Source organism: Embleya sp. NPDC005971, assembly GCF_040629175.1.
Lineage (GTDB): Bacteria > Actinomycetota > Actinomycetes > Streptomycetales > Streptomycetaceae > Embleya.
Window position 1 is genome coordinate 1 of the sequence record NZ_JBEXUX010000052.1, and the last position, 57,671, is coordinate 57,671.

Below are 57,671 nucleotides of genomic sequence, written 5' to 3' on the forward strand. Positions count from 1 at the left end.
CGATGCCCTGCTGTTCGGGCGCCGGACGTGGCAGGTCATGGCCGCGGCGTGGCCCGGGCGGGCCGGTGAGCCTGCTGATCATCGTCATGGCCAACACGTCGCTGATCGTGGCCGCTCCCGACATGACCCGCGACCTGGGCCTGTCCGGCCTGAGGACCCGCCCGCCGCCCGGCCGCATTTTCATGACGAAATCCCGGGACGCGTCGGCGAGACGCGTGTGGTACCGCATCGTCGGACCCGAGCCGGCTGAACGAGGAGCAACGGGGCATGGGTCGACTGGGCAACATCTGGCCGCGCCGCAGATCGGGGGCGCCGGCCGGCGACGGCGCCGCCCCGGATCCCGCCGCGGCGCCGGCGGCGGACGGGGCCGGCGCACCCGCGGTGCCCGCGTCGACGCCGGATCCGGCGGGTGTCGACTCGACGGCGCCGGCCAACCCGGAGGTCGCACCGGGGAGTTCGACCGAGCCGGTGCCGGTGCCGGCCCAGGTGGGGCCGGCCGATCCCGATGCGGCCGACGCGTCGCCGCGGCCGGACGTGGTCGGCGCCGGGGACGACGTCGTGGGCGCGGGTGCGGACGCGGGCACGGTCCTCCCGACGCAGGCCGACGGCAAGGCGCCCGCCACGGCGCCTGTTTCGACCCTCGCACCGCCTTCCTCCCCGACCCCCGCCCCGGTCCGGCCGTGGACCGGCGTCGGCTCGCGGTTCGGCGAGCCGGGCCAACCGCTGCGGCGTTCCTCGCCGTTCTACATCGGCTTCATCGGCGGACTCGGGCTGATCACCGCGTGGTTCCTGGCCCAGGCGGTGATGGGCATTCAGCACGTGCTGATCATCATCCTGATCTCGTTCTTCCTGGCCGCGGGCCTGAACCCGTTCGTGGAGCGGCTGGAGCGTCGCGGCATGGCCCGCCGCTGGGCGGTGTGCACGGTCGCCTTCGGCTTCGTGCTCGTGACCGCCGGGTTCGTCACCGCGATCGCACAACCGCTGGTCGACCAGACGTCGAGCCTGATCAACTCCATCCCGGACAGCCTCACCGAACTGCGCAACAACGAGCGGTTCCGCAAGCTGGACGAGAAGTACGACCTGGTCACCCGGGCCAAGGACTGGGCCGCCAACGCCAATACCGCGCAGAACGTGGCGGGCGGCCTGTGGGGCTTCGGCAAGATGGTGCTGACCTCGGTGTTCGACACGCTCACCGTGATCGTGTTGACGCTGTACTTCCTGGGCGCGCTGCCCAGCATCAAGAACCACCTGTACAACCTGTTCCCGAGGTCGCGTCGGGCCCGGGTGCGGCTGCTCGGCGACGAGATCCTGTCCGGGATCGGCGGCTACGTGAACGGCGCGCTGATCGTGGCCACTTGCGCGGGGTTGTCCTCGTTCATCTTCCTGATGATCCTGGGCAACGACTACGCGCTGCCGCTGGCCCTGGTGATCGCCTTCACCGACCTGATCCCGATGATCGGCGCCACCATCGGAGCCGCGGTGGTGTCGATCGTGGTCTTCTTCGACTCCCCCGGCAAGGCACTCACCTGCGTGATCTTCTTCCTGGCCTACCAGCAGTTCGAGAACTACCTGATCTATCCGCGGGTGATGAACCGTGCGGTGAACGTACCGCCGGCGATCACGGTGATCGCGGCGTTGGTCGGTGGCGCGCTGCTGGGGGTGACCGGGGCGCTGCTCGCGATTCCGATCGCGGCCGCCGTACTGCTCATACTTCGCGAAGTGGTCACCCCGCGTCAGGATCAAGCCTGAGGTTGTCAATCGTCCCTCGGGATGATGTGTGTGACTTCCCTCGCCCCTGTGGGCGGTTTCGCGCCCGTCGCGCGGCTGCCGTCGGCAGCGGCATTCCGGGCCTAAGCTCGAAACCTCGGTACTCGAGTCCCGGTACCCCGGTACCCTCGTCGGCTCGTACGCCGAAACCGTCCTGCAAACCACCCTGGGAGTGCGGCAACAGATGATCGAAGCGAGAGGGCTCACCAAACGCTACGGAACCAAGCTGGCGGTGGATCAGCTTTCCTTCCAGGTGCGTCCGGGCTCGGTGACCGGCTTCCTCGGCCCCAACGGCGCCGGTAAATCGACCACCATGCGGATGATCCTCGGGTTGGACGCGCCCACCGGCGGCAACGTCACGGTCAACGGTCGCCCGTACAACCATGTCCAGGCCCCGCTGCGGGAGATGGGCGCGCTGCTGGACGCCAAGGCGATGCACGGCGGCCGGACCGCGTACAACCACCTGCTGTGCCTGGCGCAGAGCAACGGCATCCCCAACCGCCGGGTGGACGAGGTGCTCGGGATGGTCGGCCTGACCCAGGTCGCCAAGAAGCGGGCGGGCGGCTTCTCGCTCGGCATGGGCCAGCGGCTGGGCATCGCCTCGGCGCTGTTGGGCGACCCCGGCATCCTGATGTTCGACGAGCCGGTCAACGGGCTCGACCCCGAGGGCATCCTGTGGATCCGCAACCTGATGAAGCAGCTCGCTTCCGAGGGTCGCACCGTCTTCGTCTCCAGCCACCTGATGAGCGAGATGGAGGTGACCGCCGACCACCTGATCGTGATCGGTCAGGGGCGGATGATCGCCGACACCTCGATGCGCGACTTCATCGAGACCAACTCGCAGTCGTTCACGGTGGTGCGCTCGCCGCAGGTGGACAAGCTCAACACGCTGCTCCGGGGCAAGGGCGCGACGATCACCCCCGACCAGGCGGTGGCGGGCGCGTTCCGCGTGCACGAGTTGCCGCCCGCGGCGATCGGTGACCTGGCCGCCGAGCACGGCATCGCGCTGCACGAACTCTCGCCGCGCTTCGACTCGCTCGAAGAGGTCTACATGCGGATGACCCAGCACAGCGTGGAGTACCGCGCCGGGCTGCCGGGCGGCCCGCCGCCCGGCTGGGGGCCGCCCGGGATGGCGCCGCCGCCCGGCTACCCGCAGCAGGGGGGTCCGCAGTTCGCCGGTCCGCCGCCCGGTTACCCGCAGCAGGGCGCACCCGGCGCGCCGTGGGGAGCCCCCGTCGGGGCACCGGGCACCGGCGCCCCGACCCTGTCCAAGCCGCAGTCCAACGGAAGCGAGGGCTGAGCGATGGCACAGAACACTCCGCCCCCCATGCCGCAGAACCAGCCGCACATGATGCCGCCGGCGCAGATGGCTCCCCCGCAGCAGACGCTCCCGCAGCAGGGTGGGCAGTTCGTGCCGCCCGCGCAGCAGGCGCCCTACCCGCCGGTGCACCAGATGCAGCTCGGCGGTCAGGTCGGTGGCGGCAACGCGGGCTTCGGCCGGGTGCTGCTTTCCGAGTGGACCAAGATCCGCACGGTCCGCTCGACCATCTGGACGCTGGTCGTGATGGTGGTGCTGATCCTGGGTCTGGGTGTGCTGCTCGCCGGCACGGTCAAGCCGGACACCGACGACGACTACGTGAGCGTCTCGCTGATCGGTGTGATCGTCGCGCAGCTCGCCGCCGCGACGCTGGGTGTGCTGACCATCTCCGCCGAGTACACGACGGGCATGATCCGCACGACCTTGACCGCGTACCCGCGCCGGCTCCAGGTGTTGGTGGCCAAGGGCGTGGTCTTCGCGGGCCTGATGTTCGCGGTCGGTGTGGTCACCATGGGTCTGACCGCGATGATCGGCAAGTCGATGCTGACCTCCCGGATCGGCGACTCCACCGCCGATGTCGACCTGCTCCGCAGTGTCGTCGGCGGTTCGCTCTACCTGGCCGTGATCGGGCTGTTCGGGCTCGGCCTGGGCGTGTTGTTGCGGCACTCGGCGGGCGCGATCACCGCGCTGATGGGCGCCATCCTGTTGCCGATGATCATCGGCCCGTTCCTGCCGCAGTCGGTCGGCGAGAAGGTCATGCAGTACTCGCCGATGTTCGCGCTGGGCAAGCTGATCGGCGGTGGCGGCGACGACGGCGGTCCGGGCCCGTGGCCCTCGCTGTTGCTGATCGCGACGTACGCGACGGTCGTGCTGATCGCGGGCGGGATTCGGCTGCGTTCGCGCGACGTGTGAGCCGGCCGGTTCCGCGGTTGGGCCCGATCGGCCGACCGTCCGCCGGGGCAATCGGCTGACCATTCGTCAAAAATGTTGGTCCGTATACCGAAAAGGTCTCGCTCGACAGTCGTCGAGCGGGGCCTTTCGGCCGTTTTGGGGGCGACTCGCACAGTCGTCGAAAGCACATCGAAAGATGGTCCGACGATATGCTCACGTCTCATGTATGGGCAGGGGGATCCAGGAACACCCAACGCAGCGGACGCGGCACCTGTGCGCGTTCCCGCTCCCGTTCACCAGAGCCGGCGCTCGGGGGGCGGAGTGGCTGCGGGGCTCGGTTCCGCGGCGGCCGTCTTCGCATTGGCGGGGATCGCGACCGCCGTCGTCCTGCTGGGCGATTCGGACACCGTATGGCAGTCGGTACTCGCCGGCACGCTGCTCACCACCGCCGTCGCGCTGTCCTCGATCGCCGCGTGGTTGCGCCATCGGGTCTCCGAGCGGCGGATCGCCCGACTGCGTGAGCTGACCGTGCGTCAGGCCGCGGAAAGCGCCCGGCTGGAGGCCGAACGCGCCCGTCTGGAGACGGAACACGACGAGTTGTTGCGCGGACGCGCCGCGCTCGCCGACGAGGAGACCCTGATGCGCGGCCGGGTCCACGACGTGTTCGTGAACCTGTCGATGCGCACGCTGACCCTGGTCGAGCGGCAGCTCGACCTGATCGAGAAGCTCGAACACGGCGAGGACGAACCCCAGCGGCTCCAGGACCTGTTCCGGCTCGACCACCTCGCCACCCGGATGCGACGCAACAGCGAGAACCTGCTCGTGCTCGCCGACGCGGACGAGCGGCGCGGGCGACGCCCACCGATCCCGCTCCTGGACGTGGTGCGCGCCGGTGTCTCCGAGATCGAGCGCTATGAGCGCATCGACGTCGGCCACGTACCGCGCGCCGAGGTGCTCGGTCGTGCCGCCGACGACGTCGGCCACCTGCTCGCCGAGCTCCTGGAGAACGCCGCCGCGTACTCGGCGCCCGAGTCCCGGGTGGAGATCGGCGGCTGGACGCTGGAGAACGGCGAGGTCGTGTTGTCGGTGGACGACAACGGGATCGGCGTACCGGCGGACCGGCTCACCGAATTGAACTCGCAGATCGAACGGGACAGCACCGAGGAGGAGGCCGCCGGCGGCGGTGGCGGCCTGGGCGTGTTCGTGGTCGGCCGACTGGCTCGCCGACACGGCATCCGGGTGCAGTTGCGCCCGCGCCCGCAGGGCGGCCTGAGCGCGGTCGTGGTGATCCCGGCGACGGCCTTCAACGGTCAGGGCCCCTCGCCCGCCGAGTTCTCCGCCGAGCGCGATCGGGAACAGGAGCGCGAGCGGGACCGGATGGCCATCCCGGGCGTGGCCCCCGGCGCCCGGGCCATCCCGCCCGGCGCGGCCCGACTGGCGTTGCCGGCGGCCCGGCCGGTCGAGGCCGGTGCGCCGCCCGCCGTCGCGGTCGATCCGCCGACGCGGGCCGGGGCCGCCGCGCCGCGCGGTCCGGTGGTGCCGCGCGAGGACGCCGCACCACCCGCCCGGACACCCAAGGGGCTGCCCAAGCGCACGCCGGCCGCCAACCCCGCGCCGACGCCGGAGGAGGCGACGGCCAAGCTGACCGCCCCGGGCGCGCTGTTCGCGGCCGGCGAGGCGGTCGAGGCCGGGACGGCAGCGGCCGACGGGGCCACGGCTTCGGCGAAGCCGGCCGCCGTGGTCGCGCCGCCCGCCCGGCGCGGTGCCGCGGTGTCGAAGTCGGCCAAGGCCGTTCCTGCTCCCGCTCCCACGAAGTCGGACTCGGCCGCCGGTGGGGACGGCACGGGGCCCGCCGTCTCCGCGGTCGGCCGCACCCGACGCGGGTTGCCCAAGCGCCTCGTGGCGGGCGACAACAGCGGTGCGATGCGCGTCGTACCCGCCGCGGACACGTCCCGGGACACCGGCACGCTCTCCGCCGACGAACTGCGCAAGCGGCTGACCGGCTTCCAGGAGGGTCTGGAGGCGGCTCGCCGGGAGGGCGAGGCGACCGACCCGGTCGTGTCGTCCGACGAAGAACCCACCTTCCCGCCGCCCGCGCGGGAGGAGACAGGAGGTGGAGACCGGTGACCGGGTCGAATGGCACCACGGCACGCGACGTCGACTGGCTGGTGGCCGGCCTCGCCGGGGATGTCCCGGGGGTCCGCGAGGTCGTCCTGGTCTCCTCCGACGGCCTGATGCTGGCCAGCGCACGCGGCCCGGACGCGGCCGCCGGAGCGGCGGACGCGGAAGAGCAGCTCGGCGCGATCGTCAGCGGCCTGGTCGCCCTGGCCGAGGGCACCTCGCGCGTCCTCGACATGGGCGCGGTTCGCCAGGAGATCGTCACGATGGCCGAGGGCTACGTCGTGGCGATGTCCATCAGCGACGGCTCCTGCCTGGGCGTGCACGCGGGCGGAACCGCCGATCTGGGCGTGATCGCCTATCAGATGACCTCGTTCGTACGGCGCGCCGGCCACGTCCTGACACCGGCCCTGCGCGCACAGATGCACCAGGACCGTGGAGGTGGTCGCGTTGGCTCCTGACGACGGGTATTCCGATCACGACGCAGAGCGGGGGTACGCGACCCGGCCCGACACGGGCGGTCGTACCTCGCGGGTGCGTCCCTACACGCTGACCCGAGGCCGCACCCGGTACGGCCACGTGTTGCTGGTCGAGACGCTGGTCACCACGCTGGACTGCCCACAGGACGGCACCGGCGACATGCCGGAGGTCGCCCGGATCGTGCACCTGTGCCGGGGCGTTCGCTCGGTGGCCGAGGTGGCCGCGATCCTGCACATGCCACTCGGCGTGGTGCGGGTGTTGATCAGCGACCTGGCCTCGCAGGGCCGCATCAGTGTGTATCAGGCCGAGCACGAGGCCGGCCGACCCGATCGCGCGCTGCTGGAGAGGGTGCTCGGTGGACTACGCAAGATTTGATCTCGGCGGGCTCGGCGGACTCGGCGACGAGGTCCCGGCCATCCCGTTGCCCGCTCCGGGGGCCGGCGGTCGCCGGATCGGCGAGGGGCCGCCGATCACCTCGACGAAGATCGTCGTCGCGGGCGGCTTCGGCGTCGGCAAGACCACGCTCGTCGCGGCCGTCTCGGAAATCCCGCCGCTGACCACCGAATCGGTCATGACGGTGCTCAGTGAGGACGTCGACGACCTGTCCGGCCTGCCCGAGAAGCGCACCACCACGGTCGCCATGGACTTCGGCCGGATCACCCTGGAATCCGACCTGGTGCTCTACCTGTTCGGCACCCCGGGACAGAACCGCTTCTGGTTCATGTGGGACGACCTGGTGCGCGGCGCGGTGGGCGCGATCGTCCTGGTGGACACCCGGCGGCTGGAGGACAGCTTCCCCGCGGTGGACTACTTCGAGCGCTCCGGCATCCCGTTCGTGGTGGCGGTCAACCTCTTCGACGACGCACCGCGCTATCCGGAAGAGGACCTACGCGACGCCCTGTCGATCGGTCCCCGTACTCCGATGACCGAATGCGACGCGCGAATCCGGGAGAGCGCGGTGGACGCGCTGGCCGAATTGGTCGTGCACGCGCTCGACTTCGCCCCCTAGGACGGCACCGGGGCGGGCGACCGGGGACTCCGACTCAGGCCGATCGGGTCGCCAGCCGGTAACGGTAGGTGCGCCACGGCCAGTTCGTGGTCACCCGCCCGTCCGCCCCCTTGTACCAGCTCGTACAGTCCGCCTCCAACGCCGTGCCGGCCAGCCCGCCGACCAGCGCCCGGTGCGCGGCCAGATACCGGTCCTCGCCCACCTCGTGCACCCGCCCGCCGCGCAACTTCCGGACCACATAAGCCACCTGACTCTCGATCATGTAGACGATCGAGTTGTGTCCCAGGTTGGTGCCCGGCCCGTACAGCAGGAACAGGTTCGGAAAGCGCGGCACGTCGATGCCCAGGTGCGCCGCCGCCCCCTCCCGCCACACGTCGTGCAACCGCACCCCGTCGCGCCCGACGATCTCCATCGGCCGCAGGAACTCGGTGGCCAAGAAGCCCGTTCCGTGGATCAGTGTGTCCACGTCGTAGCCGCGCGCGGCGGTCCGCGGCCCGCGCGCGGTCACCTCGGTGATCGGGTCGGTGACCAGCTCGACGTTGTCCCGGGTCAACGTCGGGTAGAAGTCCTGCGAGATCAGGATGCGCTTGCACCCGATCGGGAAGTCCGGCGTCAGTCGCCTGCGCAGGTCCGGATCGGCGATCTGTGCGGCCAGGTGACGCCGGGCCGTCTTCTCCACCAACGTGCCCCTGCGATCGCCGCGCACCGCCCAGTAGACCGCGGTCTCGCCGCGCAGGTAGGTCGCCCCGCGCACGGCCAGGCGGGCCGGCGGCACCAGCCGGAACACCCGGCGGGCGGTGGGCCCGTAGGCCCGATCCGGCTTGGGCACCACCCAGTTCGCCGAGCGCTGGAACACGTACAGCTTCCGGACCCGTTCGGCGATCCGGGGCACGAACTGCACCGCGCTGGGCCCGGTACCGATCACCGCGACGGTACGGTCGGTCAGGTCGTGATCGTGCCGCCACCGCGCGGAGTGGAACGCGGTGCCGGCGAACGTGTCCAGGCCCGGCACGTCCGGCAGCCGCGGCCGGTTGAGCTGCCCCACCGCCGAGACCACCGCACGGGCGCTCACCGACCCGCGCGAGGTCTCCAGGCGCCACACCGATTCGTCGGGATGCCAGCCGGCCGAGAACACCTCGGTGTCGAACCGGATCCGTCCGACGACGTCGAACCCCTCGGCACACTCGTGCAGATAACGCAGGATCTCGCGCTGCTCGGGGTACACCCGGGACCAGTCGGCGCGCTGCGCGAACGAGTAGGAGTAGAGCACCGACGGGATGTCGCAACCCGCGCCCGGATAGGTGTTGTCCCGCCAGACGCCACCGAGAGCGTCGGCCTTCTCGTACACGGTGAAGTCGTCGATGCCGGCCTGCCGGAGCCGAATCGCCATGCAGATCCCGGCGAATCCGGCTCCGATGATCGCGATCTCCGGCATCGTGAACCCCCTTGTGGTCAGGGCCAATACGGTCTGATCAGGTCGAAGGCGTTGGGCAGGCCGAGCCGGTAGCGCAGATCGTCCGCGCGCCGCCAACCGGCCAGTGCCGGCTCCTGGTAGAGCGTGAACACCGTCGCCGGGGCGGCGTTCGAACCGGCCGCGTGCAACACCGCGTTGGCCGCCATCCGTCCGCTTTCGTTGGCGCCTTCCATGGTGGCGAGGTTGATGGTGTTGCGTACATAGTCGCCGGCCAGGAACAGGTTGGGGATCCGGGTCGTCGCCTCCGGCCGGTCGTCCCACGAGCCGATCGTGTTCACCAGGAGCGGTTCGTCGTTGGCCACGCTCGGCAGGCCGGCGTCGGTGATCCCGGGGCCCAGGAACCACGAGTGGATCTGCGCGTCCGGCACCGACGTGGCACCGCCGTCCAGGTTGGCCCGCACCTGCGCGAGCACCTCGTCCACGATCTGCGCGGGCGTGCACTTGCGGGCGCTCACCCCGTAGAGGATGCCCGGGTCGTCCCAGTCGGACAGATCCAGCGACAGTACGTCGTGCACGCTGCCGTCGCCGTACCGTGCCGCGAAGTCACCGCGCCAGAACTGGGCCTGGCTGATCGAGGTGACCGCCCAGGGCGCGTCCATGTACGCGACGTGGCCGTGCGTGATCGGGGTCGGCCGGCGCAGATAGATCATCAGGCCGTTCATCCAGTCCGTGGTCAATCGGCGCAGTCGGCCCAACGCCGGGTCGACGGCCACCAGTTGCGGGGTCATCAGCGGCACGGCCCGCTCCACCGGCACCGCGAGCACGTACCAGTCCGCGTCGATCGTCCCGGCGGTGCCGCGCGGGTCGACCACTCGCGCGCCGGTGATCCGGCCGCCGGTCAGGTCGAGTCCGGTGATCGTCCAGCCGATCCTGAAATCCACGCCCAGGTCCACGAGTCGCGTGTGCCAGGGATCGATCCAGACCTCGTTGGTGGGCCCGGCCAGGACCCGGTCCGGAGCGCCGTCGGCACCTCGGCCGAGCATGGTCCACAGGAAGATCTCCACCATCATGGTGATCGTCCGGGTGCTGGCGACGTTCTCCTTGGCCGCGACCAGCGTCGAGGTGAACGCCTTGACCAGGATGTTCCGGTAGGCCGGCGACATGCGATCCATCCGCAGGTAGTCGGCGTAGGACATGTGCTCCCACTGGCCGTTGCGTCGCAGTTCGCCGCTGGTGAGGAAGACGATCATCTTCTCCGCCCAGAACGCGATCTCGTGCAGCGGCACCTGGGAGGCGACGCTCGCCATCGACATCAGCGCGTCGCGCAGCGCCTCCGGTGTGATGCTGCCGATCCCGCTCGGCAGGGTGAAGCGCAGGTCCGGCCGACCCGCCTGGGCGAAGATCGCGTTCGGCGCCGGGACGAGGTTGTCGAAGACGCCGTTGGCGTTGCCCTGGAAGGGAATTCGCCGCATCGTGTCGGGTACGTTCCGATAGAAGCCGGGGAAGAATCGGAAGCCGTGCTCACCGGGCAGATCACGCCGACCGCCGGTGCCGGTGCCCGGGACGGGGATGCTCCGAGCCTTGCCCCCCGGCGACTTGCGCTCGTACACGGTGACCTGGAACCCGCGCTCGATCAACTCGTGCGCGACGGTGAGCCCGGCCATCCCCCCGCCGAGCACCGCGACCCGACGCCCGGTGGCACTCGGTGCCGCGCTCGCGGCCCGGGCCGAGGCCGAAGGCACTCCGGCGGCCAATCCCAACGCACCCGCCGCCGCCACGAAGTCGCGTCGCGATGGTGCCGATCCGCTGATTCCGGCCGAACCCTGCACGTGCTCAGTCATGGGTGACTCCCGTAACCGACAACGGTGGCAACAGGTGCGAGGATCCGACTATCGCGTCACTTGGCGAATCCCGCAAGACATCCCCGGACGCCCTTCTTGTCCCCCGGCGATCCACTCACTACCGTCGAAAAGGCATCCCACATACGGCATATGGTCATCATCGGCCCCGCTGGAGGAACCCTCGTGAGCACTCCGGACGCCAACCCCACCCCGGATCTTCCCACCCGTGGTCCCGCTTCCGGATTCACTTCCGAGCCCACCCGGGCGGACCCGCCGCACGCTGCCACCGCCGGGTTCGGCAGGGACGCGGACGCCATCGTGGTCGGGGCGCGCTGCGCGGGGTCGGCGGCGGCGATCGCGATGGCGCGGGCCGGGCGTCGGGTGATCGCGCTCGACGCGGTGCGCTTCCCGTCCACGACCGTGTCCACCCACCTGCTGTTCGCGGGCGGCGTCGCGGAGTTGTCCCGGCTGGGTGCGCTGGATCGGGTCGAGGCCCTGGGAGCGCCGCACCACGACGACGCGTACATCGAGCTGCCGGACGGGCGTGCCCGAGGCACCTACAGCCCGGTCGACGGCATCGCGTACGGAATGTGTGTGCGCCGCTCCGGCCTGGACCAGGCCCTGGTGGACACCGCCCGCGCGGCCGGTGCCGAGGTACGCGAGGGCGCCCGCGTCACCGGCCTGGTGTGGTCCGGCGATCGGGTCACCGGTGTCCACGTCCAGGAGCGCGGCGCGGCCTCGTACACGCTCCGCGCCCCGCTGGTCGTCGGCGCCGACGGCCGCCGCTCGCTGATCGCCAGGGAGGTCGGCGCGGGCAAGCCGCACACCACCAACGTCAACCAACGCGCCTGCTACTACGCCTACTACGACGACCCGCGCACCGAATGGCGCGGCACCGCCGCGATGTGGCGCACCGGCCGCGAACTGGGCACCGCCTTCCCGTGCGACGGCGGCCTGACCCTGGTCCTGCTGATGCCGCCCCGGGAGCGCGCCGACGCCTTCCGCCTGGGCCTGGAGGGCGAGTACGACCGCACCCTCACCCTGCTGCCCGGCCTGGCCGACCGGCTCGCCGGCTGCACCCGAACCACCAAGATCGTGCAGGCCACCGACCTGCCGTCGTACTTCCGCCACTCCACCGGCCCCGGCTGGGCGCTCGCCGGCGACGCCGGTCACTTCAAGGACCCGGTCACCGCGCAGGGCATCCGAGACGCCCTCCGCTTCGGTCGCCTGCTCGGCGAGGCGGTCGCCCCGGTACTCGACACCCCGACCCGCCTCGACGCGGCGACCGCGTCCTGGGAACACCGTCGAGACCACGAATGCCGCGAGACCTACCACTGGACCAACACCCTGGCCCGGTCCACCGCCGTATCGCCCCTCGAAGAAACCCTCATGCGCTCGATGGCCACCCGCCCGGAAGGCTCCCGCCCCCTCCTCGACGTCTACTCCCGAATCCGCAAACCCTCCGAACTCATGACCCCGAGGGTGCTCGCCACCCTGCTGGCCCGCACCCTGACGCATCCGGGCGTGGACCGTACCGCCGTCCTGCGCACGGCCCTCACCGAGGCCCGCTCCCGACTCGCCACCCACCGATCCCTCCGCCGGCGATAGCGGCCATCGGCTCTGCGACGAACCGCGCGAACGGCCGGCCGACCGGTGTCAGAACAGCTTCAGCTTGTCGTCCTCGGTGCCGCGCAGCGCGTTGTAGTCCAGGGTCACGCAGGTGATGCCCCGGTCCACCGCGAGTACGCGGGCCTGGGGCTTGATCTCCTGGGCGGCGAAGACGCCCTTGACCGGGGCGATCAGCGTGTCGCGGTTGAGGAGTTCGAGGTAGCGGGTGAGTTGTTCGACGCCGTCGATCTCGCCGCGGCGCTTGATCTCGACCGCGACGGTGGTGCCGTCCGCGTCCCGGCACAGGATGTCCACCGGGCCGATCGGCGTCGGGTACTCGCGCCGGATCAGCGTCCAGCCGGCGCCGAGCGCGTCGAGCCGGTCGGCCAACAGCTCCTGGAGGTGCGCCTCGACACCGTCCTTGACCAGACCGGGGTCGATGCCCAGCTCGTGCGACGTGTCGTGCAGCACTTCCTCGATCGTGATGATCAGCTTCTCGCCGGCCTTGTTGATCACCGTCCACACGCCGTCCCCCTCCTTGAGGGTGCACGGCGGACTCATCCAGTTCAGCGGCTTGTACGCGCGGTCGTCGGCGTGAATGGACACGCTTCCGTCCGACTTGACGAGGATGAGCCTGGGGGCGGACGGCAGGTGGGCGGTGAGTCGCCCGACGTAGTCCACGGAGCAACGGGCGATGACGAGACGCATACCCCGACGCTACCGCCTCCGGCCCACCTCCCCCGGCCATCCCACCCGAGCCCCCACGACACGTGTGACGCACCTCATGACGACCCTTGCCCCGGCCGATCCGATACCGCGTGCACGCGTCGGGCCGCAGGCCGTGTTCACCGACCGTTCGCTATGGAGCAACGTGTACCCGATGTCCTACGGTGAGTCAGGAGACGGTGCGGGTCGGGCGGATGGGCGTTCGGGCGTGTCGTGATCGACGCATGGGCGCCAACTGCCAGGTACGAGACACGACCCGAAGCGCCGGGCGGAACTTGCGTACGTCCCGGCCGGAAGGAGCACCCATGTCGCTCGATGTGCCTCCGAAGCTGTTGGAACAGGCCGAACACGGGGACGTGGACGAGGCCGAGTTCGTCGACTGTGTGCGCACCTCACTGCCCTACGCGTGGAATCTCGTCTCCTCGTTGGTGACGCAACTCCAGGTGGACGGCGGTCCGTTCGCGGACAACCAGGTGCCGCCCGGCACCGAGGCCGAGCGCGGGCAACTGTTGCGCGCATTGGCCTCGGACGCGATCCGGGGCTCGATGGAACGGCATTTCGGGGTCCGGCTCGCGTTCCAGAACTGCCACCGGGTCGCGGTCTTCCCGGTCGAGGGTCTGGACGCGGACCGGTACGCCAAGTTCACCTCGATCCGAGGCCAACTGCTCAACCAGTCACCGACCCTGCGCGACTGCTGACACCGAGCGCGACCCTTCGGCGGCGCGGGCGGGCCTGACGGCGTGCCCGCGCCTTCGCATCCGGGCGTCCGCGCCATCCGCGCCTCCGCACCATCCGCGCGCCCGCACCGTCCAGGCATCCACACCGCCCCGCACACCCACACGCGTCCGGGCGGATCGCCCGCCCGCGCACACCCCTGAGCCCCTCCCTCCCCTCCCCCGCGAGGAGCAGCCCATGGGCATCACCCAGCCATTGCACCGATGGGCCCAACAAACCCCCACGCGCCGGGCCGTGATCGACGGCGACGCGGGCCGCACGTTCCACGAACTGCGCGAGCGGGTGGCCCGGTTCGCCGGCGCCCTGCACGGGCTCGGCGTCCGCGCGGACGACCGGGTCGCGATCCTGGCCCTGAACTCCGCCCGCTACCTGGAGTGCCTGAGCGCGATCCCCTGGGCCGGCGGCGTACTGAACCCGGTGAACATCCGCTGGAGCACGGCCGAGATCGCCTTCTCCCTGGACGACTCGCAGTCCCGCGTGCTGATCGTCGACGACGCGTTCGCGGCTCTGGTGCCCGCGTTGCGCGCCGCCTCGTCGAGCGTGCGCGAGGTCGTGCACCTGACCGACGCGCCCACCGGACCCGGGATGCACGACTACGAGGCACTGCTCGCCGCGGCCGAGCCGATCCCGGACGCCGATCGCGGCGGCGCCGACCCGGCCGGGATCTTCTACACCGGCGGGACCACCGGATTCCCCAAGGGCGTGATGCTCTCGCACGCCAACGTGCTCACCTCCGCGATGGGCGGCCTGCTCGCCACCGCCCCCTACCGGGTCGCGCCGGACGCCCGTGTCCTGCACGCGGCCCCGCTGTTCCACATCGCCGGGTTCGGGGTGTGGCTGATGAACTCGATCGTCGGCACCCCACAGGCGGTCCTGCCGTTGTTCGACCCCGAGCAGGTCGCCGCGACCATCCAACGCGAACGGGTCACCGAGATCTTCCTGGCCCCGACCATGGTGCAAATGATGCTGGAGCACCCGAAGTTCGCCGGGTACGACCTGTCCACGCTGCGACTGCTCACCTACGGCGCGTCGCCGATCACCGCCACGCTGCTGGGCCGGGTGCTCGAAGCGCTGCCGGACACGGCCCTGATCCAGGCCTACGGCCAGACCGAACTATCCCCGCTGGCCACGCTGTTGTTGCCGCAGGACCATCTGGACGCGGACCCGGTGAAGCTGCGCTCGGCCGGCCGGCCGTGCCACCACGCGGAGGTACGGGTCGTCGGCCCGGACGAGCGGGAACTCGCGCGCGGCGAGGTCGGCGAGATCGTCTCGCGCGGGGACCACGTGATGCTGGGGTATTGGAATCGGCCGGAAGAGACCGGACAGGCGCTGCGCGGCGGCTGGATGCACACCGGCGACCTGGGCTTCATGGACGCGGAGGGCTATCTGACCGTGGTCGATCGGCTCAAGGACATGATCGTCACCGGCGCGGAGAACGTGTACAGCGCCGAGGTCGAGAACGCGGTCAACGCCCACCCGGACGTGGCGGGCTGCGCCGTGATCGGCCTGCCCGACCCCGAGTGGGGCGAGCGGGTGCACGCCGTCGTGGTGCCGCATCCGGGCCGCGAGCTGACGGCCGAGTCGCTCCGGGCCCACGTGAAGACGTTGATCGCCGGCTACAAGGCGCCCAGGAGCGTCGAGTTCGTCGAGGCGCTGCCGCTGACCGCGGCCGGCAAGGTGCAGAAGTCGGTGTTGCGAGAGAGGACGAACCAGCCGTGACCACGACCGTGGAGACCTTCGCCTCGTTCGACCCGGCGACCGGCAAGGAGTTGGCCCGCTACCCGATCCACGACGCCGGGCAGGTGCGCGCGGCGGTGGACCGGGCCCGGGTCGGCGGCACCTGGTGGGCCGGCCTGGCGCCCGCCGAGCGGCGCCGCCGGATGCGCGCCTGGGCCGCCGAACTCGTGCGCACCCGCCACACGTTGGCCGCGCTGATCCACGACGAGACCGGCAAACCGCACGACGACGCGTTCCTGGAGCTGCTGTTGGGCCTGGAGCACATCGCCTGGGCGTCGGCGCACGCCGCCCGTGTGTTGCGCCGGCGTCGCCTGCCCAGTGGCCTGGCGATGGCCAACCACGCGGCGTACGTGGAGTATCGGCCGTTCGGTGTGGTCGGCGTGATCGGACCGTGGAACTACCCGGTGTTCACCCCGCTGGGCTCGATCGCCTACGCCCTCGCGGCGGGCAACACGGTGTTGTTCAAGCCGAGCGAACACACCTCGGGGGTGGGGGTGTTCCTGGCCGACGCGTTCGCCCGGGCCAATCCGGACGCGATGGCGGGCGTGTTCGAGGTGGTCACCGGCGGCGGCTCGACGGGTGCCGCGCTGTGCGGGGCCGGCGTGGACAAGCTGGCCTTCACCGGCTCGGGTGCCACCGGCACGCGGGTGATGACCGCGTGTGCGCGCACCCTCACGCCCGTGCTGATGGAGTGCGGCGGCAAGGACGCGGTGATCGCCTTCGCGAGCATCCCGGCGTTGCCGTTCGGCGGAGTCGGCGCGAGCGGTTTCGGGCGCATCCACGGCGCGGACGGGCTGCGCGAGTTCGCCCGGCCGCAGTCGATCACCCGGCGCTTGTTCCGGACACCGATCGAGCCCACATCGTTCGCCCGCACCCGGGGCACCATGAAGCTGCTCGACCGCTACGTCGCCCTGCGCTTCGGACGACGAGCCTGAGTGCGGCGACCGGACCGACCCGTCCGACGCACACCCGACGGTCGAACGTACTCTCGACAAACCCACGGCCGGCGGGCACGATCGCGGCTTATGACGTTGACCCGGGGGATCGTGACGTACGCGGCCGTGGTGACCTTGAGCATCGAGGCGCTGGCGGCGAGCATCGGCTGTGGTGTGGTCGCGCCGATCGTGTTCCTGAATGTCCTGGCCGACCGGTACGGCGACCGACCCGAGGGCCGACAGGCCATCGCGGGCACCGTCGGTGTCACCTTCCTCGTCCTGCTCGCCCTGGTGATCACGATCTGGTCGATCTGGGCGGTGAGCAACCTGCGCGACCGGCTGCGCACCGGCTCGACCTCCCGGGTCGGCCTGATCGGCGCGGCCGGGATGCATGTGGCGGCTTCGGCGGTCGCGCTGCTCTTCCCGCTCGTGCTCGCGGCGACCCTGCCCATCCTGGCGCTGCTGCTCGCGGCGACGCTGGCGACCCGACCCCGGCGGCCGGCCGGTCGACGCATGGCCACGGGGCGGGACCGGGCGTCTACCGTCGCCGGGTGATCCGTCGTTGCCCGCGGCTGTTCCAGCACGGGCGATGCCAGTGCCGACGCTCTTCGACCCGGCCGTCCGCGGACCACGCGACCAGGTGCGGCACACCCGGCGGGATCTCGTGGTCGCACCCGGGGCAACGATAGGTCTTGGTCGCCGCCTGACCGCTGATCGGACGCACCAGCCACTCCCCGTCCGCCCCCGACTCGCGCTCCTCGAAGCCGAGGCTGGGGTCGCGGGGCTCGTCCCGGTCGACGATCCGGGAGCGGCTGGTGGGCTTGTTACGACGCGGCACACAAAAAGGGTACGGGTGCACGTGGTGCGTGCGCCCGTACCCCTCTCGTACTACTGCCCCCGACCGGTCCGCCCGCCTACCGCTTCGCGTAGTCCCGGAACCCGCGACCGGTCTTGCGGCCGAGGTAGCCCGCCGTGACCAGGTGCTCCAGCAGCGGCACCGGCGACCAGCCCGGCTCGCGGAACTCGGCGAACAGCACCTTCTGGATGGCCAGCGAGACGTCCAGCCCGACCACGTCGAGCAGTTCGAACGGGCCCATCGGGTAGCCGGCGCCCAGCTTGATCGCGGTGTCGATGTCCTCGGCCGTCGCGTAGTTGGCCTGGAGCATGCGCACCGCGTCGTTCAGGTACGGGAACAGCAGCGCGTTGACGATGAAGCCCGCGCGGTCGCCGCAGTCCACCGCGTGCTTGCGGGTCCGACGACAGACCTCGTGGATGGTGGCCACCACGTCGTCCGAGGTGGCGACCGTACGCACCACCTCGACCAGCTTCATCACCGGCGCCGGGTTGAAGAAGTGCATGCCGACCACGTCGCCGGGCCGCGAGGTGGCCACCGCGCAGTCGATCACCGGCAGCGAGGAGGTGGTGGTGGCCAGGATCGCGCCGGGCTTGCAGATCTCGTCGAAGTTCTCGAACAGGGCCTGCTTGACCGACAGTTCCTCGACCACGGCCTCCACGACCAGGTCCGCGAAGGCCAGGTCGTCCAGCCGGGTCGAGCCGGTCACCCGGGCCAGCGCCTCGGCCTTGGCCTCCTCGGTCAGCCGGCCGCGCTGGATCTGCTTGTCCAGCGAGCGCACCAGCGCGGTGCGCACCCGCTCGACCTTCTCCTCGCTGCGCGCGACGTAGACCACGTCGTAGCCGGACTTGGCGAACACCTCGACGATGCCGGTGGCCATCGTCCCGGTGCCCACCACGCCCACCGCACGCACCTCGCGCGCCGTGCCGGCGACCGCCGCGGACTCGCCCGCCTCGGCCACCACGACCGGCGAGCCGGCCTGCTCGTAGGTGTAGAAGCCACGACCGCTCTTGCGCCCGAGCAGCCCCGCGGTACGCATCTGCTTGAGGATCGGCGCGGGCGCGTGCAGGCGATCGCGCGACTGGCGATACATCTGCTCCAGGATCTCGTACGCGGTGTCGATCCCGACCAGGTCGAGCACCGCGAGCGGACCCATCGGCAGACCGCAGCCGAAGCGCATCGCAGCGTCGATGTCCTCGCGCGTGGCGTACTTCTGCTCGTACATCGACGCCGCGTGGTTGAGGTACGCGAACAGCAGCCCGTTGGCGATGAACCCGGCCCGGTCGCCGGCCACCACCGGCGACTTGCCCAGCCGCTCGGCGAGCGCGACCACGTCGGCGAGCACCTCGGGTTCGGTGACCACCGTGCGGACCACCTCGACCAGCTTCATCACCGGCGCGGGGTTGAAGAAGTGCAGCCCCACCACGTGCGAGGAGCGCGCGGTGGACACCGACAGCTCGGTGACCGACAGTGAGGAGGTGTTGGTGGCCAGGATGGTGTCCGGACCACAGATCTTGTCGAGCCGAGCGAAGAGTTCCTGCTTCTGCTCGAGCTGCTCGGGTATCGCCTCCAGGACGAGGTCCGCCGCGGCCACCGAGTTCAGGTCGGTGCCCAGGGTGATGCGCTCGAAGATGTCTCGCTGCTGGTCCTCGGTCAGCTTCCCACGCGCCGCCGCGCGGGCGGTCGACTCGGCGATCCGGGCCCGGCCGCGCGCGATGGCCTCGTCGGAGACGTCCACGCCCACGACGGTGAGTCCCGCCCGGGCCAGGACCTCGACGATGCCGGCACCCATGGTGCCCAGGCCGACCACACCGACCGTGCTGATGTCACGGGTCATCTGCTGTGCTCCTCGCTGCTGAAATGGCGTCTCCCGAACGGGAGTACGCCTTGGTTACTGCGAAGTAGTACCGCGGGGTTCCAGGAGTATGGCAGCCCCTGTGAGACAGGCACAGGCCGGTGGGATGTGCCGTTCGCCTCGGTCCGTCCCGAATATCTGTTCGGGTGGATGATCGAGTGTTCCCGTCGACGATCGGGCGCGGGTGCCGTCCTGTCGATAGCCGCCCGGTCGGGTGGAAAACCATCAGTGGTGAAGGATTACCTCCGAGGTCCTTCGAGCGTTGTGTTGTCTGTGGCCGCAGGGCCGACGGGAACACGGACAAGGAGGACGCGATGAAGTTGGGCATCTTCCTGCTGGCGGCACAGTTCGACGCGGGCGATCACGGTGAGGTGCTCACCGGTGCCATGGACGCGGGAATCGCCGCGGAGGAGGCCGGGTTCGACGAGGCGTGGATCGCCGAACACCATTTCGTGCCGTATGGGTTGTGCCCGTCGGCGGTCACCTTCGCCTCCATGCTACTGGGGCGTACGCACCGAATCGGGGTGGGTACGGCCATCAGCGTGCTGTCCGACCAGCACCCGGTGGCGCTCGGTGAGCAGACCGCCCTGCTGGACCAGCTCTCCGGCGGCCGATTCACCCTGGGCGTCGGGCGCGGCGGGCCGTGGGTGGACCTGGAGGTCTTCGGCACCGGGCTGCGCCGGTACGACGAGGCATTCCCCGAATCGCTGGACCTGCTGATGCGCTGGCTCACCCACCAGCGGGTGGGCGCCGAGGGCGAACACTTCGCGTTCCGCAAGGTGCCCGTGGTGCCGCGCCCGCGCACCTACCCGCACCCGCCGGTGATCGTCGCCTGCACCTCCCGCGAGAGCGCCTCGTTGGCCGCCCGACACGGCCTGCCGATGTTGCTGGGCATGCACGCCGACGACGCGGAGAAGGCCGCGATGGTCCGCACCTACGAATGCGCCGCGTCCGCGTGCGGCCGGGACCCCAACGCGGTCGAGCACGCCGCCGCGAGTGTCGCCTACGTCGCGGACACCTGCCGCGAGGCCACCGACACCCTGCGTCGCGCGATGCCCAGGTGGCTGCGCCGGGGCCTGTCCGCGCACGTGACCGCCGACGACCGGCAACGCCACATGCGCGACCCGGCCGAGTACACCGACTTCCTGTGCCGCATCCACCCCGTCGGCTCCCCCACCGACTGCGTCCGCCGCCTCACCCGCACCGCCGAACGCACCGGCATCAACCGTTTTCTCCTGTTCACCGAAGGCGCGGGAGCCCCGTCGATGACCCTGGAGAACGTGCACCGCTTCGGCAAGGAAGTACTCCCGGCCCTGCACTGACCCGGCCCATCCCCCGAGCCCACCACCGACCCGAACCACCGTCGTGTTCGTCTTCGCGTTCGGCGTGCCGTCCCCCGGCTGCCGCCGAACGTGGACCGGCCGTCCCGCGTGGCGTCGGCGATCCTCGATCGGCGTCGGGTTCCGGCCGCGGGGTTCGCCGCCGGCTCGGGGGATGAGCCGGCTCAGGTGCCTCCGCCGTCCGCCGGGGCTTGGATCGGGGCCGAGGCGGAGGTGGTCGACGCGGGCGAGCTCGGCGGCGGTGCCGAGGTCGTCGCCGGTGCCGAGCTGCCGGTGTGAGACGGGGAGTTGGCCGGGCTCGACGAGCGCGGCGAGTTGGCCGGTGCCGAAGCGGTGGCCGAGCTCGACGACCGCGGCGTGCTGCCGGTCGTCGTCGTCGCGGCACCCGTCGAGCCGGGTTTGTGGCTGCCGGTCGGCGGAGCCGGCTTGTCCCGGTCGGACTTGGGTTCGGCCTCGACGCCTCGGTTGGGCGTGTTCGGGTCGTACGCCGCCGAGCCGGTGGAGCCCACCGGGCGGCGGTGGTCCTCCTTGTCCGGCGAGTCCGAACCCATCGCGACCACCGCGGCCAGGGTGACCACCAGGACCACGGCCGCGCCCGCCGTCATCAACACGCCGCGTCGGCCGATCCCGCCGCGCGTCACGCCGGCCGCGCCCTCGGTGGTCGCCGCCGCCACCCGGTCGCCGCCGGCCAGGGCCAACACCCGGCGGTCCGCCGCGAGGCCGCGCTTGTCCGAACCGACGTCGCGCATCCGGGTGGCCGCGACCGCCTCTTCGCGCGCGCCCCGCGGATCGCCCGTGCACAGCGCCAGGATGGCCAACTCGTGCCGGAACCAGGCGTGATCGGACGCCGCCGCGGCACCCGCGTCGCGCGCCGAGGACAGGCCCAGGTCGAGCACCTCGCCCCAGGCGTCCCAGCGGGCCGAGGCGCCGAACGCGGGCGCCGAGGCCCGGGCCAACGAACGCGCCGAACCGGCCTTGCCCAGCCGCTCGGACTCGCGCAGGCAGGCCAGGATCGTGTCCGCCTCACGGGCAATCTCGGCGGGAGTGACCGAGGGGTGCGAGACCCACCAGGTGAAGTGCTGTATCGCCGCGACCGCCCACGAGGACGGTCCGCGCACGATCGCCGCGATCGCCTCGGCGGTGCCCCCGGTGAGCCGATATCGGCCGAACTCGCATGTCGCCAGCCCGGCTTCGACCAGCTCGTCGGCGGCGCCCACCGCGTCCACCGCGCCGGTCAGGGCCGGCAGGTGTACCGGGTCCGGCAGTTCGCCGTCCAGGGCCGAGGCCAGTCGCAACACCTGCTGCGCCGACGCGGACACCAGCGGCACCAGGCGGGGTACGAACTGGCGCGGCTCGCCGGGCGAGGGCAGCTCGCCCGACCCGTCCGCCGCGCCGTCGTCGAGCAGCCCGTAGCCGGACCGCCCGCGCTCGCGCCGCGCGAGCAACGCGCCGGCCTGGACGAACCGCCCCGGATGGCCGCCGACCTGGAACCACAACGCCGAGGCCCAGGCGAGTTCCTCGTCGTCGAGTTCGCGCCCGGCGGCACGACGCAGCAGATCGAAGCACGCCTCCTGGGGAAGACCGCCCAGGGTAATCTCGTGCAGCGGCGAATCCCGGCGCACGATCGGATCCACCACCTCCGGACCGGCCACCAGGAACGCGCATTCCGGCGCCATCCGCAGGAGCTCGGACAGGTCGTCCTGACCCAGCGCCAGGTCGTCCACGACCACGAGCGCGGCCGGCTCGGCCAGGAGCCCGGCCAGTTGCTCACGGGTGGGTCGATACGCCGGGCCGGCGAAGCACGCGTCGTGCAGTTGCTGCAACAGGTCGTCCAGGCCGCGGCGCCGCCCGTCGAGCAGGATCACCCCGTCCGGCGCGCCCGCGGGATCGAGCGCGGCGAGGTAGCGCAGCAGGGTGCTGCGTCCGCTCGACGACGGGCCGCCGATCCGGACCGACGTGCCGCGCTGCAACAGGCCGGTCAGCTCGGCGATCTCCACCCCCCGGCCCAGCGGCGGCAGGTCGGTCGCGGGCACCGAACCGGGCAGCCTGGACGGCCGCGGCGGCCGCGCTCCGGCGGACAGCGGCGCGACGTCGGTGCCGTCCACCCCGCCGAAGGTGAGGAGCAGGTCGCCGGCGACCAGTTGCAGCACCCCCGGCCCGGACTCGCCGGCCCCGCTGCGATCGGCCGCCGGGTCCGACCATTCGTCGTCGAGCCGGATCGGCTCGCCCCGACCGATCCGAGGCTCGGACGAAGACGGAAACGAAGGCGCGGCAGGAGGCACGGACGAAGGCGCGGACGACTCGGCGGCGGCCCCGGCCCAGTCCCCGAACTCCGGCACGGACGGCTCGAACGCGGCCCCCGAGCCACCCGGCCCGCCCTGCGCCGACCCGGCCCCGGCCCTCGGACGCGGCCCGAACAACTCGTCCAGATAGGCGTCGTCACCCCAGAACTCGCCGAAGGAGTCCATCGCATCGCCGGCGGAATCCGTGCGCGCGTCGGCCGGGGTCCCGAGCGGATCGTCCTCGAAGCTCTTTTCCCCGTCTTCTTCCGGCCGTTCCCTGCCGACGCCGTTCATGCCACTCCCTGTGCTCCCCGTCGTGGTTCCTCGACGCGCCGGTGCGGCCGGGGACAAGTCCGGGCACTCGGGGGCGGAAACCGGTGATCAGTGTGCCGGGCGCGGCCGGCACACCGATACCCGGCGCCGGGTTCGTGACAAGATCGTTGAGCACCGACGCGTCGAGCAGCGGGGCGGCCGACCACGGGCTGCGCGCACCCCCGCCGCACCGCATCCCACCCTGCCACCTCCTGCCGTCGAGCGGACCGGGTCCGGGCCGACCTTCGCTCCCTCTTCACAACACAACGCGCGCGCCTTCGAGTGGTCACGGGACGATCCTGTCGAGCCGGTCCCGAGGGCACCCGGGCTTGTCGAAAAGTCGGTGTATACCCGCCGAGTCGCCCTATGGTGCACAAGTGACGCCACAACGGTCCGGCGCACAGGGGGAACAGGGGGACATACATGTCCGGTTCCATCATGTCCGGTTCCATACGATTGCGATGTACGGGACGGCGGGTGAGCCGGCACAGGACCCGACTCGCCTGCGCCGCCGCGCTGCTCGCCTCATTGGCACTGTCGATACCCTCGGCCGGCGCATCGCCGGCCTCATCCGCCGTCGTCTCCGACGCATCCGCGCGGCCGCCCGGTCCGGAGCTGTTCGGCTCGGCACCCAGCGCGCGTGCCGGCTCCGCACAGGCCGCCGCGGTGCCGCCGAAGTTCTCCGACGATTCGGTACTGACCGGCCTGAGCCAGCCGGTCGACGTGGCCTTCGCCAAGGACGGACGGGTCTTCGTCGCCGAGAAGTCCGGCGTCGTCAAGGTGTTCGACTCGCTCACCGATCCCACGCCCACGGTGTTCACCGATCTGCGGGCGAAGGTGCACAACTTCTGGGACCGCGGCCTGCTCGGCCTGGCCCTGGCCCCGAACTTCCCGACCGATCCGTCGGTCTACGTGATGTACGCGCACGACGCACGCCCCGGTGGTTCGGCCCCCTACTGGGGCACCGCCACCGGCCCGGACGACGGTTGTCCGGACCCGCCCGGCGCACAGGCCAAGGGTTGTCTGATCACCGGCCGGGTCGCCAGGCTGACCGCGACCGGCAACGCCGCGGGCCCGGAGCAGGTGCTGGTCGAGGGCTGGTGCCAGCAGTTCCCGTCGCACGCCACCGGCAGCCTCGCCTTCGGCCCGGACGGCTACCTCTACGCGTCCGCCGGGGACGGCGCCAGCTTCGACTGGGCGGACTACGGCCAAACCGCGGCGAGCGGCCCGATCCCGGGCAAGGATCCGATCCCGGCGAACCCGTGCGCCGACGGGAACAGTCCGGTCGGCACCGTACTGACCGCGCCGACCGCCGAGGGCGGCGCACTGCGGGCGCAGGACTTCCGGACCCCGGGTGACCCGTTCGCGCTCAACGGCAGCATCATCCGAATCGACCCGAACACCGGTGCGGGCGCGCCCGGCAACCCACTCGCGGGCAACGCCGACGCCAACGCCCGCCGTCTGGTGGCGGCCGGCCTGCGCAACCCGTTCCGGTTCGGCTTCCGGCCGGGCACGAACGAGCTGTGGGTGGGCGACGTCGGCTGGGGCACCTGGGAGGAGATCGATCGGCTCACCCCCTCCGGCGGCGCCGTGGCCAACTTCGGCTGGCCCTGCTACGAGGGCTCGGCCCGCCAGGGCGGCTACGAGTCGATCGGCCTGAACCTGTGCAACAACCTGTACGCCGACGGGCCCGGGGCGGTCAAGACGCCCTACTACGCCTACCAGCACAGCGCCGCGGTGGTCCCGGGCGACGGCTGCCCGACCGGCAACGGCTCGGCGATCTCCGGGGTGACCTTCTATACGGGGCAGCGCTACCCGGCCGCGTACCGCAACGCGATGTTCTTCGCCGACCACAGTCGGCGCTGCGTGTGGAGCATGCTGGCCGGTGCCGACGGGCTGCCGGACCCCGCCACCCGCCAACTGTTCGTGAGCAACGCGAACCCGGTCCAGTTGACCACCGGCCCCGAGGGCGACGTGTACTACGTCGGCTTCGAGGACGGCGCGATCCACCGGATCCGCTACACCGGCAGCGCGCCCAACGCGGTCGCCTCGGCCACCCCGACCACCGGCACCACGCCGCTGACCGTGGCGTTCACCGGCTCCGCCTCCACCGATCCGGATCCGGGCGAGACCCTCACCTACGCCTGGGACCTGGACGGTGACGGCGCGTTCGACGACTCGACCGCGGCGAACCCGTCGTACACCTACACCACTCCCGGCACCCGCACCGTCAGACTGCGCGTCACCGACCCGGTGGGCCTGACCGGCGTCTCCGCGCCGATCACCATCTCGGCGGGCAACGCACCGCCGACCCCGGTGATCGACACCCCGGCCGGCACGCTCACCTGGAAGGTCGGCGACCCGATCGCCTTCGGCGGACACGCCACCGACCCGCAGGACGGCGCCATCCCGAGCACCGGCCTGAACTGGCAGATCATCATGCATCACTGCACGACGCCCACCGACTGCCACGAGCATCAGATCACCGGCCAGGTCGGCGCCTCGGGCAGCTTCACGGCGGTCGACCACGAGTATCCGTCGTGGCTCGAACTACGGCTGACCGCCACCGACTCCGGCGGCCTGACCGGGACCACCAGCGTGCGCCTGAACCCGAAGACCGTGGACATCACGCTCGCGTCCGATCCGCCGGGCCTGACCCTGGGCCTGTTCTCCTCACAACGCCCGGCACCGTTCACCAGCACGGTGATCGTGGGCGGCACCTCCTCGATCGCCGCGCCGACGACCCAGGCCCTGAACGGCAAGAACTACGAATTCGTGTCCTGGTCGGACGGCGGCACCGCCGCGCACAACATCACCGCGCCCGCGACGCCGATCACGTTGACCGCCACCTATCGTGAGGTCGACGGCCCGACGCCCGGTCTGATGGCCCAGTACGGCTTCAACGCGTCGAGCGGCACGATCGTCACGGACGACGCCGGCCAGGGCAACAACGGCACCGTCACCGGCGGCACCTGGGTCACCGGCCATTCCGGCAACGCGCTCTCCTTCAACGGCACTTCGTCGATGGTGACGGTGCCGCACAGTGCCCGCCTGACACTCACCACCGGGATGACCCTGGAAGCCTGGGTCAAACCCTCGGCGATCACGAACTGGCGCAGCGTCCTGCTCAAGGAACGCGGAGGCGGCCTGTCCTACGCGCTGTACGCGAACGGCACCGCCGCACCCAACACGTCCATCAACACGACCGGCACCAACAACGACACCTACGCCGACGGCACCGCAGCCCTGGCCACCGGTGCCTGGGCACACCTGGCGGCCACCTACGACGGCACCACGCTGCGTCTGTACGTCAACGGCGTCCAGGTGCAGGCCACCGCCCACACCGGCCCGATCGTGGACCAGGGCGGCGCACTCCACATCGGCGGCAACACCGTCTGGGGTGAGTACTTCGGCGGCCTGATCGACGACGTCCGCATCTACAACCGCCCGCTGACCCCCACCGAGATCACCACCGACATGAACCGCCCGGTCCCGTAACCCAGCCAACCCTCGAACGCCGGCCGGGCGCACATCGCCCGTCCGGCGTTCGAGAACACCCGGCCGGCCGTCCGCGTTCGAGGACGAGCCAGGCCGGGCGAAGCCTCAGCCCGAAGGCACCGCGGCCCCGGCCGCCAGGCCGTTCGCCGCCCGAATCACCTCGACGATCCGCCCCATGATGTCCGTGATCCCGAAGTCCTTCGGCGTAAAGACGGCAGCAACCCCCTGCGACCGCAACACCACTTCGTCGGCGGAGGGAATGATCCCCCCGACGATCACCGGCACATCACCGATCCCCGCGTCGCGCATGCGCGAGAGCACGTCCGGAATCAGCTCCAGATGCGACCCCGACAGGATGGACAGCCCCACGCAGTGCACGTCCTCCTCGACCGCCGCCGCCACGATCTGCTCCGGAGTGAGCCGAATCCCCTGGTAGACCACCTCGAAGCCGACATCGCGCGCCCGCACCGCGATCTGCTCGGCCCCGTTCGAGTGCCCGTCGAGCCCCGGCTTGCCGACCAACAGCCGCAACCGGCCGCCCAGTTCCTCGCCGGTCCGCCGTACGGCACCGCGCACCTCGGTGAGCCCAGCGCCGTCCTGCACGCCGACCACCCCGGACACCCCCGTCGGTGCCCGATACTCGCCGAACTCCTCGCGCAGCGCCTGCGACCACTCGCCCGTGGTCACCCCCGCCCGCACACACGCCAGCGTGGCCGGCATCAGGTTGACCGCCGAGGCGGCCTTCCACGACCGCGCGTCCTCGCGCAGCCGGGCCATCGCCGCGGTCACCGCCTCCGGGTCGCGGTCCGCGCGCCAGGACCGGATCCGCTCGACCGCCGAGCGCTCGGCGTCCGGATCGGCGCTCATGATCGCCGCGTCCAGGTCGGCGGTCAGCGGGTTCTCCTCGGTGGTCTCGAAGCGGTTCACCCCGACCACCACCTCGTCGCCCGCCTCGATCCGGGCCCGCCGGGCGGCGTGCGAGCCGACCAACTGCGACTTCATGTAGCCCGATTCGATCGCCGCGACCGCGCCGCCCATCGCCTGGACCCGGTCGATCTCCGCGCGCGCACCCGCCACCAACTCGGCGACCTTGGCCTCGATCACGTGTGAACCGTTGAAGATGTCGCCGTATTCGAGCAGGTCCGACTCGTAGGCCAAAACCTGCTGGATCCGCAACGACCACTGCTGGTCCCACGGCCGGGGCAGCCCCAGCGCCTCGTTCCAGGCGGGCAACTGCACCGCCCGCGCCCGGGCGTCCTTGGACAGCGTCACGGCCAGCATCTCCAGCACGATGCGCTGGACGTTGTTCTCCGGCTGCGCCTCGGTCAGGCCCAGCGAGTTGACCTGCACGCCGTAGCGGAACCGCCGCTGCTTGGCGTCGCGTACGCCGTAGCGCTCCAGTGTGAGTTCGTCCCACAACTGCACGAACGCCCGCATCTTGCACATCTCTTCGACGAACCGCACCCCGGCGTTGACGAAGAAGGAGATGCGCTGCACCACCTCGCCCATACGATCCGCCGGCACCTGCCCGGAGTCGCGGACCGCGTCCAGCACGGCGATCGCGGTGCACATCGCGTACGCGATCTCCTGCACCGGCGTCGCGCCCGCCTCCTGGAGGTGGTAGCTGCAGATGTTGGTCGGGTTCCACTTGGGGATGTTCGAGACCGTGTACGCGACGGTGTCGGTGATCAGCTTGAGCGAGGGCCCGGGTGGGAAGACGTAGGTCCCGCGCGAGAGGTATTCCTTGATGATGTCGTTCTGCGTGGTGCCGGTGAGCTTGGCGATGTCCGCGCCCTGCTCCTCGGCGACGACCTGGTAGAGCGCGAGCATCCACAGCGCGGTCGCGTTGATCGTCATCGAGGTGTTCATCTCCTCGACGGGGATGCCGTCGAGGAGCGCTCGCATGTCGCCGATGTGCGAGATCGGCACGCCGACCTTGCCGACCTCGCCGCGCGAGAGCACGTGGTCGGGGTCGTAGCCGGTCTGGGTCGGCAGGTCGAAGGCCACCGACAGGCCGGTCTGGCCCTTGGCGAGGTTGCGCCGGTAGAGCGCGTTGGAGGCGGTGGCCGAGGAGTGACCGGCGTAGGTGCGCATCACCCAGGGACGGTCACGCTTGAGCGGCGCGGCCTGCTCGGTCGGCGAGGGCGGACCGGCCGGGGACGGCGTGGCCGGCTGCGAGGGCTGAGCTGAGGGCGTCTGGCTCGCCACGGAATACCTCCGGAGGGTTCCGGACCGACCGGTACTCGGCGACTACCGGCCTGGGCGTGCCCGCTGGTCCGCTGTCACCGCGCCTGGTGCGGCCCTGCTTACCACGGAGTGTACTGACGGGTAACAGCTCCGGACAGGGTGTGTTCGACCACAGCACGCAAGTCGTCGCCGGGCTCGCCTGACACTGTGTCGGCCTGCTCGCACGATCGACCGGCTCGGACCCCGGCGGTTTCGCGGAGGGTGAGGATACGGTGCAATCGAGTCAACACGAGCACCCGGTAGACGTCGGGGTTGACCCCGGCCAGCACGAGGCGACGTTCGCGCCGACCCGCCCGCCGATGCGCGCCGACGATCAGGCCCAGTCCGGTGGTGTCCAGTGCGGGCACCCGGGTGAGGTCGAGAATCAGGTCGCCGTCGCCGTTGTCCAGCGCGTCGTGCAACGCCAGGCGCACATCGGCGGTGGCCCGCACGTCGAGTACGCCCGCCAAGTGCAACTCGCGTGGGTCGCCCCAAACACGCATCGTCTCCTCCTGGGGAATCCGTCCGTTCGATGACGGTTCCGCTTCCCAGAAGAACACCCAAAACCCGATAATCCTCACTCATCACATCGGACTTCACTCGTACAGGTGACGAATCATCAGATGATGCACCGCCCGCGCGCCGCCCATCGGACCAACGGCCGCCCGACGACCGCCTCGTGGGCGTCGAGCCCACGAAACCGGTCGCAAAGCGGCCGTCGCGCCGGACTCAGTACCGGTAGAAACCCTTGCCGGTCTTGCGGCCCAGGTCGCCCGCCGCGACCATGCGGTTGAGCAACTCCGGCGGAGCGAACTTCTCGTCCTTGCTCTCGGCGTAGATGTTGCTCGTCGCGTTGCGCATGATGTCCACGCCGGTCAGGTCGGCGGTGGCCAGCGGCCCCATCGCGTGGCCGAAGCCCAACCTGCAGGCGATGTCGATGTCCTCGGCGGTGGCCACCCCCGCCTCGTACAGCTTCACCGCCTCGACCGTGAGCGCGGTGATCAGCCGAGTGGTCACGAAGCCGGCCACGTCCCGGTTGACCACGATGCACGTCTTGCCCATCGCTTCGGCCAGTTCGCGCGCGGTGGCCAGCGTCGCGTCCGAGGTCTTGAAGCCGCGGACCAGTTCGCACAGGCTCATCAGCGGCACCGGCGAGAAGAAGTGCATGCCCACGACCGACTCGGGTCGGTCGGTGACGGCGGCGATCTCGGTGATCGGGATCGCCGAGGTGTTGCTCGCCAACACCGCGCCGGGCTTGCAGATCCGGTCCAGCTCGGTGAAGACGGCCTGCTTGACCTCGACCTTCTCGAACACCGCCTCGACCACGACGTCCGCGTCCGCGACGGCTTCCAGGTCGGTGGTGCCGGTGATCCGGGCCAGCGCCGCCGAGGCGTCCTCGGCGGTCAGCCTGCCCTTGGCGACGAACTTGTCGTACGAGGCCGCGATCCCGCTCAGCCCGCGCTCCAGGGCGGCGTCGGTGACATCGCGCAGGACGACGTCGTAGCCGGCCTGCGCGGCGCCCTGGGCGATGCCCGAGCCCATGAGCCCGGCCCCGATGACGGCGATCTTGTTGGTCACTGCGCTACCCCTCCAGTACACGAACCCGAACCGACGCCCTGCGGACGTCCCTCGCCCGGGAGCGTAGCCGGACCCTCGAAGACACCGACGCACCCCTACCTGACGACCCGTCAGAAACGCGAGGTACTCTCCGGCTCCGGCTCCCGGACGATCTTCGCGCCGAGCGACTGGAGCTGCACCTCCAGGCCGGTGTAGCCGCGATCGATGTGGTGCACCCCGCTGACCGTGGTGTCCCCGTCGGCCACCAGGCCGGCCAGCACCAGTCCCGCCCCGGCCCGGATGTCCGCGGTCAACACCGGTGCGCCGGAGAGCTGTTCGACTCCACGCACGATCGCGTGGTGTCCGTCGGTACGAATCGAGGCACCCAGCCGGAGCAGTTCCTGCAGGAACACAAAGCGCGCCTCGAAGAGGTTCTCGGTGATCATCGCCGACCCCTCGGCGATCGAGTTCATCGCGGCGAAGAACGGCTGCATGTCGGTGGCGAACCCCGGATACGGCAGGGTGACCACGTCCACGGCCCGGGGCCGCCGGTCCATCACCACCCGGAAGCCGTCCCGCACATGCGACACCTCGGCCCCGGCCAGGGTCAACTTGTCGAGCGCGATCTCCAGATGCTCGGGATGCGCGTTGCGTACCGTCACATCGCCCAGCGTCATCGCGGCGGCGACCGCGAACGTACAGGCCACGATCCGGTCCGGCACCGTGCGATGGCGCACCGGCTTGAGCCCCTCGACGCCCTCGATCTCGATCGTGGACGAACCCGCGCCCTCGATCCGCGCGCCCATCTCGGTGAGCATCGAGCAGATGTCCACGATCTCGGGCTCACGTGCCGCGTTGTCGATCACCGTACGGCCCTGCGCGAGCACCGCGGCCATCAGGATGTTCTCGGTCGCGCCCACGCTCGGGAAGTCGAGCCAGACGGTGGTGCCCTTCAAGCCGTTCGGCGCCTTGGCGATCAGCACACCGTGCGAGTTCTCCACGGTCGCGCCCAGCTTGACCAGGCCCTCGATGTGCATGTCGAGACCGCGCGAGCCGATCGCGTCCCCGCCCGGATAGGCGACGTGCACCTCCCCGCAACGCGCGAGCAGCGGGCCCAACACGCAGATCGACGCGCGCATGCTGCGCACCAGGTCGTAGTCCGCCTCGAAGCGCGGCGCCGCCGGCACATCGATCCGCACCGTCCCGGTGGTCTCCCCCTCGACCTCACAACCCAGCCGCCGCAGCAGCTCGCTCATGATCTCCACGTCGAGGATCCGGGGTGCCTCCTCGAGCACCGTGGTGCCCTCCGCCAGCAGCGCGGCGGCCATCAATTTGAGCGCGCTGTTCTTCGCGCCCGTGATCCGCACCTCGCCGACGAGTCGCTGACCACCTGTCACCCGGAACCTGTCCATCGGAGAATCGTACTGATTCCCGGACCCCGCCACGGACCGCGCCAAGCAGGGACAAAGCGCGCCCCGAGGCCGGTTGCGAACGAACCCCAGGCCACGGGCCTAAGGTGTCCGTCATGGTCAACCTCACCCGGATCTACACCCGCACCGGCGACGACGGCACCACCGCGCTCGGGGACATGTCGCGCACCGCCAAGACCGATCCTCGACTCGCGGCCTACGCCGACGTGGACGAGACCAACGCGGTGATCGGCGTCGCGCTCTCGCTCGGCAACCTGGACGAGGATGTGGTCCGGTTGTTGACCCGCATCCAGAACGACCTGTTCGACCTGGGCGCCGACCTGTCCACGCCGGTGGTCGAGGACCCCAAGTACCCGCCGCTGCGGGTGGAACAGGGCTACATCGACGCGCTGGAAGCGGCCTGCGACGAGTACAACGAGAACCTGGAGAAGCTGCGCAGCTTCATCCTCAACGGCGGCACCCCGGGCGCCGCGCTGTTGCACCAGGCCCGCACCGTCGCCCGCCGTGCGGAGCGCACCACGTGGGCCGCCCTCGAAGTACACGGCGACTCGATGAACCCGCTGACGGTGAAGTACCTCAACCGCCTGTCCGACCTGCTGTTCATCCTGGCGCGGCACGCGAACCGCGAGGTCGGCGACGTGTTGTGGGTGCCGGGCGCCAACCGCTGACGCCAACGGCCGGCGCTGCTAGGCGACGTTCACCCGTTGTCCCGGCGGCGCCGCTTCCAACCAGGCCAGGAAGCCGGTCAACGCGTCGTCGCTGAGCGCGAGTTCGATCCGCGCGCCGTCGTGTTCGCAGACCAGGATGACCGCGCCCGCCAGCAGCGCCAACTCCTCCTGGCCGGCCGGTTCCCGGCGACCGATCACGTGGATCCCGCCGCGCTGCAACACCCGGCGCGGTCGCGGCGCGTAGCTGAACACCCGGAACCATTCGATCCGGTCGCCGCTGTAACGGGCGATCCCGAAGACCCAGCCCTTGCCGTGGTCGGGATCGGCCGACGGCGCCGCCGGGTCCCCCTCGGCCGCGTCCGCGGCCCGCTCCGGGGACGACGACGCGGCGCCCCCCGGGGCCTGGTGCCCGGGTGACGCCGCGGTGGTCGATCCGGCTTCGCCGGCCGGCACTACCGGTGGCCGCATGCGAAGCGAACAATCGAAGGTGCCACCCGGTCGCTGGATCAGCCGGCGACGCAGCGCGAAGGCCGCGACACCGACCACCAATACGACGACAACAGCCAGAATCACGCTCAGCACAACGAGGACCATCCGGATCGACCTCCTCGTTCGCGCGTTGAGCAGTGGTCCCGGCCGTGTGTCGGTCCGGGCTCTGGTGCTGCGACTGGCCTTGTCAGTCCCGCCGCTGGGCGGCCAACAGCCGCGTCTCCGCGCGCCGCTCGGCGCTGGAGTCCTTCGCCGCGCCGGCGCGCTCGAGCGCCCGCTCCGCGCGGGCGACATCGATCTCGTCGGCCAGCTCGGTGATCTCGGCGAGCAGCGAGAGGTTGTTGTCCGCGAACGAGATGAACCCGCCGTGGACCGCCGCGATGACGACCGAACCGTCGGCCTGACGGATCGTCACCGGACCTGATTCGAGCACTCCGAGAACCGGCTGGTGACCGGCCTGGATGCCGATGTCGCCGTCCGCGGTGCGTGCGATGACGATGGTGGCCTCGCCGGACCACACCTTGCGGTCGGCCGCGACCAGCTCGACGTGCAGCTCAGCCAACGTGGCTCCTCATGTCGGGTCGAAGACACGCTGGTCTTCGCCTCCGCCCTCACGGGACGGGTGGTGTCCAAGGATAGTGGCCCGGACGGGCCTGGCTCCAACCGGCGCAGGCGCCGGCGGGTTTCCGGCCACGCCGAAGGGCGCGGTCGGGAACCGACACGAGGGGCGGACCCATGCGGGACCGCCCCTCGTCGATCAGGCGATCGTCAGCCCTTGTTGAGCTCGGCGATCTTCTTCTCGAGGTCGTCCAGCCCACCGAGCATGAAGAATGCCTGCTCGGGAGCGTGGTCGTACTTGCCGTCGGCGATCGCGTTGAACGCCTCGACGGTCTCGGACAGCGAGACGTCCGAACCGTCGAGCCCGGTGAACTGCTTCGCCACGTGGGTGTTCTGCGACAGGAACCGCTCGATGCGCCGCGCCCGGTGCACGGTGAGCTTGTCCTCTTCGGACAGCTCGTCCATGCCCAGAATCGCGATGATGTCCTTGAGGTCCTTGTACTTCTGCAGGATGTTCTTGACCCGCATCGCGCAGTCGTAGTGGTCCTGCGCGACGTAGCGCGGGTCCAGGATCCGCGACGTCGAGTCCAGCGGGTCCACCGCCGGGTAGATGCCCAGCTCCGAGATCGGACGGGAGAGCACGGTCAGCGCGTCGAGGTGCGCGAACGTGGTCGCCGGGGCCGGGTCGGTGAGGTCGTCCGCGGGGACGTAGATCGCCTGCATCGAGGTGATCGAGTGACCACGCGTCGAGGTGATGCGCTCCTGGAGGGTGCCCATCTCGTCGGCGAGGGTCGGCTGGTAACCCACCGCGGAGGGCATCCGGCCGAGCAGCGTCGACACCTCGGAACCGGCCTGGGTGAACCGGAAGATGTTGTCGATGAACAGCAGCACGTCCTGCTCCTGCACATCGCGGAAGTACTCCGCCATGGTCAGGGCCGACAGCGCCACCCGCAGACGGGTGCCCGGGGGCTCGTCCATCTGGCCGAAGACGAGCGCCGTCTGGTCGTAGACGCCCGCTTCCTTCATCTCCTCGATCAGGTCGTTGCCCTCACGAGTACGCTCGCCGACGCCGGCGAACACCGACACACCCTCGTGCAGACGGGCGACACGGACGATCATCTCCTGGATGAGCACCGTCTTGCCGACGCCCGCACCACCGAACAGACCGATCTTGCCACCCTTGACGTACGGGGTGAGCAGGTCGATGACCTTGATGCCGGTCTCGAACATCTCGGTCTTCGAGTCGAGCTGGTCGAAGGCCGGCGCCTTGCGGTGGATCGGCCAGCGCTCGGTCACCTCGAAGCTCGCCCGGTCCACGTCGAGGACCTCACCGAGGGCGTTGAACACGTGCCCCTTGGTGACGTCGCCCACGGGGACGGAGATCTGCGCGCCGGTGTTCGTGACGACGGCGCCGCGAACGAGGCCGTCGGTCGGCTGCATCGAGATCGCGCGCACGATGCCGTCGGCAAGGTGCTGCTCGACCTCGAGGGTGAGGGTGGTCTTGCCCTCGTCCTCGCCCTGGCCCGTGAGGTCCAAGTCGACGTGCAGCGCGTTGTACATCTCCGGCATCGCGTCGACGGGGAACTCCACGTCGACGACCGGGCCGATGACGCGGGCGACGCGGCCCGTGGCAGCGGCCGTCTCAACAGTGGCAGTCATGATGTCTAATCACTCCCCGCGGTCGCGTCGGCCAAGGCGTTGGCGCCACCGACGATCTCGCTGATTTCCTGGGTGATCTCGGACTGGCGAGCGTTGTTCGCCAGACGAGAGAGGGTCCGGATGAGGTCTTCGGCGTTCTCGGTCGCCGACTTCATCGCCCGCCGGCGGGCCGCGTGCTCGGAAGCGGCGGACTGCAGCAGGGCGTTGAAGATGCGGCTTTCGACGTACCGCGGCAGCAGTGCGTCGAGAACACCCTCGGCCGAGGGCTCGAAGTCATAGAGCGGGAAGGGACCGCCGGCCGGCGGCTCGTCCGTCTCCTCGACCGCCAACGGGAGCACCCGCACCGCGACCGGGCTCTGCGTGAGCATGGAGACGAACTCGGTGCTGACGAGATGAATCTCGTCCACACCGCCCTCCTCGGTGGGCGTCACGAACGCGTCGATCAGCTCACCTGCCACCTTCTTGGCGTCGGAGTACTCGGGGCGGTCGGAGAATCCCTTCCACTGCCCGGCCAGGTCCACGTCGCGGAACTGGAAAAATCCGATGCCCTTGGACCCGATCACGTAGCGGCTGACCGTCTTGCCCTCGTCCTCGAGCAGCTTGGTGAGCTGCTCGGCGGCCTTGATGGCATTCGAGTTGTAGCCGCCCGCGAATCCGCGGTCACTGGTTACCAGCAGCACCGCGGCCCGAGTGGGCCGCTCCACCGAAGTGGTCAACGGGTGCTGCGTGCTGGAGAAGGTGGCGACCGCGGAAACGGCGCGCGTCAGCTCGTCGGCGTACGGCTTGGAGGCCGCGACGCGCTGCTGCGCCTTCACGATCCGCGACGCCGCGATGAGCTCCTGGGCGCGCGTGATCTTCTTGGTCGCCGACACGGAACGGATCCGACGCCGGTAGACCCGAAGTTGGGCTCCCATTGGTCAGGGTTCTCCGTTCTTTACTCGGACTTGGCCACGTGACGGGTGATCTTCTCCTGGCCGACGTCTTCCTTCGTCAGCCCGGCAGGCGCCACGTCCTGGATCAACGGCTCGCCGTCGAACTTGGTGAACGTCTGCTTGAAGGAGTTCACCGCGTCGGTGAGCGCCATCACGGTGTCGTCTTCCAGCTTGCCGGTCTCGACGATCCCGGTCAGCAGGGCCGCGTGCTTGTGCTGCACGTACTCGTGCAGCTCCTTCTCGAAGCGGCGGATGTCCTGCACCGGCACGTCGTCCAGCTTGCCGGTGGTACCGGCCCAGATCGAGACGACCTGGAGCTCGATCGCGAACGGCTCGAACTGACCCTGCTTGAGCAGCTCGACCATGCGCGCACCGCGCTGGAGCGAGGCCTTGGAGGTGGCGTCCAGGTCGGAACCGAACGACGCGAACGCCGCCAGCTCGCGGTACTGGGCCAGGTCGACACGAAGTCGACCCGCGACACTCTTCATCGCCTTGATCTGCGCCGAGCCACCGACTCGCGAGACCGAGATACCGACGTTGACCGCGGGGCGCACGCCCTGCAGGAACAGGTCGGACTCCAGGAAGCACTGACCGTCGGTGATCGAGATGACGTTGGTCGGAATGTACGCCGACACGTCGTTCGCCTTGGTCTCGATGATCGGGAGACCCGTCATCGAACCGCCGCCGAGCTCGTCCGACAGCTTCGCGCAACGCTCGAGCAGACGCGAGTGCAGGTAGAAGACGTCACCGGGGTACGCCTCGCGCCCCGGCGGACGACGCAGCAGCAGGGACACGGCGCGGTACGCCTCGGCCTGCTTCGACAGGTCGTCGAACACGATCAGAACGTGCTTGCCCTGGTACATCCAGTGCTGGCCGATGGCCGAACCGGTGTACGGGGCCAGGTACTTGAAGCCGGCCGGGTCGGACGCCGGGGCGGCGACGATCGTCGTGTACTCCAGCGCGCCGGCCTCTTCGAGCGAGCGGCGCACGGACGCGATGGTCGTGCCCTTCTGGCCGATCGCGACGTAGATGCAGCGAACCTGCTTCTTCGGGTCGCCCGAGCGCCAGTTGTCGCGCTGGTTGATGATCGTGTCCAGGCAGACCGCGGTCTTACCGGTCTGCCGGTCGCCGATGATCAGCTGACGCTGGCCCCGACCGATCGGGGTCATCGCGTCGATCGCCTTGATGCCGGTCTGCATCGGCTCGTGCACCGACTTGCGCATCATCACGCCGGGAGCCTGAAGCTCCAGCGCGCGACGGCCTTCGGCCGCGATCTCGCCCTGGCCGTCGATCGGCTGGCCGAGCGGGTCGACGACGCGACCCAGGTAGCCGTCACCGATCGGTACCGACAGAACCTCGCCCGTACGACGGACCTTCTGGCCCTCTTCGATGCCGCTGAAGTCACCGAGGATGACGACACCGATCTCGCGGACGTCGAGGTTCTGCGCCAGACCGAGGGTGCCGTCCTCGAACTTGAGCAGCTCGTTCGTCATGACCGAGGGCAGGCCCTCGACCTTGGCGATACCGTCGTACGCCTCGGTGACGGTACCGACCTCTTCGCGCGCGGCCGTCTCCGGCTCGTACGAGGCGACGAAGCGCTCCAGCGCGTCCCGGATCTCCTCCGGCCGGATCGTGAGCTCCGCCATCTGGTGTCCCTGCTCTCCTAGGTGGTGGGGTTAACGGTCCGCTGTCCGTCGCTTGTCGTACGGAACCGCGGTGCTGCTGTGGGGGTCGCTGTGCCGCTCGGGGATTTCCCCGGACGGTCGACGACGCCCCTGTCGTCCGGTGTCTCAGCCGGCGAGCCGTCGGCCCGCTTCTTCGAGACGTGTGGTCACGGTGCCGTCGATGACGTCGTCACCGATCTCCACGCGGACCCCGCCGATGACGTCGGCATCGATTTCCACGTTCAGGTGGACCTCGCGGCCGTACATCCGGCCCAGCGCCGCGGCCAAGCGGGTGCGCTGCTCCTCGGTGAGAGGCAGTGCGACCGTGACCAACGCGACCATGCGACGCCGGCGATCGGCGGCAAGGCGCGCGTACGACTCGAGCCCGTGTTCAAGGTTACGGCTACGGGGGTGTGCGACAAGCCTGGTGATCAGCCGCCGGGTGACGGGCTGGGCCCGGCCGTCCAGCAGTCCGGAAACCAGTTCCGCCTTGCGCTCGTTCGCCACGCCCGGGTCGGTCAGGGCGGAGCGCAGCTCGCGCTCGCCCACCACGATCCGGCCGAAGCGGAACAGCTCGTCCTCGAGTTCGTCGAGCTTGCCGTCGCGCTCGGCGGCGATCAGCTCGGCGGACACCGAGAGTTCGGCGATCGCGTCGACCAGGTCGGTCGGCCGCGACCAGCGGGTACGGACCAGTCCGCCGAGCAGATCCGCCGTGGTACCGGAGATCTGACCGGAGAGGAGCTGGGCCAGGAAGGCCGCGCGGGCCTCCCCGGAACGTGTCGAGTCGGTGAGGACCCGACGCAGCGACACCGTCCGGTCGAGCAGGATGACCACGGAGTCGAGCTCCTGGGCCAACCCGACCATGTCGGTACCGGTCACGGTCGCGAGCGCGTCGAGGCGCTCACGAGCCGCGGCGAGGGATTCCCTGCTGGCGCCCTGCATCAGCGCACCTTCTCCGAGGTCGCCGTTGCGGAGGCCTTGGCCTCCAGCTCCTCCAGGAAGCGGTCGACGACCCGACGCTGACGCGCCTCGTCCTCGAGCGACTCCCCGACGATGCGCGACGCGAGGTCGACGGCCAGCCGGCCGACGTCCTGACGAAGCGCGTTCTGGGCCTGGTTGCGGTCGGCCTCGATCTGGGTGTGGCCGGCGGTGACGATCTCGTCCTTGATCCGCTGGCCTTCGGCGCGCATCTCGGCGATGGCGACTGCACCCTGTTCGCGGGCGTCCTCCGTGAGGCGACCGGCCTCACGACGGGCTTCGGTGAGCTGGTCGCGGTAGCGCTCCAGCTCGGCCTGGGCCTCGGCCTGCGCCTCTTCGGCGCGCTTGAGACCGCCCTCGATGGCGTCCGTACGGTCCGCCAGCGTCTTGGCGATCTTGGGAAGGAGCATCTTCCACAGGAAGCCGAAGACGATGAGGAACGCCACGCCACCGATGATGATCTCGTCGAGCGGCGGGAGAAGAGGATTCATCTTCTCTTCGCTGTTGGCGAGGAAAATCACGGTGTGAGGACCTTCCGTCCGTAGCGGATTGATCAGGTGCCGTAGACGAACGGCATGACGACGCCGATGAGGGCGAGCGCCTCGGCGAGGGCGAAGCCGAGCAGCATGTTCTGGCGGACCAGACCGGCAGCCTCGGGCTGACGGGCCATGGCCTGGACACCGTTACCGAAGATGATGCCGATACCGATGCCGGGGCCGATCGCGGCGAGGCCGTAGCCGATGGAACCGAGGCTGCCCGAGACGCCGTCGGCGGCGAGGTTCATCATGGGAACTGATCCTTTTTTCGAGGCCGATGGACGATCCACCGGACGACGGTCGAGGAGGGAAAGGGGTCTGCGGGGTCTCTCAGTGCTCGGCTTCGAGCGAGCTGGAGATGTAGGAGGCCGCGAGCAGCGTGATGATGTACGCCTGCAGCGCCTGAATCATCAGCTCGAAAGCGGTCAGGATGACGACCACGATGAACGAGGTCGCCGAGAAGAGCGCCCCGATGTGGAAGCCGAGCAGGTACCAGGCGCCGACGCTGAAGGTGACGATCAGCATGTGTCCGGCGAACATGTTCGCGAACAGTCGGACCGCCATGGTGAACGGCCGGGTGATCAGACCCTGGAGCAGCTCGATCGGCGCGAGGAGGAAGTAGATCGCCTTCGGCAGACCGGGCGGGAACATCATGTTCTTGAAGTAACCGACGAAGCCCTGGTTCTTGATACCGAGGACGAGGTAGGTCACGTACACGACGCCGACGATCGATGCCGGGAAAGCGATGCGCGAGGTCGCGGGGAACTGGGCGAACGGGATGATCGCCATCACGTTCATGACCCAGACGAAGAAGAAGATGGAGAACAGGAAGGGGACGTAAGGGTCGCCCTTCTTTCCCATCGTCTCCCGCGAGATGTTGTCGCGGACGAACAGGTAGCCCAACTCGCCGACGTTCTGCGCGCCGCGCGGGACCATCTTGGGCTTGGCGAAGGCCGACCAGAAGAAGCCGATCACCAGCAGCATCGAGATGAGCGCGAGCAACATCGGCTTCGTGAAGTCGAAGGCCCCGATGGAGAAGATCGGCTTGAACTCGAAGACGTTCAGCCCGGGCGAGGGGAAGCCGCACCCGGAGAACAGGTGACATCCGCTCTCGCTGGCGAGCGTCTGGACGTCAGCAGTCACCACCGACTCCTTCGTCGTGAAGCATGATTTCGGCTACCTCGATGTGTCGGCGTGGCGAGGGCCACGGAGCGGCACGCAACAGGGCCCGGTCAGGAGGACCTGCCGTGGCGGACAAAGACAAGAACCAGGGACAGAGCGATTCCGACGACCAGGCCGATCGGCAGGAACAGGGCGGAGTGGCCCGTCCACCGGTCGATCAGCCAGCCGATGCCGCCGTAGAACAGCATGCCGCTCAGCAGGTAACCGACACTCGACCATGCGGCACCGTCCATCGCCCGATTCTCTCGGTCCGGTGGACGGGGGCCTCTCTCGCTCATGACGCCCCGGACATTAGCAGTACCTGCGTCGCGTCTACATACCCGGCCCGCGAACCCCGTGCCGAGTGCGACCGGCGTGGTGCGTAGGTCATCGCTCTCCGTCCGGTTCGACATAGGCGATCTTCAGTCGGGTGAAGATCCAGACCTGCGAGGCGACCCAAACCAGCGTGGCCCCGAGAATCGTGAGTCCGAACACCTTCGTGTCGAATGCCTTGGTGTCCTTGAACAGGAACAAAACCAACCCCAGCAGCAGGATCTGCACGATGTACGTGAAGAGCGCCATGTTCATCATCATCAAGGGGTTGTCGCGCGAGATACGCCCGATCGCGACCTGGCCGATCGCGAAGAAGGCCAGGACGACGACGGTGGCGAACACCGCGCCGAGCAGTCCTTTGCCACCGGCCGCGAAGAAAGCCGCGATGGCCGCGATTACTCCGGCGGCGGTCGTGAACACGACCGAGCCTCGGAGAAGGCGGACGTCGTTGGCCTGCATGTCGGTGACTCCGGCATCAAGTGGGGGGCAAGGAGTGGATCAGTCGTCCCGCCAAGCGCTCGGAACGACGCAACGCTCGGGACTGGCCGTGAGGTATCAGAACCCTCGTTGCTGGGGGTTCATCGGCTGTTGATCCTGGTTCGTGAACGATATCACAAACTATTTGAGCAGAGCTTTACCCGTTCGTGTGTACAAGCTCACAGCCTTCCACCACCCTTTCGCGTCCCTCTCCCCACCGGCAAATCCGCAGGTCGGGAGGGGTCTGCGGGATTTCGTGAGGGGCCTGTGGCGGGTGTGGCGGTTGCTCCGTTCAGCCGTACGCCGTCTGATTCGCCGGGAACCATCCGCTCGACCGGAACGTTCGCGCCGCGCCCGCGACGACGCAGCCTGCGATAGCGCGGCGGGACCACCTGGTGCAGCTCGGTGGGCACATGCGGCTTGAACCACGGCAACATCAGGATCACCAGGCCCAGGACGATCAGCCCCAGGCCCGCGTAGACGATCGGACGCCGTTCCGGGCGGACCGAGATGAGCACGGTGAACGACGCGATCAAACCGGACCAGAAGTACATGATCAGCACCGCGCGGCTGTGCGAGTGGCCGATCTCCAGCAGCCGGTGGTGCAGGTGGCCCTTGTCCGCGGCGAACGGCGAGCGCCCCGCCCAGCCGCGCCGACCGACCGCCATCACCAGGTCCATCAGCGGCACCACCAGCACCGCGAACGGCAACACCAGCGGGATGTAGACCGGCACCAGCTTGTGCGTCGTGAAGGTCAGCGAGCCGTCGTTTTGCGCGACGATCGCGCCCGGGTCGATCCGACCGGTCACGGTGACCGCAGCGGCGGCCAGCATCAGGCCGATCAACATCGAGCCGGAGTCGCCCATGAAGATCCGCGCGGGGTGCAGGTTGTGCGGCAGAAAGCCCAGGCACATCCCGACCAACAGCGCGGTGAACAAGGTCGGCGCGGCTGCGCTGGAGACGCCGTACCCGAACCAGAGCCGGTAGGAATAGCCGAAGAAGGCGAGCGCGGCGATGCACACCATGCCGGCCGCGAGGCCGTCCAGGCCGTCCACGAAGTTCACCGCGTTGATCGTGATGACCACTATCCCGATGGTCAGCAACGTGCCCTGGGTCGGCGTCAGCCCGACCGTGCCGTAGCCGGGGATGGGCAGCCACAGGATGACGATGCCCTGCCAGACCATCACGCCCGCGGCGAGCGCCTGACCGAGCAGCTTGATGATCGCGTCGACGCCCCATTTGTCGTCGATCACCCCGAGCACCGAGATCAGCGTGCAGCCGGACAGCAGTGCCTGCACGTCGGTCGAGGAGATGAACACGTCCTGGAGCACCGGCAGATGCCGGGCGACCAGCAGGCCCGCGCACAATCCGCCGAACATCGCCAAGCCGCCCAGGCGCGGCGTCGGCTCCTTGTGCACGTCCCGCGCGCGGATCTCGGGCATCGCGCCCGCGGCGATGGCGAACCGGCGGACCGCGCCCGTCAGCAGGTAGGTCACCGCAGCGGCGACGAACAGCGTGAGCAGGTATTCGCGCAAGACTCAACCGTCCCCGGCTTCGGCACATCCCAGCGGCAGCACGGGCATCAGACTAGACGTGCCGCCGCTCCCCGGGAGAATCACCAATCTTCACCGGCGAGGGACGATCGCACAATGCTCGGTGGCGCCGCCACCGGCCCGTCGCCCCACACGTAACCACAGTCCCCCCGGTCCCAGCCACCCCGTGGGCGGGTTTGCCGGATACGCACCTCACCGACGCGGGTACGCCGGACGGGTGGCGACGAGTTCGCCGACCGCGACCCGCACCTCGCGCAGCACGCCTTCGTCGTCCTCGCGCACCGCCCGGCCGATCAGCAGGGCGATCTCCTTCATGTCCGTCTCGGTCATGCCCTGCGTGGTCACCGCGGCCGTGCCGACCCGGATCCCGGACGCGATCATCGGCTTGACCGGGTCGAACGGGACCGCGTTCTTGTTCAGCGTGATGCCCGCCCGCTCGCAGCGGCGCTCCGCGTCGCTGCCGCTGACCCCGATCGGGCGCAGGTCCAGCAGCGCGAGGTGGGTGTCGGTGCCGCCGGAGACCGCCCGCAGACCCTCCGCCTGCAAACCCTGGGTCAGGGCCTGCGCGTTGGCCACCACGCGTCGTGCGTACACCCGGTACGCCGGGGTCGACGCCTCGCCCAGTGCGACCGCCTTCGCCGCCACCGCGTGCATGTGCGGGCCGCCCTGGCTGAACGGGAACACCGCCCGGTCGATCCGGTCGGCGAGTTCCTCCCGGCACAGGATCAGCCCGCCGCGCGGACCGCGCAGCACCTTGTGCGTGGTGCAGGTGACGATGTCCGCGAACGGGATCGGCGAGGGCACCGCGTCGCCCGCGACCAGGCCGATGAAGTGGGCCGCGTCCACCATCAGGTAGGCACCCACCTCATCGGCGATCTGTCGAAATGCCGCGAAATCGACAAGTCGCGGATATGCGGTCGCGCCGCACACGATCAGCCGCGGCCGATGCGCCCGGGCCAGCTCCCGGACCCGGTCGTAGTCGATGCGCTCGTCGCTCTCCCGCACCCCGTAGGCGACCGCGTGGAACCAGCGGCCGGAGAAGTTCACCCGGGAGCCGTGGGTGAGATGGCCGCCGTGCGGCAGCGACATGGCCAGGATCGTGTCGCCCGGTACCAGCACCGCCGCGTAGGCCGCCAGGTTCGCGGCCGTGCCCGAGTGCGGCTGCACGTTGGCGTGTTCGGCGCCGAACAGGGCGCGGGCCCGGCGTACACCCAGTTCCTCGGCCCGGTCCACCTCGGCGCAACCGCCGTAGTAGCGCCGTCCGGGGTAGCCCTCGGCGTATTTGTTGGCGAGCGTGCTGCCGAGTGCGGCCAGCACCGCCGGGGAGGTGAAGTTCTCGCCGGCGATCAGTTGCAGGCCGCCGCGTTGCCGGGCCAACTCGCCCAGGAGCACCTCGGCGATCTCCGGATCCGCCTCGTGCAGGGCGGCGAAGTCCGGCCCCCAGAAGGGAGTTGGCGTGGAGTCGGGAGTGCCCATGGGACTGCTCCTCAAGGCCGCAGGGACGGTCTCCACCATAGGCCGGGGGTCGGGGCACCGACAGGCTCTTCGCGGGCCGATTCGGGCCCGTTGCCGCCCGCGCGAGGCGTCCGCTCACGGCCCGCGCGCCGACGCTCGGTCAGAGGCTGTGCGCGGGGTGACCGGTGAGCGCGGTGAGCACCGGGTCCAGGGCCGATCCGATGTCGGAGGCACAGGCCCGGAAGACGCTCAGCGGCGCGCCGTACGGGTCGGCCACCTCGTCCCACTCGGGATCGGGCGCGGCCAACCGACCCCGCAACGCCGCCGCGGCCCGCACCAACGAGCGACCGCGCTGGACCAGATCGCGCTCGGGGTAGGGCGCCCGCTCCAGCACCGCGACCAGCCGGGTGAACTCCTTGAGGGTGAACGTGCGCAGGCCCGAGGCATGCCCCATGGACACCACGTGCGCGCGGTGGTCGAGCGTCGCGGTGAGCACCAGGTCCGCCTCGGCGACGTGCTCGTCGAGCAGCTCGCGGCCGTGGAAGTCGCCCGGATCGGCGCCGTATTCGAGCAGCACCTCGGCGGCGTGCGGCTCCATCGGCGCACCCTCGTGCCCCCAGGTCCCGGCGCTCTGCACGCTGAGCCGGACCGCGTCGTCGGCGGCGAGCCGGCGCTCCAGGCCGAGCCGCGCGAGCCGCTCGGCGATCGGCGAGCGACAGATGCTCCCCGTGCACACGAACAGGATCCGAAACGAATCGGCCGCGGACCCGTACGGCCCGTAGGAATGCCCCACGGGTGGTGGCGGGGTCAATTCACGCCCTCCAGGTCGGGTACGACCTCGCGCAACGTGTCCAGCGACAGGGCGCCCTCACGCAGCAGCCGGGGGCGGCCGGCGGTCAGATCGATGATCGAGGACGGCGCGGTCGAGGGGCACGTGCCGCCGTCCAGGTACACCGACACCGAGTCGCCGAGCTGGGCCTCGGCCTCGTCGACCGTGGTCGCGGCCGGATTGCCGGAGCGGTTCGCGCTGCTGACCGCCAGCGGGCCGGTCTCGGTGAGCAACTCGATCGCGACCGGGTGCAGCGGCATCCGCACCGCGACCGTGCCGCGCGTATCGCCCAGGTCCCACATCAGCGACGGCTGGTGGAACGCGACGATGGTGAGCGCGCCCGGCCAGAACGCGTCGACCAGTTCCCAACCCACCTCGGGAAAGCCGGTGACCAGTCCGTGCAACGTGTTCGGCGAGCCGACCAGTACGGGCGAGGGCATGTTGCGGCCCCGACCCTTGGCGTCCAGCAACGCGTGCACGGCGTGCGGGGTGAACGCGTCCGCGCCGATGCCGTACAGGGTGTCCGTCGGCAGCACGACCAGGTCGCCGCGCTTGATCGACCCGGTCGCCTCACGCAGCCCGAGCCCACGGTCCATCGCGTCGGAGCAGTCGTAGCGTCGGCTCATCGGGCACTTACCTCCTGAAGCGGTACGGGCGGTACAGGCGATACGGGTGGTACCAGTGGTGCGGGTGCTGCAGGGGTTCTGCGCGGCGCGCGGTTCACGCGCCTTCCTTGCGGGCGGTGGTGAAGCGTGGGCGATTGGTCAGGTCGCGGTGGTCGGCCGCGTCCACCCAACCGGCTTCCTCGTTGAAGATCCATGGCACCGCGCCGCCCTGGGTGTCCGCGTGCTCGACCACCACCAGGCCCCCCGGGCGCAGCAGCCGGTAGGCGGTCTTGGACAGGATCCGGATGAAGTCCAGCCCGTCCGGCCCGGAGAACAGCGCCAGTTCGGGATCGTGGTCGCGGGCCTCGGGCGCCATCTCGTCCCGCTCGTCCAGCGGCACGTAGGGCGGATTGCTGATCACCAGGTCGACCGTGCCGTCCAGGGCCGGCAGCGCGGCGAGCGCGTCGCCCCGATGCAGGATCACCCGCGAGCCGCTCGCGTTGCGCGTGGCGTAGCGGTGGGCGTCCGGGTCCAGCTCGACCGCGTGCACGACCGAGCGCGGCACCTCCTGGGCGACGGCGAGCGCGATCGCGCCGGAGCCGGTGCACAGGTCGACCACGAGCGGCTCGGCCACGTCCATCGCGCGCAGCGCGTCTATCGCCCAGCCGACCACCACCTCGGTCTCCGGGCGGGGCACGAACACGCCGGGTCCCACCTGGAGTTCGAGGTAGCGGAAGAACGCGCGCCCGGTGATGTGCTGCAACGGCTCACGGGCCTCCCGGCGCGCGATGGCCTCCCAGAACCGCGCGTCGAAGTCGCCGTCGGCGACGGTGTGCAGGGCGCCGCGCTTGACGCCGTGCACGAACGCCGCGAGTTCCTCGGCATCGAAGCGCGGAGAGGGAACGCCCGCGTCGGCCAGTCGCAGGGTGGCCTGGGCCACCTCGGCGAGCAGCAGATTCATCTCGTCTCCGTTATTGGTGGGCGAGCCGAGCGGCCATGTCGGCGTCCACACACGCCTGGATGACCGGATCGAGATCGCCGTCGAGCACCTGGTCCAGGTTGTACGCCTTGTAGCCCACGCGGTGGTCGGAAATCCGGTTTTCCGCGAAGTTGTACGTGCGGATGCGCTCGGAGCGGTCCACCGTGCGGACCTGGCTGCGACGCACGTCGGAGGCTTCCTTGTCGGCCTCCTCCTGGGCCGCGGCGAGCATTCTGGCGCGCAGGATGCGCATCGCCGACTCCTTGTTCTGGAGCTGGCTCTTCTCGTTCTGGCAGGAGACCACGATGCCGGTCGGCAGGTGCGTGATGCGCACCGCGGAGTCGGTGGTGTTGACCGACTGGCCGCCGGGGCCGGACGAGCGGTAGACGTCGATGCGCAGGTCGTTGGCATTGATCTCGACCTCGACGTCCTCGGCCTCGGGCAACACCAGGACGCCGGCCGCGGAGGTGTGGATGCGGCCCTGCGACTCGGTGGCGGGCACACGCTGGACGCGGTGCACGCCGCCCTCGAACTTCAGCCGGGCGTAGACGCCCTCGCCGGGTGCGGGGTTGCCCTTGGTCTTGACCGCGACCTGGACGTCCTTGTAGCCGCCGAGATCGGACTCGTTGGATTCGAGGATCTCGGTCTTCCAGCCGGCCCGCTCGGCGTAGCGCAGGTACATCCGCAGCAGGTCGCCGGCGAACAGGGCCGACTCCTCGCCGCCCTCGCCCGCCTTGACCTCCAGGATCACGTCCTTGTCGTCGGCCGGGTCGCGCGGCACGAGCAGCCGGCGCAGCTTCTCCGCGCACTCCTCGCGGCGCTGCTCGGCCTCCTCCGCCTCGGCGGCGAAGTCCGGGTCCTCGGCGACCAGTTCGCGGGCGGCCTCGACGTCGTCGGCGGCACTGGACCACTGCCGGTAGGCGTCCACGATCGGCCCCAGTTCGGCGTAGCGCCGCCCGAGGTTGCGGGCGCGCGTCTGGTCCGTGTGCACGGCCGGATCGGCGAGCTGTCGCTCCAGGTCGGCGTGCTCGGCGAGCAGGTCGTCCATCGCCTCGAACACTGGGGGGCTCCTCTGGGGTATGGCCGCGAACTCGGCGGGATCGGTGTCACGGTGGCGGGATCGGCGGGACGCCGGACGGGCGGACAAACGAACGGCGCCGGAGGAGCGGGCGGACCTTGGACAAGGCCCACCGCTCCTCCGGCGCCGCAGGGTCGCTACTTGTTGCCGGCCACCGGCTGCTTGCCGAAGCGCTTCTCGAAGCGCGCCACACGGCCACCCGTGTCGAGGATCTTCTGCTTGCCCGTGTAGAACGGGTGACACTGCGAACAGACCTCGACGCGGATCTGGCCGCTGGTCGCGGTGCTGTGCGTGGTGAACGTCGAGCCACAGCCACAGGTGACGGTGGTCTCCACGTACTCGGGGTGGATGTCGGGCTTCACAGGAGTCTCCTTGAGGTTCGGGAGGGCGCCGGGTCGTACGCCCGAGCGGGCGTCACGTGAACCGGGGCCGACAGAGCAGTCTGCCAGGAGGGGGCGACCGGACCCAAATCAGGGTCTGTACCGCCCAACCACGATCGAGGTCGTGGCATTCCCTCCCGGCCGACGCCGTGCCTTTGTCTTGTCGTGCGTCGAGACGAGCAGTCGAACGAACTAGTCGTTCGGCATCGGCGTGGTCTTCTGGATCTGCATGAGGAACTCGCCGTTGCTCTTGGTCTTCTTCATCTTGTCCAGGAGCAGCTCGATGGCCTGCTGCTGGTCGAGGGCGTGCAGCACCCGACGCAGCTTCCAGACGACCGCGAGTTCGTCCGAGGCCATCAGGATCTCTTCCTTGCGGGTGCTGGACGCGTCCACGTCCACCGCCGGGAAGATCCGCTTGTCGGCGAGCTTGCGGTCGAGCTTGAGCTCCATGTTGCCGGTGCCCTTGAACTCCTCGAAGATCACCTCGTCCATCCGCGAGCCGGTCTCGACGAGCGCGGTGGCCAGGATGGTCAGCGAGCCGCCGTTCTCGATGTTGCGCGCCGCGCCGAAGAACTTCTTCGGCGGGTAGAGCGCGGTCGAGTCGACACCACCGGACAGGATGCGGCCGGAGGCGGGCGCCGCGAGGTTGTACGCGCGGCCCAGGCGGGTGATCGAGTCGAGCAGCACGACCACGTCGTGGCCCAGCTCGACCAGACGCTTGGCCCGCTCGATGGCCAGCTCGGCGACGATCGTGTGGTCCTCGGCGGGCCGGTCGAAGGTCGAGGAAATGACCTCGCCCTTGACCGAGCGCTGCATGTCGGTGACCTCTTCGGGGCGCTCGTCCACGAGCACGACCATCAGGTGGCACTCGGGGTTGTTCACGGTGATCGCATTCGCGATCGCCTGGAGCACCATCGTCTTGCCCGCCTTGGGCGGCGCGACGATCAGACCGCGCTGGCCCTTGCCGATCGGCGACACGAGGTCGATGATCCGCGTGGTCAGCGCACTGGAGTCGGTCTCCAGGCGGAGCCGGTCCTGCGGGTAGAGCGGGGTCAGCTTGTTGAAGTCGGAGCGCTGCCGCGCCTGTTCCGGCTCCATGCCGTTGACCGTGTCCAGCCGCACGAGCGCGTTGAACTTCTCCCGACGCTCGCCGTCGCGCGGCTGACGCACCGCGCCGACGATCGCGTCACCCTTGCGCAGGCCGTTCTTGCGGACCTGGGCGAGCGAGACGTACACGTCGTTGGAGCCGGGCAGGTAGCCCGAGGTCCGCACGAAGGCGTAGTTGTCGAGGATGTCCAGGATGCCCGCGACGGGCACCAGGACGTCGTCGTCGGCCAGCACGGGCTCGTTGGTCTCGAAGCCCTCGCGGCCGCCGCGGCGACGGTTGCGGTCGCGGTAACGGCCACGACGCCGACGGCCGCCGCCCTCGAAGTCGTCGTCCGGACCCATCGGGTCGTTGTCCTGCTGCTGCTGTTGCTGCTGCTTGCCGCGCTCGCCGCCACGATCGGCCCGCTCGGCGCGGTCGTTGCCGCGCTCGCCACGCTCGCCGCGCTCGTTGTTGCGGTCGCCGCGCTCGGCCCGCTCGCCACGCTCCGGGCGCTCGGCGCGCTCGCCGCCGCGCTCGTTGTTGCGCTCGCCGCGGTCGCGCCGGTTCTGGCCGCGCTCGCGACGCTCGCGGCGGCCTTCCCGCTCGCCGCCCTCGCGCTGCTCGCCCTGGTCGTCACCGGCGCCGGGGCGCTCGGCACGCTCGGTGCGCTCGCCGCGGCGGCGGGTCGGGGCCTCGGTGGCCTCGGCCGTCGCCTCGCCCTGCTCACGCCGGGTGCGGCCGTTGGTGGGCGCCTCGGCGGCGGCCTGCTCGGGAATCTCGATCTGCGGTGCCTCGACCGCGACCCGCGTGCGGGCGGCGCGACGGGCCCGGGTGGGCGCCTCCGCGACCGGTGCCTCGGCGGGCGCCGCTGCTGCCGGGGCGGCCTCGACGGGCGCCGCGCCGTTGTCGGCGGCGACGGCGGCGGCCTTGGCCCGGGTGGCCCGGGCGGGCTTCGTGGCGGCAGCGGGAGCGGCGTCCGAACCACCCTGCTTCGCCTGGATGGCCTCGATCAGCTGGCTCTTGCGCATGCGACCGGTGCCGCTGATGCCCAGACCGGTGGCGACCTGCTGCAGCTCCGCCAGCACCATGCCGTTGAGGCCGGTGCCCGTCGAGCGGCGGCGCCGCGTGGCGGGAGCGGGGGCGTCCGCGGTGGCAGCCGCGTCACCCGAGGCGGACGCGGCCTGTGGCGTTGCGTCCATGAGTTCGGTGGTGTCGCTCACGAAGGGTCCTTCCCTGGAGCGGGCGTCGGCCTTGAGGGGGCTCGGCGACCGGTTGTGCTGTCCGTCCCGCTTCCAGTGCGGTCCGGTGCGGTGGTCCGCCGGATGGCGGGAATCGTCGAAAATGTGCCCAGTACTGCGAGGATCGGGCTCATGTGTGCCTGTGGGGGCTCGTATTCCTGTAGGGGCTCGATTTCCTGGAGAGGAAAAGCCCTCGGGTCCCCGGGATGAGCTCGACGCGGCGCGGTGGTTCCGCCGGTCTGTTTCGGGGAGCCACGTTCGTCACGAAGGACAGGCAGGAGGGGAGACTCCCAAAGGATCGTGGCCACAGAGCACCGAACGCGCCCAACCCTATGCGGGTGGGGGATCTGGTGCGGTGATGACGCTAACACTACCGGACCCAAGAGACATTCCCCCACCCCATCGCTCCCCCGGCGCAGCCCTTTTTTCCAGCGGTAGTGCAGTGGAGTGAACGGACCCACCACCGTCGCCGACCGCTCGCCCGGCCACGCCGGGTCCGCCGTCGGGCCGGCTCCCGCCTACCGGGCGTACTGCCAACGAACAGCGAGTACGCAGGTCACGCCAGTGGCATGACGCTTGCTCCGGCCCCGTCCACATCCAGTTGCCGAACCACCCAATCGGGCCCGGCGCTGCCGATCGCCTCGTCCACGCGGTCGTGCGTGACCAGGGCGAGCACGGTCGGCCCCGCGCCGGAGACGACCGCGGCCATCCCCTGTGCGCGCAGCTTGTCGATCAATTCGGCGCTCGCGGGCATCGCGGGCGCACGGTAGGTCTGGTGCAGCCGGTCCTCGGTCGCGGCGAACAGCAGGTCCGGACGCGAGGTCAGCGCGGTGACCAGCAGGCCGGCGCGCCCCGCGTTCGCCGAGGCGTCGCGATGCGTCACCTTGGCCGGCAGCAGACCGCGCGCGACCTCGGTGGACAGTGGAACCGCGGGTACGAACACGACGGGAGATATACCCCGGTCGGGGGTCGATCGCACCGCCTTGGGGCCGTCCTCGTCGGTCCAGGCGATGGTGAAGCCGCCGAGCAGGCACGCCGCGACGTTGTCCGGGTGGCCTTCGAGCTCGGTCGCCAGGGCCAGGGTGGCCTCGTCGTCGAGCCGCTCGGCGCCGCCTATCGTCAGCGCCCGGGCCGCGATCACGCCCGCGCAGATGGCCGCGGCGGACGAGCCCAGTCCGCGCCCGTGCGGGATGCGGTTGGCACACACGACGTCCAGGCCGGGCGGTCGGCCGCCCATCGCCTCGAACGCGGCGTAGGCCGCGCGCACGACCAGGTGGTTCTCGTCCCGGGACAGGTCGTCGGCGCCCTCGCCTGCGATGTCGATCGACAAACCCTCGTCCGCGACCCGGACGGCGACGTCGTCGTACAGTCCGAGCGCGAGTCCGAACGCGTCGAACCCGGGGCCCAGGTTGGCGCTCGTGGCCGGGATGCGAACCCGGACGGGGGCGGCACGGAATGCGGGGCCGGCCATACGCGTGGACACTCCTCCTCGTGGAGTTCCGGGCACCTTCACGGGACGGTCCGAACCGGTGGCGCATTCGGGAAATCGCGGGTGCTGCGGAACGGCAGGAACAGACGCGAGACTCGGGCGACATGCGCCGCGGAACGAGTGCAAAGTCGCGTCCGGTGATCAGCCTACCGAAGGTGCGTTCCCTCGCGGGACACCGTAACCACCGCGTCGTGGGATTGGTACCGGAATCGGGATCCAAAGGGTCCGGGAGCGGTCGACGGATGATCATCGACCGTCCCGGTGTGTTCCCGTGTACGGCAGAGGTGGGGCGCGACCGCTTTCGGCGGCGGGTGCCGGGTCGGCTTTCCCGGAGTCGGCTTCCCTGGGTCGGCTTCCCGGGATCGGCTTCCCGGACCGGGGCCGAATTTTTCTACCGGTGCCGGGGTGCGGCGGCGCGGGTCGCTTTCCGGCCGGGTGCCGGGAGCGGGCGTCCGCGCCGCCGATGGGTGTCGCGGGTCAGCCGAGGCCGAGTTGTGCGGCTGCGGCAGAGGCGTCGATCGGGACCACGACGGGCTTGGGCGCGCCGGCCACCGCCCAGTCCGGGTCCTTGAGGCCGTTGCCGGTGACCGTGCAGACGATCCGCTGGCCCGGGTCGACGCGACCCTGTTCGGCCGCCTGGAGCAATCCGGCCACACTCGCGGCGGACGCCGGCTCGACGAAGACGCCCTCCTGCGCGGCCAGGAGGCGATACGCCGAAAGGATCTGACGGTCGGTCACCGACTCGATGTGGCCCCCCGATTCGTCCCGCGCGGCGATCGCGAAGTCCCACGAGGCAGGGTTGCCGATCCGGATCGCGGTGGCGATCGTCTGCGGCGAGAGCACCGGCGCGCCGTTGACCAGCGGTGCCGAACCGGCCGCCTGGTAGCCCCACATGCGGGGGCGGCGGGCGGACAGGCCGTCGGCCGCGTATTCGTTGTAGCCCTTCCAGTACGCGGTGATGTTGCCCGCGTTGCCCACCGGAAGCACGTGGATGTCGGGCGCGTCGCCGAGCATGTCGACGATCTCGAAGGCGGCGGTCTTCTGGCCCTCGATGCGGACCGGGTTGACCGAGTTCACCAGCGCGACCGGATACTTTTCGGCCAGATCGCGGGCGAGCGTGAGGCAGTCGTCGAAGTTGCCGTCGACCTGGAGGATGCGCGCGCCGTGCACCAGGGCCTGGCCCATCTTGCCCAGCGCGATCTTGCCCTGCGGCACCAGCACGGCGCAGACCATCCCGGCGCGCACCGCGTAGGCGGCGGCGGAGGCCGAGGTGTTGCCGGTGGACGCGCAGATGACCGCCCGGGCGCCCTCCTCCTTGGCCTTGGAGATCGCCATCGTCATGCCGCGGTCCTTGAAGGACCCGGTCGGGTTGGCGCCCTCGACCTTGAGGTGAACCTCACATCCCGTGCGCTCGGAGAGCACCTGGGCCGGGACCAGCGGCGTACCACCCTCACGCAGGGTGACCACGGGTGTGTTCACCGAGACCGGCAGACGGTCGCGGTATTCCTCGATGACCCCGCGCCACTGAGTGGTGCGGACGCCTTCCTTGAGCGCGCTCACGGTCCCTCTACTCCCCTTCGACCCGCATGATGCCGGCGATGTCACGGACGATGTCCATACCGCGCAGATCGGCGACGGTCGCCGCGAGCGCGGCGTCGGTCGCGGTATGGGTGACGATCACGAGTGTGGCATCCCCGTCCCGGCCCTGTTGACGGACCGTGTCGATGGACACGTCGTGCTGGGCGAATACCGCGGCCACCTGGGACAGCACGCCGGCCCGGTCGGCCACGTCCAGGCTGAGGTGGTAGCGGGTGCGGACGATGCCCACCGGCTGCGGGGTCAGCTGTGCGTAGGCCGACTCGCCGGGCCCGGTCGCGCCGGAAAGCTTGTTCCGGCAGACCGCGACCAGGTCGCCGAGCACCGCGCTCGCGGTCGGCGCGCCGCCCGCGCCGGGGCCGTAGAACATCAACTGGCCGGCCGCCTCGGACTCGACGAAGACCGCGTTGTACGCCTCGCGCACGGACGCGAGCGGGTGCGTACGCGGGATCATCGCCGGGTGCACGCGGGCACTCACGCTCTGCCCGTCGGCGCCGCGCTCGCAGATCGCCAGCAGCTTGACCACGCAGTCCATCGCCTTGGCACTGGCCACGTCGGCGGCGCTGACCTCGGTGATGCCCTCGCGGTACACGTCGGCGGCGGTCACCCGGGTGTGGAACGCCAGGCCGGCCAGGATCGCGGCCTTGGCGGCGGCGTCGAAGCCCTCGATGTCGGCGGTGGGGTCGGCCTCGGCATAGCCCAGCGCGGTGGCCTCGTCGAGCGCCTCGGCGAAGCCCGCACCGGTGGAGTCCATCCGGTCCAGGATGAAGTTGGTGGTGCCGTTGACGATGCCCAGGACCCGTTCGACCTTGTCCCCGGCGAGCGACTCGCGCAGCGGACGCAGCAGCGGGATCGCGCCGGCGACGGCGGCCTCGTAGTAGAGGTCCACGCCGTGTTTCGCGGCGGCGGCGTGCAGCGTGGAGCCGTCCTCGGCCAGCAGCGCCTTGTTGGCGGAGACCACCGAGGCGCCGTGCTCCATCGCGGACAGGATCAGGCCGCGGGCGGGCTCGATGCCGCCGATCACCTCGACCACCACGTCGATGTCGTCGCGTTTGACCAGTTCCACCGCGTCGGTGGTGATCAGCGCGGGGTCGATGCCCGCGCGCTCGCGCCCGGCGCGGCGCACGGCCACGCCGGCGAGCTCGATCGGGGCCCCGATTCGGGCGGCGAGGTCGGTCGCGTGCGTCGTCATGATGCGGGCCACTTCGGAGCCGACCACACCACAACCGAGCAGCGCCACCTTCAGCGGCTGCGTACGCATCATCCGACCTCACTTCTCGAAGACAAAGGTTGTCCGAGTCTGCCGTCCGGGGGAATTCCGGAGACAGGCAGTGCCGACAAGTGTCGCTCGGATCATGGGCCGAACCAGGGCCGGTCCAGGATCCGAGACGACAATTCTTGCGGCCTCACAGGCTGGCCGCGGGATTTTCTCCCGGGCCCGGGGGCCACCGCGCGGTGCCCCCCGATCATTGCGTTGCTCTTGTTTCGTTGTGCTGCGTTGCGTTTCTTCGCTCTTGTTTCGTTGCTGTTGTTTCGTTGTTCTCGTCCTGCCGCCGGCGGCGGCGCTCGGTTGCCGGAGTCCGCTCAGCCGATGTCGAGGCGGAGCAGGTCCTCCTCGGTCTCGCGCCGCACGATCACGCGTGCGCTGCCGTCGTGCACCGCGATCACCGGCGGGCGGGTCACGTGGTTGTAGTTGCTCGCCATCGAGCGACAGTAGGCGCCGGTGGCGGGCACCGCGAGCAGATCGCCGGGGGCCAGGTCGGCGGGCAGGTAGGCGTCCTTGACGATGATGTCGCCGGACTCGCAGTGCCGACCCACCACGCGGGAGAGCATCGGCGCCGCGTCGCTCGCGCGTGAGACGAGCGTCACGCTGTACTCGGCGTCGTAGAGCGAGGTGCGGATGTTGTCCGACATCCCGCCGTCCACGCTGACGTAGGTGCGCAGGCCCTCCAGCGGCTTGATCGTGCCCACCTCGTACAGCGTGAAGGTGCCGGGCCCGGCGATCGCGCGGCCGGGTTCGACCGACAGACGCGGCACCGCCAGGCCGGCGGTGGCACACTCGCGGCGCACGATGTCCAGCAGCGAGGCGGCGATCACCGCGGGCGACTGCGGGTCGTCGGCGGAGGTGTAGGCGATGCCCAGGCCGCCGCCGAGGTCGATCTCGGGCAGTTCGACGCCGTGCTCGTCGCGCACCGCGACCAGCAGGCCGACCACCCGGCGCGCGGCGACCTCGAAGCCGGCCGTGTCGAAGATCTGCGAGCCGATGTGCGAGTGCAGGCCGACCAGTTCGAGCGACTCGAGCTTGCGGATCCGGCGCACCGCCTCGGCCGCTCGGCCGTCGGCAAGCGAGAAGCCGAACTTCTGGTCCTCGTGCGCGGTGGCGATGAACTCGTGGGTGTGCGCCTCGACCCCGACGGTGATCCGGACCAGCACCTTCTGCGTGACGCCGCGCCGGTCGGCCAGGAAGGCCAGCCGGCTGATCTCCTCGAACGAGTCGACCACGATCCGGCCGACGCCGACCTCCAGCGCGCGGTCCAGCTCGGCCCCGGACTTGTTGTTGCCGTGGAAGGCGATCCGGGCCGGGTCCATGCCCGCGGACAGTGCGACGGCCAGCTCGCCGGCGGTACACACGTCCAGGTTCAGGCCCTCCTCGGCGATCCAGCGCACCAGCGCGCGGCACAGGAACGCCTTGCCCGCGTAGAACACGTCGGCGCCCTCGAACGCCTCGCGCCAGGCGCGGCAGCGGGCCCGGAAGTCGGCCTCGTCGAGGATGTAGGCGGGCGTACCGAACTCCCGGGCGAGTTCGCGCACGTCCAGGCCGGCGATGGTGACCACGCCGTCGGCGCCGCGCTCGGCGCCGACGGGCCAGATCTTCGGGTCGAGCAGGGTCAGGTCCTCGGGCGCGATCGGCGGCGCGCCGTCGGGCAGGACGTCCGCGTGGCGGGGACCGGCGGGGTGGGCGGAGCGGCTCATGTCGTGGTGCTCCCCGTGGGGTGAGGGCGTCGGTGTGGGGTGGGTGGTGTGCGGCGGTGCGGCAGTGCGGCGGTTTGCGTGTGGTGCCGCGGCGGGTGCCTGCGGTGGGGCGGTGAGTGGCGTGCGGTGGGTGGCGGCCCGTGGTCGGGAACGGCCGAAGGCCGGGCATGTGCCCGGCCTTCGGCCTGTCGTCGCCTGCGTTGTGACGATCCGTCACATGCGCTCGGGGGCGGACACCCCGAGCAGGGCGAGGCCGTTGGCCACCACGGTTTTCGTGGCCTCGGCCAACCACATTCGGGCGTGCGTCAGGTCGGTGACCTCTTCCTCGCCCTTGGGCAGGATCTGACAGTGGTCGTAGAAGCGGTGGTACGTGCCGGCCAACTGCTCCAGGTAACGCGCGACGTGGTGCGGCTCGCGCATCTCGGCGGCCTTGGCGACCACCCGCGGGAACTCGCCGAGCATGCCGAGCAGGTCGGACTCCCACTCGGTGGACAGCAGCTCGGGCTTGAACTCGCCCTTGACGATGCCGCGTTCGGCCGCCTTGCGCTCGACGGCGGACATCCGGGCGTGCGCGTACTGAACGTAGAACACGGGGTTCTCGTTCTTGTGCGACGTGAGGATGTCGATGTCCAGCGTGATGGTGGAGTCGGTGGACGAGCGCGCCAGCGAGTACCGCGCGGCGTCGACGCCGATCCACTCGACGACGTCGTCGATGGTGATGATGTTGCCCGCGCGCTTGGACATCCGGACCTCTTCGCCGGCGCGCATCATCTTCACGAACTGGCCGACGATGATCTCGATGTTGCGCTCGGGGTCGTCGCCCGCGCAGGCCGCGATCGCCTTGAGCCGCCCGACGTAGCCGTGGTGGTCGGCGCCGAGCATGTAGACGGCGACCTCGTTGCCGCGGTCGCGCTTGTTCAGGTAGTACGCGGCGTCGGAGGCGAAGTAGGTCTTCTCGCCGTCGGACTTGATCAGGACCCGGTCCTTGTCGTCCCCGTAGTCCGTGGTGCGCAGCCAGATCG

At 70.3% G+C, this 57,671-nt stretch carries 49 protein-coding genes and 1 pseudogene (1 of these 50 running past the window's edge); 16 read left to right on the top strand and 34 right to left on the bottom strand.

Features of this window, described 5'->3' with window-relative positions; translation table 11 throughout:
• From ABZ374_RS34425 to ABZ374_RS34460, 8 genes and pseudogenes are all read left to right on the top strand, one after another.
• A pseudogene (locus tag ABZ374_RS34425) lies at positions 1–73 on the top strand (dihydrofolate reductase); the annotation flags it as partial.
• Positions 74–267: 194 nt separating this feature from the next.
• The gene (locus ABZ374_RS34430) at positions 268–1,749 is read left to right on the top strand and encodes an AI-2E family transporter (RefSeq protein ID WP_360318824.1); all 1,482 of its coding nucleotides are present in this window, start codon (positions 268–270) and stop codon (positions 1,747–1,749) included.
• A gap of 202 nt (positions 1,750–1,951) precedes the next feature.
• Entirely contained in the window at positions 1,952–3,067 is a 1,116-nt protein-coding gene (locus ABZ374_RS34435; RefSeq protein WP_360318826.1) for an ABC transporter ATP-binding protein, read from the top strand.
• 27 nt (positions 3,068–3,094) lie between these two features.
• Positions 3,095–3,997: an ABC transporter permease gene (locus ABZ374_RS34440; RefSeq protein ID WP_360318829.1), complete on the top strand. Its 903-nt coding sequence runs from the start codon at positions 3,095–3,097 to the stop codon at positions 3,995–3,997.
• 300 nt (positions 3,998–4,297) lie between these two features.
• Positions 4,298–6,103: an ATP-binding protein gene (locus ABZ374_RS34445; protein WP_360318832.1), complete on the top strand. Its 1,806-nt coding sequence runs from the start codon at positions 4,298–4,300 to the stop codon at positions 6,101–6,103.
• Positions 6,100–6,555: a roadblock/LC7 domain-containing protein gene (locus ABZ374_RS34450; protein ID WP_355546746.1), complete on the top strand. Its 456-nt coding sequence runs from the start codon at positions 6,100–6,102 to the stop codon at positions 6,553–6,555. The genes ABZ374_RS34445 and ABZ374_RS34450 overlap by 4 nt, the downstream gene beginning before the upstream one ends.
• A 73-nt stretch (positions 6,556–6,628) precedes the next feature.
• Entirely contained in the window at positions 6,629–6,949 is a 321-nt protein-coding gene (locus ABZ374_RS34455; RefSeq protein ID WP_360318971.1) for a DUF742 domain-containing protein, read from the top strand.
• Between the two features lie 40 nt (positions 6,950–6,989).
• Positions 6,990–7,583, top strand: a complete 594-nt coding sequence (locus tag ABZ374_RS34460; RefSeq protein WP_360318973.1) for an ATP/GTP-binding protein — start codon at positions 6,990–6,992, stop codon at positions 7,581–7,583.
• 34 nt (positions 7,584–7,617) lie between these two features.
• On the opposite strand, the gene ABZ374_RS34465 is transcribed toward ABZ374_RS34460, so the two are convergent.
• Together ABZ374_RS34465 and ABZ374_RS34470 are read right to left on the bottom strand one after the other, a co-directional pair.
• Positions 7,618–9,018, bottom strand: coding sequence for an NAD(P)/FAD-dependent oxidoreductase (locus tag ABZ374_RS34465; protein WP_360318834.1), 1,401 nt, complete (start codon positions 9,016–9,018; stop codon positions 7,618–7,620).
• A 17-nt stretch (positions 9,019–9,035) separates the two neighbouring features.
• The gene (locus ABZ374_RS34470) at positions 9,036–10,838 is read right to left on the bottom strand and encodes an FAD-dependent oxidoreductase (RefSeq protein WP_360318837.1); all 1,803 of its coding nucleotides are present in this window, start codon (positions 10,836–10,838) and stop codon (positions 9,036–9,038) included.
• A gap of 183 nt (positions 10,839–11,021) precedes the next feature.
• Between ABZ374_RS34470 and ABZ374_RS34475 the strand changes: the two genes are divergently transcribed.
• Positions 11,022–12,446, top strand: a complete 1,425-nt coding sequence (locus tag ABZ374_RS34475; protein WP_360318840.1) for an FAD-dependent monooxygenase — start codon at positions 11,022–11,024, stop codon at positions 12,444–12,446.
• Between the two features lie 48 nt (positions 12,447–12,494).
• On the opposite strand, the gene nucS is transcribed toward ABZ374_RS34475, so the two are convergent.
• Positions 12,495–13,154, bottom strand: coding sequence for an endonuclease NucS (nucS, locus tag ABZ374_RS34480; protein WP_360318842.1), 660 nt, complete (start codon positions 13,152–13,154; stop codon positions 12,495–12,497).
• 323 nt (positions 13,155–13,477) lie between these two features.
• Between nucS and ABZ374_RS34485 the strand changes: the two genes are divergently transcribed.
• The 4 genes from ABZ374_RS34485 (at position 13,478) to ABZ374_RS34500 (ending at position 17,134) form a co-directional block, all read left to right on the top strand.
• The gene (locus ABZ374_RS34485; protein WP_360318844.1) at positions 13,478–13,870 is read left to right on the top strand and encodes an SCO5389 family protein; all 393 of its coding nucleotides are present in this window, start codon (positions 13,478–13,480) and stop codon (positions 13,868–13,870) included.
• Positions 13,871–14,084: 214 nt separating this feature from the next.
• The gene (locus tag ABZ374_RS34490) at positions 14,085–15,626 is read left to right on the top strand and encodes a long-chain-fatty-acid--CoA ligase (RefSeq protein ID WP_360318847.1); all 1,542 of its coding nucleotides are present in this window, start codon (positions 14,085–14,087) and stop codon (positions 15,624–15,626) included.
• Complete coding sequence (locus ABZ374_RS34495; protein WP_360318850.1) at positions 15,623–16,579, top strand: aldehyde dehydrogenase family protein; 957 nt, start codon at positions 15,623–15,625, stop codon at positions 16,577–16,579. The genes ABZ374_RS34490 and ABZ374_RS34495 overlap by 4 nt, the downstream gene beginning before the upstream one ends.
• Positions 16,580–16,669: 90 nt before the next feature.
• Entirely contained in the window at positions 16,670–17,134 is a 465-nt protein-coding gene (locus ABZ374_RS34500) for a hypothetical protein (protein ID WP_360318852.1), read from the top strand.
• Here ABZ374_RS34500 and ABZ374_RS34505 read toward each other — a convergent pair.
• Positions 17,118–17,417, bottom strand: coding sequence for a hypothetical protein (locus tag ABZ374_RS34505; RefSeq protein WP_360318855.1), 300 nt, complete (start codon positions 17,415–17,417; stop codon positions 17,118–17,120). The genes ABZ374_RS34500 and ABZ374_RS34505 overlap by 17 nt on opposite strands.
• Positions 17,418–17,493: 76 nt before the next feature.
• Positions 17,494–19,269 carry a 3-hydroxybutyryl-CoA dehydrogenase gene (locus ABZ374_RS34510; protein WP_360318858.1) on the bottom strand — a complete coding sequence of 592 codons (1,776 nt, stop codon included), beginning with the start codon at positions 19,267–19,269 and terminating at the stop codon, positions 17,494–17,496.
• Positions 19,270–19,601: 332 nt separating this feature from the next.
• Here ABZ374_RS34510 and ABZ374_RS34515 point away from each other — a divergent pair, with 332 nt between their 5' ends.
• Positions 19,602–20,609, top strand: coding sequence for an LLM class flavin-dependent oxidoreductase (locus ABZ374_RS34515; protein WP_360318861.1), 1,008 nt, complete (start codon positions 19,602–19,604; stop codon positions 20,607–20,609).
• A 182-nt stretch (positions 20,610–20,791) separates the two neighbouring features.
• Here the strand turns inward: ABZ374_RS34515 and ABZ374_RS34520 are convergent, their stop codons facing one another.
• Positions 20,792–23,203 (bottom strand): hypothetical protein, encoded by a 2,412-nt coding sequence (locus tag ABZ374_RS34520; protein ID WP_360318864.1) that lies wholly within the window; start codon positions 23,201–23,203, stop codon positions 20,792–20,794.
• Between the two features lie 495 nt (positions 23,204–23,698).
• Here ABZ374_RS34520 and ABZ374_RS34525 point away from each other — a divergent pair, with 495 nt between their 5' ends.
• On the top strand, positions 23,699–26,719 hold the full coding sequence (locus ABZ374_RS34525) for a LamG-like jellyroll fold domain-containing protein (RefSeq protein ID WP_360318867.1): 3,021 nt from the start codon (positions 23,699–23,701) through the stop codon (positions 26,717–26,719).
• A 105-nt stretch (positions 26,720–26,824) separates the two neighbouring features.
• Here the strand turns inward: ABZ374_RS34525 and ABZ374_RS34530 are convergent, their stop codons facing one another.
• From ABZ374_RS34530 to murA, 4 genes are all read right to left on the bottom strand, one after another.
• Complete coding sequence (locus tag ABZ374_RS34530) at positions 26,825–28,927, bottom strand: protein meaA (RefSeq protein ID WP_360318870.1); 2,103 nt, start codon at positions 28,925–28,927, stop codon at positions 26,825–26,827.
• Positions 28,928–29,025: 98 nt separating this feature from the next.
• Positions 29,026–29,448 carry an STAS domain-containing protein gene (locus tag ABZ374_RS34535; protein ID WP_360318873.1) on the bottom strand — a complete coding sequence of 141 codons (423 nt, stop codon included), beginning with the start codon at positions 29,446–29,448 and terminating at the stop codon, positions 29,026–29,028.
• A 226-nt stretch (positions 29,449–29,674) separates the two neighbouring features.
• Entirely contained in the window at positions 29,675–30,523 is an 849-nt protein-coding gene (locus ABZ374_RS34540) for a 3-hydroxyacyl-CoA dehydrogenase family protein (RefSeq protein WP_360318875.1), read from the bottom strand.
• A gap of 110 nt (positions 30,524–30,633) precedes the next feature.
• The gene (murA, locus tag ABZ374_RS34545) at positions 30,634–31,914 is read right to left on the bottom strand and encodes a UDP-N-acetylglucosamine 1-carboxyvinyltransferase (RefSeq protein WP_360318878.1); all 1,281 of its coding nucleotides are present in this window, start codon (positions 31,912–31,914) and stop codon (positions 30,634–30,636) included.
• Positions 31,915–32,027: 113 nt separating this feature from the next.
• Between murA and ABZ374_RS34550 the strand changes: the two genes are divergently transcribed.
• Positions 32,028–32,600 (top strand): cob(I)yrinic acid a,c-diamide adenosyltransferase, encoded by a 573-nt coding sequence (locus ABZ374_RS34550; RefSeq protein ID WP_360318880.1) that lies wholly within the window; start codon positions 32,028–32,030, stop codon positions 32,598–32,600.
• Between the two features lie 18 nt (positions 32,601–32,618).
• Here the strand turns inward: ABZ374_RS34550 and ABZ374_RS34555 are convergent, their stop codons facing one another.
• The 24 genes from ABZ374_RS34555 to argS all read right to left on the bottom strand — a co-directional run.
• The gene (locus ABZ374_RS34555) at positions 32,619–33,194 is read right to left on the bottom strand and encodes a DUF2550 domain-containing protein (RefSeq protein ID WP_360318883.1); all 576 of its coding nucleotides are present in this window, start codon (positions 33,192–33,194) and stop codon (positions 32,619–32,621) included.
• Between the two features lie 82 nt (positions 33,195–33,276).
• Positions 33,277–33,651 (bottom strand): F0F1 ATP synthase subunit epsilon, encoded by a 375-nt coding sequence (locus ABZ374_RS34560; protein WP_360318886.1) that lies wholly within the window; start codon positions 33,649–33,651, stop codon positions 33,277–33,279.
• Positions 33,652–33,857: 206 nt separating this feature from the next.
• On the bottom strand, positions 33,858–35,306 hold the full coding sequence (gene atpD, locus ABZ374_RS34565; protein WP_360318888.1) for a F0F1 ATP synthase subunit beta: 1,449 nt from the start codon (positions 35,304–35,306) through the stop codon (positions 33,858–33,860).
• Between the two features lie 5 nt (positions 35,307–35,311).
• Positions 35,312–36,220: a F0F1 ATP synthase subunit gamma gene (locus ABZ374_RS34570; RefSeq protein WP_360318891.1), complete on the bottom strand. Its 909-nt coding sequence runs from the start codon at positions 36,218–36,220 to the stop codon at positions 35,312–35,314.
• 20 nt (positions 36,221–36,240) lie between these two features.
• A complete protein-coding gene (gene atpA, locus ABZ374_RS34575) occupies positions 36,241–37,884 on the bottom strand; it encodes a F0F1 ATP synthase subunit alpha (protein WP_360318894.1) in 1,644 nt (547 codons plus the stop codon).
• A 144-nt stretch (positions 37,885–38,028) separates the two neighbouring features.
• On the bottom strand, positions 38,029–38,844 hold the full coding sequence (locus tag ABZ374_RS34580; RefSeq protein WP_360318897.1) for a F0F1 ATP synthase subunit delta: 816 nt from the start codon (positions 38,842–38,844) through the stop codon (positions 38,029–38,031).
• Positions 38,844–39,401 carry a F0F1 ATP synthase subunit B gene (locus ABZ374_RS34585; protein ID WP_020549135.1) on the bottom strand — a complete coding sequence of 186 codons (558 nt, stop codon included), beginning with the start codon at positions 39,399–39,401 and terminating at the stop codon, positions 38,844–38,846. The genes ABZ374_RS34580 and ABZ374_RS34585 overlap by 1 nt, the downstream gene beginning before the upstream one ends.
• Positions 39,402–39,433: 32 nt before the next feature.
• Positions 39,434–39,667 (bottom strand): ATP synthase F0 subunit C, encoded by a 234-nt coding sequence (atpE, locus tag ABZ374_RS34590; protein WP_174861358.1) that lies wholly within the window; start codon positions 39,665–39,667, stop codon positions 39,434–39,436.
• Between the two features lie 79 nt (positions 39,668–39,746).
• Positions 39,747–40,562 (bottom strand): F0F1 ATP synthase subunit A, encoded by an 816-nt coding sequence (atpB, locus tag ABZ374_RS34595; RefSeq protein WP_360318901.1) that lies wholly within the window; start codon positions 40,560–40,562, stop codon positions 39,747–39,749.
• An 86-nt stretch (positions 40,563–40,648) separates the two neighbouring features.
• Entirely contained in the window at positions 40,649–40,831 is a 183-nt protein-coding gene (locus ABZ374_RS34600) for an AtpZ/AtpI family protein (RefSeq protein WP_020549132.1), read from the bottom strand.
• 133 nt (positions 40,832–40,964) lie between these two features.
• Entirely contained in the window at positions 40,965–41,369 is a 405-nt protein-coding gene (locus ABZ374_RS34605; RefSeq protein ID WP_360318904.1) for a hypothetical protein, read from the bottom strand.
• 197 nt (positions 41,370–41,566) lie between these two features.
• Positions 41,567–42,922 carry an MraY family glycosyltransferase gene (locus ABZ374_RS34610; protein WP_360318906.1) on the bottom strand — a complete coding sequence of 452 codons (1,356 nt, stop codon included), beginning with the start codon at positions 42,920–42,922 and terminating at the stop codon, positions 41,567–41,569.
• A gap of 210 nt (positions 42,923–43,132) precedes the next feature.
• On the bottom strand, positions 43,133–44,416 hold the full coding sequence (gene glyA / locus ABZ374_RS34615) for a serine hydroxymethyltransferase (RefSeq protein ID WP_360318908.1): 1,284 nt from the start codon (positions 44,414–44,416) through the stop codon (positions 43,133–43,135).
• A gap of 139 nt (positions 44,417–44,555) precedes the next feature.
• Positions 44,556–45,188 carry a low molecular weight phosphatase family protein gene (locus ABZ374_RS34620; RefSeq protein ID WP_360318911.1) on the bottom strand — a complete coding sequence of 211 codons (633 nt, stop codon included), beginning with the start codon at positions 45,186–45,188 and terminating at the stop codon, positions 44,556–44,558.
• Between the two features lie 14 nt (positions 45,189–45,202).
• Positions 45,203–45,850 carry an L-threonylcarbamoyladenylate synthase gene (locus tag ABZ374_RS34625; RefSeq protein WP_360318914.1) on the bottom strand — a complete coding sequence of 216 codons (648 nt, stop codon included), beginning with the start codon at positions 45,848–45,850 and terminating at the stop codon, positions 45,203–45,205.
• A gap of 94 nt (positions 45,851–45,944) precedes the next feature.
• A complete protein-coding gene (gene prmC, locus ABZ374_RS34630; RefSeq protein WP_360318917.1) occupies positions 45,945–46,790 on the bottom strand; it encodes a peptide chain release factor N(5)-glutamine methyltransferase in 846 nt (281 codons plus the stop codon).
• 10 nt (positions 46,791–46,800) lie between these two features.
• A complete protein-coding gene (gene prfA, locus ABZ374_RS34635) occupies positions 46,801–47,868 on the bottom strand; it encodes a peptide chain release factor 1 (RefSeq protein ID WP_020549125.1) in 1,068 nt (355 codons plus the stop codon).
• A 155-nt stretch (positions 47,869–48,023) separates the two neighbouring features.
• The gene (gene rpmE / locus ABZ374_RS34640) at positions 48,024–48,248 is read right to left on the bottom strand and encodes a 50S ribosomal protein L31 (protein ID WP_355543038.1); all 225 of its coding nucleotides are present in this window, start codon (positions 48,246–48,248) and stop codon (positions 48,024–48,026) included.
• Positions 48,249–48,458: 210 nt separating this feature from the next.
• Complete coding sequence (gene rho, locus ABZ374_RS34645; protein WP_360318921.1) at positions 48,459–50,573, bottom strand: transcription termination factor Rho; 2,115 nt, start codon at positions 50,571–50,573, stop codon at positions 48,459–48,461.
• A gap of 574 nt (positions 50,574–51,147) precedes the next feature.
• Complete coding sequence (gene thrB / locus ABZ374_RS34650) at positions 51,148–52,062, bottom strand: homoserine kinase (protein WP_360318923.1); 915 nt, start codon at positions 52,060–52,062, stop codon at positions 51,148–51,150.
• 495 nt (positions 52,063–52,557) lie between these two features.
• On the bottom strand, positions 52,558–53,640 hold the full coding sequence (thrC, locus tag ABZ374_RS34655; RefSeq protein WP_360318926.1) for a threonine synthase: 1,083 nt from the start codon (positions 53,638–53,640) through the stop codon (positions 52,558–52,560).
• Positions 53,641–53,647: 7 nt separating this feature from the next.
• Positions 53,648–54,940, bottom strand: coding sequence for a homoserine dehydrogenase (locus ABZ374_RS34660; protein WP_360318928.1), 1,293 nt, complete (start codon positions 54,938–54,940; stop codon positions 53,648–53,650).
• Between the two features lie 320 nt (positions 54,941–55,260).
• Positions 55,261–56,649: a diaminopimelate decarboxylase gene (gene lysA / locus ABZ374_RS34665; protein WP_360318931.1), complete on the bottom strand. Its 1,389-nt coding sequence runs from the start codon at positions 56,647–56,649 to the stop codon at positions 55,261–55,263.
• A gap of 213 nt (positions 56,650–56,862) precedes the next feature.
• On the bottom strand, positions 56,863–57,671 hold the final stretch of the coding sequence (gene argS, locus ABZ374_RS34670; RefSeq protein WP_360318934.1) for an arginine--tRNA ligase. 844 nt of this gene lie beyond the right edge of the window; only the last 809 of its 1,653 coding nucleotides appear in the window; its start codon lies off the right edge, out of view; its stop codon occupies positions 56,863–56,865.

What these genes read in the sequence shown, in the direction of transcription:
- ABZ374_RS34430 (WP_360318824.1), top strand. Translation starts at nt 268, where the DNA reads ATGGGTCGACTGGGCAACATCTGGCCGCGCCGCAGATCGGGGGCGCCG.
- ABZ374_RS34435 (WP_360318826.1), top strand. Translation starts at nt 1,952, where the DNA reads ATGATCGAAGCGAGAGGGCTCACCAAACGCTACGGAACCAAGCTGGCG.
- ABZ374_RS34440 (WP_360318829.1), top strand. Translation starts at nt 3,095, where the DNA reads ATGCCGCAGAACCAGCCGCACATGATGCCGCCGGCGCAGATGGCTCCC.
- ABZ374_RS34465 (WP_360318834.1), bottom strand. Translation starts at nt 9,018, where the DNA reads ATGCCGGAGATCGCGATCATCGGAGCCGGATTCGCCGGGATCTGCATG.
- ABZ374_RS34470 (WP_360318837.1), bottom strand. Translation starts at nt 10,838, where the DNA reads ATGACTGAGCACGTGCAGGGTTCGGCCGGAATCAGCGGATCGGCACCA.
- nucS (WP_360318842.1), bottom strand. Translation starts at nt 13,154, where the DNA reads ATGCGTCTCGTCATCGCCCGTTGCTCCGTGGACTACGTCGGGCGACTC.
- ABZ374_RS34485 (WP_360318844.1), top strand. Translation starts at nt 13,478, where the DNA reads ATGTCGCTCGATGTGCCTCCGAAGCTGTTGGAACAGGCCGAACACGGG.
- ABZ374_RS34490 (WP_360318847.1), top strand. Translation starts at nt 14,085, where the DNA reads ATGGGCATCACCCAGCCATTGCACCGATGGGCCCAACAAACCCCCACG.
- ABZ374_RS34500 (WP_360318852.1), top strand. Translation starts at nt 16,670, where the DNA reads ATGACGTTGACCCGGGGGATCGTGACGTACGCGGCCGTGGTGACCTTG.
- ABZ374_RS34510 (WP_360318858.1), bottom strand. Translation starts at nt 19,269, where the DNA reads ATGACCCGTGACATCAGCACGGTCGGTGTGGTCGGCCTGGGCACCATG.
- ABZ374_RS34515 (WP_360318861.1), top strand. Translation starts at nt 19,602, where the DNA reads ATGAAGTTGGGCATCTTCCTGCTGGCGGCACAGTTCGACGCGGGCGAT.
- ABZ374_RS34520 (WP_360318864.1), bottom strand. Translation starts at nt 23,203, where the DNA reads ATGAACGGCGTCGGCAGGGAACGGCCGGAAGAAGACGGGGAAAAGAGC.
- ABZ374_RS34535 (WP_360318873.1), bottom strand. Translation starts at nt 29,448, where the DNA reads ATGCGTGTTTGGGGCGACCCACGCGAGTTGCACTTGGCGGGCGTACTC.
- murA (WP_360318878.1), bottom strand. Translation starts at nt 31,914, where the DNA reads ATGGACAGGTTCCGGGTGACAGGTGGTCAGCGACTCGTCGGCGAGGTG.
- ABZ374_RS34550 (WP_360318880.1), top strand. Translation starts at nt 32,028, where the DNA reads ATGGTCAACCTCACCCGGATCTACACCCGCACCGGCGACGACGGCACC.
- ABZ374_RS34555 (WP_360318883.1), bottom strand. Translation starts at nt 33,194, where the DNA reads ATGGTCCTCGTTGTGCTGAGCGTGATTCTGGCTGTTGTCGTCGTATTG.
- atpD (WP_360318888.1), bottom strand. Translation starts at nt 35,306, where the DNA reads ATGACTGCCACTGTTGAGACGGCCGCTGCCACGGGCCGCGTCGCCCGC.
- ABZ374_RS34570 (WP_360318891.1), bottom strand. Translation starts at nt 36,220, where the DNA reads ATGGGAGCCCAACTTCGGGTCTACCGGCGTCGGATCCGTTCCGTGTCG.
- atpA (WP_360318894.1), bottom strand. Translation starts at nt 37,884, where the DNA reads ATGGCGGAGCTCACGATCCGGCCGGAGGAGATCCGGGACGCGCTGGAG.
- ABZ374_RS34580 (WP_360318897.1), bottom strand. Translation starts at nt 38,844, where the DNA reads ATGCAGGGCGCCAGCAGGGAATCCCTCGCCGCGGCTCGTGAGCGCCTC.
- atpE (WP_174861358.1), bottom strand. Translation starts at nt 39,667, where the DNA reads ATGATGAACCTCGCCGCCGACGGCGTCTCGGGCAGCCTCGGTTCCATC.
- ABZ374_RS34600 (WP_020549132.1), bottom strand. Translation starts at nt 40,831, where the DNA reads ATGGACGGTGCCGCATGGTCGAGTGTCGGTTACCTGCTGAGCGGCATG.
- ABZ374_RS34605 (WP_360318904.1), bottom strand. Translation starts at nt 41,369, where the DNA reads ATGCAGGCCAACGACGTCCGCCTTCTCCGAGGCTCGGTCGTGTTCACG.
- glyA (WP_360318908.1), bottom strand. Translation starts at nt 44,416, where the DNA reads ATGGGCACTCCCGACTCCACGCCAACTCCCTTCTGGGGGCCGGACTTC.
- ABZ374_RS34625 (WP_360318914.1), bottom strand. Translation starts at nt 45,850, where the DNA reads ATGAGCCGACGCTACGACTGCTCCGACGCGATGGACCGTGGGCTCGGG.
- prmC (WP_360318917.1), bottom strand. Translation starts at nt 46,790, where the DNA reads ATGAATCTGCTGCTCGCCGAGGTGGCCCAGGCCACCCTGCGACTGGCC.
- thrB (WP_360318923.1), bottom strand. Translation starts at nt 52,062, where the DNA reads ATGGCCGGCCCCGCATTCCGTGCCGCCCCCGTCCGGGTTCGCATCCCG.
- ABZ374_RS34660 (WP_360318928.1), bottom strand. Translation starts at nt 54,940, where the DNA reads ATGATGCGTACGCAGCCGCTGAAGGTGGCGCTGCTCGGTTGTGGTGTG.
- lysA (WP_360318931.1), bottom strand. Translation starts at nt 56,649, where the DNA reads ATGAGCCGCTCCGCCCACCCCGCCGGTCCCCGCCACGCGGACGTCCTG.